Source organism: Streptococcus sp. SP1 (genome assembly GCF_030440005.1).
Lineage (GTDB): Bacteria > Bacillota > Bacilli > Lactobacillales > Streptococcaceae > Streptococcus > Streptococcus parasanguinis.
The window spans coordinates 173,015-228,529 of the sequence record NZ_JAQFJJ010000001.1 but is presented as its reverse complement, the minus strand read 5'-3'; the positions used below and the strand labels follow the sequence as shown (position 1 = coordinate 228,529).

The following is a 55,515-nucleotide window of genomic DNA, read 5'->3' as shown; positions in this document are numbered from 1 at the left end:
ATTGTGGAGTATATTGATTATTACAACAACAAACGCATTAAGGTAAAACTAAAAGGACTTAGTCCTGTGCAATACAGAACTAAATCCTTCACTTAAATTATTTGTCTAACTTTTTGGGGTCAGTACACAAGGACATCAGTCAGGCTCTCTTTATCAATCCAGTCTATTTAGGCCAATTGATTAAACGAGAAACCAATGCGACTTTCGCAGAACTCCTCAACAAACAGCGGATTAAGGCTGCCCAGCAGCTCCTCTTATCGACCAATGACAGCATTGAAGATATCTGCTATAAAGTCGGTTACAGTAATGTAGGCTATTTCTACAAGGTTTTCCGTAAACTCTGTGGAAAATCGCCTAAAACCTATCGCTTACAAGTCATGACAGAGCATGCAGAAGATGAGTAAAAGGCTGAGACGGTGGTCTCAGCCTTTTAATTGAAGATAAAGTCTTCTTAAAAACTTTCCTTAGGTGAGTACGGACGTTAGGTGAAATTATCCAGTGGATGATTTCAGCAATCCAGGAAGTTCCATGACTAATTATTGAACCTAAGGTTTCAATAATTCCGAGTACCTGAAACAAATGTGTTTCAGGTACTTTCCTCACGGCGGGAAGTTTCAGTAGATGATTAGATAATTCTAACGAATGAATTTTTTTAAGATTTTATTAGATTTGTAAAGATGTATCCTCCTAGAATCTAATGATTCTGCGTCGAATACCCTATTTTGACTTTATCCGCTACGTCCTTTGTATCTTGATTTTCCCAACCAGCAGCTCAGCTTCAATGGTGATTTCTGTGAGTTGATTCCAGTCGATCTTTTCTTGGTCTACGTGAAATAGAAGAGGGGTCATGGTGAGGAGCGCTTGGCGTTCTTCAGGAGTTAAACTCTTGGTGAGGCTGACCGTTTCGGATGAGAGGATCTGGCAGTGGTCTTCAAAGTGCTCCAAAATTTCCTGGTTGGAGTAGGATTGCTTGGTCAATTGATCTTGGGCCAACTGACGAATTTCTTTCAGATGAGAAGAGGTTGGGACGACCTTAATGATGACCCCTCCTGCCTTTAGGACACGCTCGAATTCAGCGTAATTAGCTGGGGAGAAGATGTCCAAAATGACCTCCATACTCTTAGATTGAATGGGTAAATGAGCCAAGTCTCCTACAAACCAATTGACCTTCCAGCTAGCGTCACTCTTGGCAGCTAGCTGCACAGATTCCTTGGAAAGATCAAATGCATAGAAAGTAGCTTCGGGATAGGTTTCTTGTAGTTTTCGGGAGTAATAGCCTTCTCCACATCCGATATCTAGAATCTTGGCATCACTGGTCGGAATTTTTTGTCCGATCGCTGTTAGAATCGGCTCATAAAAACCTGCTTCCAAGATCAGCTGGCGATTCTGGAAATTTTCTTTGTCATAGTCCTTCGATTGCTTGATCTGGGGAGCCAGATTGACATAGCCAAATTTCGCCAAATCAAAAGAATGGCTCTTGGGACATTTAAAACTGGTCTCCACAAGTTCTAGGTCTAGTTGGCAGATGGGACAGGCAAAAGCAGTGGCTGTTTGAAATCGTTGTAATTTTGGTTTGATCGGTGTATTCATATTAGTAGTGTAACAAAAGAGCCTCTAGATAGCAACCGATGTTTTAATGAGACTCCAATTGGTTGAGAAATATGATTTTGAGTCTATGCCACTCCATACAGAATATGAGCTGACAAAAAAAGGTAAGTCACTGATGCCGATTTTAAAGGACTTGAATCAATGGGGAAAAGAATGGTTGTAATAAATTTTTTCCTCATTTTAATCTCTTCTATCTCGCCACTCATCTCTTCATTTTAACCACTTAGCCCCAAAAGGCGTTTTTTAAATGGCTTTTTTGCTAGACTGGTTCTATCAAAAGGAGAGAGAACATGATATTACAAGCTAAAAACATCAGTAAACGATATGGAAATCATTTAGCCGTAAACAATATTCACTTACAGTTTGAAAAGGGAACGTTTAATGCGATTCTAGGACCAAATGGGGCGGGGAAATCAACGACGATTTCCATGTTGATTGGTTTGAAACAACCAACGCAAGGTGAAATCATCTATGAACCAGGTACTAAAATTGGTGTGGTCTTCCAGACTAGTGTCTTAGATGAGATGCTGACGGTTAGGGAAAATCTGACCATTCGTGCCAGACAGTACAAAGGCCTAAAACCCAATCGTGTATCTAGTCTCATTAATCGTCTAGGCCTATCAGCTTTCCAAAAGCAGAAATATGGGACGCTTTCAGGCGGCCAAAAGCGTCGGGTTGACATTGCGCGTGCCCTGCTCTCACAACCAGATATTCTTTTCTTAGACGAACCAACGACAGGTTTGGATATCCAAACCCGGAAGTCTATTTGGGATTTGCTCTATCAATTGCAGAGGGAAGAGGGAATGACTGTTGTTTTGACCACGCATTATCTTGACGAGGCAGATGAAGCTGATCAGATTTATATTGTGGACAATGGGAAAGTGATTGCTCAGGGATCAGCACTAGATATTAAGAGCCAGTATGCAAAAAACATCTTGAAGATTCGTTTCAAGGAGATGCAGCAGATAGAAAGTCCTAAAAATTCAGGAATGTCAGTAGAACAACAGGGACCATTAGAATATGTTTTTCAACCCGAGAGTGAAAGGGAAGCCATTGATTACCTGGCACAAGTTAGAAATAAAATAGCCCATTTTGAGTTTCGTCCAGGGACCATGGATGATGCCTTTATTGCACTTACAGGAAGGGAGGTCCGCTAATGCTAGCCTTACTAAAGCGAAATTTTTTATTGTATTTCAGGAATCGTTCAGGAGTTTTCTTCTCCCTGTTGGGAGCCTTGATTTCCTTTGTTCTCTATATTATTTTTCTTCAAAAAAATCTAACAGATGCTTGGGCTCAGCTCCCCAATAGTGGTCCTGTGTTAAATAATTGGTTAATGAGTGGGACGCTGGCTGTGACAGGGATTACGACAAGTCTGGCTGCCCTGACTCAGTTAGTAAAGGACCGTGAACATCAAGTAGATCAGGATCTTTATTTATCGGACCAAGGAAAGTGGCGGTTACCATTTTCGTATCTAACGAGCGCAATCATCATCTCTTTTTTCATGCAGGCCCTTATGTATGTGCTGATGTGTGGCTATTTTAGAGAAGTTCCAACCCTTTCTCTATTACCTGAGGTACTCCTCATCATGCTACTTAGTAGCCTGCTTTCTAGTTTAGTGAATGCCATTTTTGTTTATTTTTTCCATTCCGTAGACAGTCTTGGGAAGTTTTCGACCATAGTGGGTACAGCTTCTGGTTTTTTGGTAGGGACTTATGTACCTTTAGGTGTTCTACCTGATTTTGCACAACTACTAATGAAATGTACTCCAGCAACTTATATTGCATCACTTTATCGGCAAGTACTCATGAAAGAAGCAGTGAGCGAAACCTTTAAGGGGCGAGATGATCTTCTTCGAGAATTTCAAGAAAAAATGGGTGTTCAGCTCAAATGGCAAGCTTTATTGACAAAGGAACAAACATACCTTATAGTGTTAGGAGGCATTCTTCTAGCTTTGGGGATTTGGATTTCCTTAGCAAAAAGATCGAATAAAAGAAAGTAAGTGAGAATTGGAGTAGGAATGAAGATTCGTTTTGAGGAAAAACAGGATATTCCAGAAAACAACCCCTGTGTGGTCATTCAAGCCAAGCAATTATCTGATCAAGCACGAGAGGTGATGGACTATCTCGAACAGTTTTCGACAGTGAATCAAGTAGTGATCCCTATCAAAACAGATGATCATTTGATCATGGTGAAAATTGATGACATTATTTTAGCTGAGATTGATAAGAATCAGCTAACCATTTATACAACAGACAAAACGTTCACCATCAGAGATACTTTGACAAATTTTCAACATCGGATTAATCGTCGTAATTTTTTACAGATATCACGCCACGCGGTGATGAATATCGACCATTTGGAATCGCTATCGGATAGTTTTTCAGGCAATATGATGGCTAAACTGACACGCGGAGTAAAATCAAGTGTCAGTCGGAAATATGTCAAATCCTTGATGGATTATTTAGGGGTATAGGAGAAAGTGATGAAACGAGTTATAGCTTATTTTGTATCTGGTATGAGGACAGGTTCCTTCTTTTATTTGTGTTTGATGTTATTATCCCATCTCTATACCAACATCGTATATCCTGCCGTGAATGTCCGCAACATCCTAGTGATCTTTTTAATGAGTGGAACAATGGGAGTCTTGACGTTCATTCTTGAGGAAGAAGAGTTTTTGACCTATAGTTTGCGTGTGGTCTTGCATTTAGTTGTGACAGCCACCATCTTAGCATTGACCTACTTATTTTTTGGCTGGGGGGCAGCCTTACGGAGCCCGATTCCTTGGTTGATCTTTCTAGCCATTTACGGCCTGATCTGGCTTTACCAGATTTGGCAACTCCATAAAAAAACTCAACGAATCAACCAAGCTTTGTTGCATCGCAGAAAAGGGAAATAGTCCCAGAAAAAAGTGTATAAGAAAACCACGAAGTTCATACCAAACTCCGTGGTTTTACTTTCTTAATAAGTCAAAACAAAGTATTTTTTCTTACCGCGACGGATAACGGTCAATTCATTTTCTAATTTATCGCTATCGCTCAAGACATAGTCAAGGTCTTGGATGCGTTCGCCGTTGACGTAGATAGCTCCATTTTGAACATCTTCGCGGGCTTGGCGTTTAGAATTTACCACACCAGCTGTGACCAAGAGTTCGACAATGTTGAGGTTGTCTTCTGCTTGGACATGGTAGTTTGGCACACCACGAAGGCCTTGTTTGAGTTCTTTGACAGAAAGGTTTTTGATGTTTCCTGCAAAGAGTTGTTCTGTGATGTTAAGGGCTTCCTTGTAGGCTTCTTCGCCGTGGACAAGGGTGACCACTTCACGCGCCAAGATCTTTTGAGCCAAGCGTTCATGAGGAGCAGCCTCAAACTGTTTACGGATCTCTTCGATTTCGTCCAGTGACAAGAAAGTGAAGATCTTCAAGAAGCGCACAGCATCCGCATCCATCACATTCATCCAGAATTGGTACATTTCGTATGGAGATGTTTTGTCTGCATTGAGCCAGACCGCATTGCCTTCTGATTTACCGAATTTCTTGCCAGTTGCATCTGTGATCAAAGGCACAGTCATAACATGACCAGTTTTATCTGCTTTACGACGCATCAACTCAGTACCGGCTGTCATGTTTCCCCATTGGTCAGATCCACCGATTTGAAGGGTTACATTGTGCTCTTGGTTGAGGACGTAGAAGTCATAGCCTTGCATAATTTGGTAGGCAAACTCTGTGTAAGAAATCCCTGTCTCAATCCGTTTTTTAACAGATTCTTTACTCATCATAGCATTGACCGTAAAGTATTTCCCGACATCACGAAGGAAGTCAATAAAGCTAATGCTTCCGAACCAATCGTAGTTGTTGACCATTTCGGCTTTATTGTCCCCATTTTCAAAATCGAGGAAACGAGACAATTGTCCTTGAATGGAGCGAACCCATTCTTGTACAGTTTCTTTTGTTTGGAGACTACGTTCAGCATCTTTGAAGGACGGATCTCCAATGAGACCAGTCGCACCGCCAACGAGCGCATAAGGTTTGTGGCCTGCTAGTTGAAGACGACGGCTCGTCAAGATGGCAACCAAGTGGCCAAGGTGAAGGCTGTCAGCAGTTGGATCATAACCAGTATAATAAGAAACCTGACCTTCTTCCAGTGCTTTGCGCAAGGCTTCTTCATCCGTCGTTTGAAATACCAAACCACGCTCTTTTAGCTCATCAAAAATGTGCATGTGTCTTTTCTCCTTTATAAGTTTATTCATTTCTCTATTCTACCATAAACCACAGAAATGGCAATGCTTTCCATCATTTTCTTGACCTTATCCAAGAGGAGTGAGTGACGATTTCTACGCTCTTGTGATTGAAAACAAAGGGCCTAATCTGCTATAATATAGGGAACAAGGAGAAAGAATCAGTGAATCAATTAAAAGAGAAGTTGCAAGATTTTTGGAAGAAAGTCCAAAAATTCTTTGCAAATATGTATACAGAAACTCCAAATAAGGAAAAAAAAGAAGAGAGCAGTTGGTCTATTGGTGATATTTTTGCGACCTCTTTACGGACCCTCAAACTCTTGTGGGATGTCATGATTGCCCTTTCTATTTGCCTCTTTTTATTTGGTGCAGGGATCGGGATTGGTTATGCTGCGAGTCTCTTTAACAATGTTAAGGCTCCGAAGACAGAGGAATTGGTCCAGCAGGTGCGTAATGTTAGTAGCGTTTCAAAACTGACCTATTCTGATAAGAGTTTGATTTCAGAAGTAGACAGTGATTTGATCCGCACACCAGTAGCTGGAGATGCTATTTCAGACAATGTCAAAAAGGCTGTGATTGCTACTGAGGATGAGAATTTTGAAAGCCACAAGGGGGTTGTGCCCAAAGCCGTTCTTCGGGCGACGCTTGGATCTGTAGCCGGCGTTGGCTCCTCTAGTGGGGGATCGACCTTGACCCAGCAGTTGATCAAACAGCAAGTCGTCGGAGACGCTCCGACCTTTACTCGTAAGGCGACAGAAATTGTCGACGCCCTTGCCTTAGAGCGAGGGATGGATAAAAACGAAATCCTGACCACTTACTTAAATGTTTCACCTTTTGGACGAAACAATCGGGGACAAAACATTGCGGGTGTGGAAGCTGCGGCTCAAGGGATCTTTGGAGTCTCTGCGAAAGACCTGTCCGTTCCACAAGCGGCCTTTATCGCAGGGCTGCCACAAAGTCCGATTGTCTACTCCCCTTATGCTGCAGACGGTAGCCTAAAGAGTAAGGAAAATCTAGAGTTAGGTTTGGCGCGTGCCAAAGACGTCTTGTTCAATATGTACAGGACAGGAGTCTTATCGAAAAAAGACTACGAAACCTATGCTCAGTATGATTTGACCAAAGACTTCATCGCTTCGGATGGCATCGAGAAAACGCCACATGACTACCTCTATTTCCAAGCCATGAAAGAGGCGAAAGAGGCCATGTATGATTACTTGATCAAACGAGACAATGTGACCAAGCAAGACTTGAAAAATAATGAGACGGTTAAGTCTTATCAAAAATTAGCTGAAAGTGAGTTGCGTGAAGGTGGCTACACCATTCAAACAACCATTAACAAACCGGTTCACAATGCGATGCAGGCTGCAGTGGCGAATTTTGGAAACATCTTGGATGATGAAACGGGACTTGTAGAAGTTGGGAATGTCCTCATGGACAATCGAACCGGTGCGATTTTAGGTTTTATCGGTGGACGTAATTTTGACGGCAACCAAAACAACCATGCCTTTGATACTGAACGTTCACCAGGGTCTACTATCAAACCATTGTTGGCCTATGGGATTGCCATTGACCAAGGCTTGATGGGAAGCAATAGTATCCTTTCTAACTACCCAACTAATTTCTCAAGTGGCGAACCGATCATGCACGTAGATAACCGAGGAACGGCTATGATGGATCTTCGTGAGGCTCTCAATACTTCATGGAATATCCCAGCCTATTGGACCTACCGAACCCTACGTGAAAAAGGGGTGGATGTTCCCTCTTACATGAAGAAGATGGGCTATGATATCTCTGAATACGGAATTGAGAGTCTGCCGATGGGTGGGGGAATTGAGGTCACAGTTGCTCAACATACCAATGGTTACCAGACCATAGCCAATAATGGAAACTACCTCAAGCGTTATATGGTAGAGCAAATTATTGATCGGGATGGGGATGTGGTCTATAAGCATGAAGCAGATCCTGTTCGTGTCTACTCTCCAGCAACGGCAACGATTATGCAAGATCTCTTACGTGGAGTGCTCACATCTGGGGCAACCACAACCTTCAAATCACGTCTTAGTCAAGTCAATCCAACGCTTGCTGGTGCTGACTGGATTGGAAAAACTGGTACCACTAATTCAAATGGGGATATGTGGTTGATGTTGTCCACGCCAACTGTCTCTCTAGGAGGGTGGATTGGTCATGACAACAATGCCTCCATGCAGGCACTAACAGGATATAACAATAATGCTCAGTATATGGCGCAATTAGTGAATGCTATCTATCAAGCAGATCCGAGTCTTTTGGGTGTCCAAGACAAATTCACTTTCGACAAGAGTGTGATCCGTTCTGAAGTACTCAAATCGACTGGTGAAAAACCAGGCCGCGTCAATGTGAATGGTCGAGATGTCGATGTGAGTGGTCAAATGGTAACCAGCCTTTGGGCAAAAAATGGAGCTCCAACCACTCAGTATCATTTTGCGATTGGAGGTTCTGACAGCGATTATCAGAACGCTTGGGCGGCTATTCTAGGTAATGCTGGTGGCAATCAAAACACTAATAACCGAAATAATAATACAAATAGTAGTGAAACAAGCAGTAGTTCAAGTAGTAGCAATTCAAGCAATAATTCTACAAATCGAAACAGCTCAAATCGTGACAATCGGCGCTAGTCTTGTCTGGTAGAAAACCTAGTGAAAGTCTTGATTTTTGAAGGAAAAAACGATATAATAGTTACAACTAATTTGTCGTGTGCTTTATTTGAAATATTGTCCAAATAAGAGCTTACAGCAGTTAAATCTTACTTGAATAAGTCGATTTAGCTGCTCTTTTTGTGTCTATTTTTAGGGAAAATTATAGCTTGTTACAGAAACTTAATTTTTCTAAAAATTACAAAAATGACAAATAAGGGGAAGAGATAGCTCTTCACGTGATGCAAATCACACTAATGTAGTTAAAATCGGATAGGTGGTAGAAATAGTTTTACTAAGCTATCCTAGTATGGAAAAAGGAGTAAAAAACTTTGGCAGGACATGACGTTCAATACGGGAAACATCGGACCCGTCGTAGTTTTTCAAGAATCAAAGAGGTTCTTGATTTACCAAACTTGATTGAAATCCAGACAGACTCATTCAAAGATTTCTTGGATCATGGCTTGAAGGAAGTATTTGAAGATGTGCTTCCTATCTCAAACTTCACGGATACAATGGAATTGGAATTTGTGGGTTATGAAATCCGCGAACCCAAGTATTCGCTTGAAGAAGCGCGCATCCACGATGCCAGCTACTCAGCACCAATCTTTGTGACCTTCCGCTTGGTCAACAAAGAAACAGGTGAAATCAAGACCCAAGAAGTTTTCTTTGGTGATTTCCCAATCATGACTGAAATGGGAACTTTTATCATCAATGGTGGAGAACGGATTATCGTATCTCAGTTGGTCCGCTCACCAGGTGTCTACTTCAATGATAAGGTGGACAAGAATGGTAAGGTTGGTTATGGATCAACTGTTATCCCCAACCGTGGGGCTTGGTTAGAGCTTGAAACTGACTCAAAAGACATTGCATACACACGCATCGACCGCACACGTAAAATTCCATTTACAACTCTTGTGCGTGCCCTTGGATTCTCTGGAGATGATGAAATCATCGATATCTTTGGGGATAGCGAATTGGTTCGCAATACCATTGAAAAAGATATCCACAAAAACCCAATGGATTCACGGACAGATGAAGCTCTCAAAGAAATCTATGAGCGTCTTCGTCCAGGTGAACCAAAAACAGCAGAAAGCTCACGTAGCTTGTTGGTAGCTCGTTTCTTTGATCCACGTCGTTATGACTTGGCACCAGTTGGTCGCTACAAGATCAACAAGAAACTCAATATCAAGAACCGCTTGTTGAACCAAACGATCGCAGAACCATTGGTAGATGCTGAAACAGGGGAAATCCTTGTAGAAGCTGGTACTGTCATGACGCGCGATGTGATTGACAGCATCTCTGAACAATTGGATAACGGTTTGAACAAAATCACCTACATTCCAAATGATGCTGCTGTTTTGACAGAGCCAGTAGAATTGCAAAAATTCAAAGTTGTCGCTCCAACAGATCCAGACCGCGTTGTCACCATCATCGGAAATGCTAACCCATCTGACAAAGTACGGATTGTGACTCCAGCTGACATCTTGGCAGAAATGAGCTATTTCTTGAACCTTGCAGAAGGCCTTGGCCGTGTAGATGATATCGACCATCTTGGAAATCGTCGGATTCGTGCCGTTGGTGAATTGCTTGCCAACCAAGTGCGTCTTGGACTTTCACGGATGGAACGAAACGTCCGCGAACGGATGTCTGTACAAGATAACGACGTCTTGACACCACAACAAATCATCAACATCCGCCCAGTAACTGCAGCAATTAAAGAATTCTTTGGATCTTCACAGTTGTCACAGTTCATGGACCAACACAACCCGCTTTCTGAGTTGTCTCACAAACGTCGTTTGTCTGCCTTAGGGCCTGGTGGTTTGACACGTGACCGTGCTGGATATGAAGTCCGTGACGTGCACTATACCCACTATGGTCGTATGTGTCCAATCGAAACACCTGAAGGACCAAACATCGGTTTGATTAACAACTTGTCATCCTACGGACACTTGAACAAATATGGTTTCATCCAAACACCATATCGTAAAGTAGACCGTGAAAAAGGTGTGGTGACCAACGAAATCGTTTGGTTGACAGCCGATGAAGAAGATGAGTACATTGTCGCACAGGCTAACTCTAAGTTGAACGAAGAAGGTGGTTTTGCTGAGCCAATCGTTATGGGACGTCACCGTGGTAATAACCAAGAATTCCCATCTGATCAAGTCGACTACATGGACGTTTCTCCAAAACAAGTAGTTGCTGTTGCGACAGCATGTATTCCTTTCTTGGAAAACGATGACTCTAACCGTGCCCTCATGGGTGCCAACATGCAGCGTCAGGCTGTCCCATTGATCGATCCAAAAGCACCTTATGTGGGGACTGGTATGGAATACCAAGCAGCCCATGATTCAGGAGCTGCAGTGATTGCTCAATATGATGGTAAAGTCACTTATGCAGATGCGGACAAGGTAGAAGTTCGTCGTGAAGACGGTTCGCTTGATGTCTACCATATTCAAAAATTCCGTCGTTCAAACTCAGGTACTGCCTACAACCAACGGACCCTTGTAAAAGTTGGCGATGTCGTTGAAAAAGGCGACTTTATTGCTGACGGTCCATCGATGGAAAAAGGGGAAATGGCCCTTGGTCAAAACCCAATCGTCGCTTACATGACTTGGGAAGGGTATAACTTCGAGGATGCCGTTATCATGAGCGAACGCTTGGTGAAAGAAGATGTCTACACATCTGTTCACTTGGAAGAATTCGAATCAGAAACACGCGATACCAAGTTAGGCCCTGAAGAAATTACCCGTGAAATTCCAAACGTCGGGGAAGATGCTCTTCGTGACTTGGATGAAACAGGTATTATCCGTATTGGTGCGGAAGTAAAAGAAGGCGATATCCTTGTCGGTAAGGTAACACCGAAGGGTGAAAAAGACCTTTCTGCTGAAGAACGTCTCCTTCACGCGATCTTTGGAGATAAATCTCGTGAAGTGCGTGATACTTCTCTTCGTGTACCTCACGGTGGAGATGGAGTCGTTCGTGATGTTAAGATCTTTACACGTGCAAACGGAGATGAATTGCAATCTGGTGTGAACATGTTGGTTCGTGTTTACATCGCACAAAAACGCAAGATCCGCGTCGGAGATAAGATGGCCGGTCGTCACGGAAACAAAGGGGTTGTGTCTCGTATTGTTCCAGTTGAAGATATGCCTTACCTTCCAGACGGTACACCGGTTGATATCATGTTGAACCCTCTTGGGGTGCCATCACGTATGAATATCGGTCAGGTTATGGAACTTCACCTTGGTATGGCGGCTCGTAACTTGGGTATCCATATCGCAACACCAGTCTTTGACGGAGCAAGCTCAGAAGATCTCTGGGATACTGTGAAAGAAGCTGGTATGGATAGCGATGCCAAGACCATCCTTTACGATGGACGTACAGGTGAGCCGTTTGACAACCGTGTTTCTGTCGGTGTCATGTACATGATCAAGCTTCACCACATGGTTGATGATAAACTCCATGCCCGTTCAGTCGGACCATACTCAATGGTTACCCAACAACCACTCGGAGGGAAAGCTCAGTTTGGTGGACAACGTTTCGGGGAAATGGAAGTGTGGGCCCTTGAGGCTTATGGTGCATCAAATGTCCTTCAAGAAATCTTGACCTACAAGTCAGATGATGTCAACGGACGTTTGAAAGCTTATGAAGCGATTACCAAAGGTAAACCAATTCCAAAACCAGGTGTACCAGAATCCTTCCGCGTTCTTGTCAAAGAATTGCAATCTCTTGGTCTTGACATGCGTGTCTTGGACGAAGATGATCAAGAAGTGGAACTTCGTGACCTCGATGAAGGGGAAGACGATGATGTGATTCATGTGGATGACCTTGAAAAAGCACGTGAAAAAGCAGCCAAGGAAGCAAAAGCGGCCTTTGATGCTGAAGAATCAGAAAAATAATCAGTAAAAATGATTGTCCTGCGAGAAACCAATGTTTCTGACAGGATGATTCGATAACAAGATGCAGACACAAGGAGGTGGCAAGAAAGTTTCCTTTCTTCCCCCACCTAAGCTGTATCCAAATGAAACAAGTATGAAAACAAGGAAAGGTAAGAAATAGTGGTTGATGTAAATCGTTTTAAAAGTATGCAAATCACCCTAGCTTCTCCAAGCAAGGTCCGTTCATGGTCTTATGGAGAGGTCAAGAAACCTGAAACAATCAACTACCGTACATTGAAACCAGAACGTGAAGGTCTCTTTGATGAAGTCATCTTTGGACCTACAAAAGACTGGGAATGTGCGTGTGGGAAATACAAACGGATCCGTTACAAAGGGATCGTTTGTGACCGCTGTGGGGTTGAAGTAACACGTGCGAAAGTTCGTCGTGAACGCATGGGGCACATCGAGTTGAAAGCACCTGTATCACACATCTGGTACTTCAAAGGAATCCCTTCTCGTATGGGATTGACTTTGGATATGAGTCCTCGTGCCCTTGAAGAAGTCATTTACTTCGCAGCTTACGTGGTGATCGATCCAAAAGATACACCACTTGAGCACAAATCCATCATGACGGAACGTGAATACCGTGAACGCTTGCGTGAATACGGACCAGGTTCCTTTGTAGCTAAGATGGGTGCAGAAGCGATCCAAGACCTCTTGAAACAAGTGGATCTGGAAGCTGAAATTGCTCTCTTGAAAGAAGAATTGAAGACTGCAACTGGTCAAAAACGTGTGAAGGCTGTGCGTCGTTTGGATGTCTTGGATGCCTTCTACAAATCTGGCAACAAGCCAGAATGGATGGTCCTCAACATCCTTCCGGTTATTCCACCAGATCTTCGTCCGATGGTCCAATTGGATGGTGGCCGTTTTGCTGCCTCTGACTTGAACGACCTTTACCGTCGTGTGATCAACCGGAACAACCGTTTGGCGCGTTTGCTTGAGTTGAATGCCCCTGGTATCATCGTGCAAAACGAAAAACGGATGCTCCAAGAAGCTGTCGATGCTTTGATCGACAACGGTCGTCGTGGTCGTCCGATCACAGGACCAGGTAGCCGTCCACTGAAATCATTGAGCCACATGCTCAAAGGGAAACAAGGACGCTTCCGTCAAAACTTGCTCGGTAAACGGGTGGACTTCTCAGGACGGTCCGTTATCGCCGTTGGTCCAACTCTTAAGATGTACCAATGTGGTGTGCCACGTGAAATGGCCATCGAGCTCTTCAAACCATTCGTGATGCGTGAAATCGTTGCGCGTGATATCGTACAAAACGTTAAAGCTGCAAAACGATTGGTCGAACGTGGAGATGAACGCATCTGGGATATCTTGGAAGAAGTGATCAAAGAACACCCAGTTCTCTTGAACCGCGCACCGACCCTTCACCGTTTGGGGATCCAAGCCTTTGAGCCAGTCTTGATTGACGGGAAAGCTCTTCGCTTGCACCCACTTGTCTGTGAAGCCTACAATGCTGACTTTGACGGTGACCAAATGGCCATCCACGTACCACTTTCAGAAGAAGCCCAAGCAGAAGCTCGTATCTTGATGTTGGCTGCTGAGCACATCTTGAATCCGAAAGACGGGAAACCAGTCGTTACCCCATCTCAGGACATGGTTTTGGGGAACTACTACCTCACTATGGAAGAAGCTGGTCGTGAAGGGGAAGGCATGGTCTTCAAAGATCGTGATGAAGCAGTGATGGCCTTTCGTAATGGCTATGTTCATTTGCATACACGTGTCGGAATTTCGACCGATAGCTTGGACAAACCATGGACAGAAGCGCAACAACACAAGATTCTCTTGACAACTGTTGGTAAGATCCTCTTTAACGATATCATGCCTGCAGAGCTTCCATACCTTCAAGAGCCAAACAATACCAACTTGACAGAAGGCGTTCCAGCTAAGTACTTCTTGGAGCCTGGTCAAGATGTGAAAGCGGCGATTGAGAAATTGGAATTGAACGTTCCATTCAAGAAGAAAAATCTTGGAAATATCATTGCGGAAATCTTCAAACGCTTCCGTACAACCGAAACTTCTGCTTTCTTGGACCGCTTGAAAGACTTGGGTTACCATCATTCAACCCTTGCTGGTTTGACAGTGGGGATTGCCGATATTCCGGTCGTTGAAGATAAGGCAGAAATTATTGAAGAATCTCACAAACGTGTGGAACAAATCACCAAACAATTCCGTCGTGGTTTGATCACGGATGACGAACGCTACAATGCCGTTACAGCTGAATGGCGTGCAGCTCGTGAGAAATTGGAAAAACGCTTGGTGGATAACCAAGATCCGAAGAACCCAATCGTTATGATGATGGACTCTGGAGCCCGTGGTAACATCTCAAACTTCTCGCAACTTGCCGGTATGCGTGGTTTGATGGCCGCTCCAAACGGACGGATCATGGAATTGCCAATCCTGTCAAACTTCCGCGAAGGTTTGTCTGTATTGGAAATGTTCTTCTCAACTCACGGTGCCCGTAAAGGGATGACTGATACGGCCCTTAAGACAGCCGACTCAGGTTACTTGACTCGTCGTTTGGTTGACGTTGCCCAAGACGTCATTATCCGTGAAGATGACTGTGGAACAGACCGTGGACTTGTGATCCGTGCCATTACTGATGGTAAGGAAATGATCGAGCCATTGGAAGAACGCTTGACAGGTCGTTATACGAAGAAATCTGTTAAACACCCTGAAACAGGTGAAGTGATCGTTGGTCCAGATACTTTGATTTCAGAAGACTTAGCACGTGAAATTGTCAATGCTGGTGTTGAAGAAGTCACTATCCGCTCTGTCTTTACATGTAACACCCGCCATGGTGTCTGCCGTCACTGTTATGGTATCAACTTGGCGACTGGTGATGCGGTTGAAGTGGGTGAGGCAGTCGGAACCATCGCTGCCCAATCTATCGGGGAACCTGGTACACAGTTGACCATGCGTACCTTCCACACGGGTGGGGTTGCCTCAAATACCGATATCACTCAGGGTCTTCCTCGTGTCCAAGAAATCTTTGAAGCCCGCAATCCAAAAGGGGAAGCGGTCATCACTGAGGTCAAAGGGGAAGTCACAGCTATTGAAGAAGATGCTTCTACACGTACCAAGAAAGTCTTTGTTAGTGGAGCAACTGGTGAGGGTGAATATGTTGTCCCTTACACTGCTCGCATGAAAGTCGAAGTGGGAGATCAAGTTTCTCGTGGTGAGGCTCTTACAGAAGGATCTATCCAACCAAAACGTCTCCTTGCTGTACGTGATGTTTTGTCTGTTGAAACATACCTCCTTGCGGAAGTACAAAAAGTATACCGTAGCCAAGGGGTAGAAATTGGCGACAAACACATCGAGGTAATGGTTCGTCAAATGATTCGTAAAGTTCGTGTCATGGATCCAGGAGATACAGACCTTCTCATGGGTACTCTCATGGATATTACAGACTTTACAGATGCTAATAAGGATGTCCTTATCTCTGGTGGAGTTCCTGCGACTGCTCGTCCAGTTCTTATGGGAATCACGAAAGCCTCACTTGAAACCAATAGTTTCTTGTCAGCAGCTTCCTTCCAGGAAACAACTCGTGTTCTTACTGACGCGGCGATTCGCGGTAAGAAAGACCATCTCCTCGGACTCAAGGAAAATGTTATCATCGGTAAGATTATTCCTGCTGGTACAGGTATGGCTCGTTACCGTAACTTGGAACCACAAGCGATTAATGAAGTTGAAATCATCGAAGAAGTGCCATTAACAGATGGAACAGTCGATGAAGTTCAAACAGCTGAAGTCGTAGAAGAATAAGATCTTGTTGCCTCTAGTAGGGCGATGAAAGAAAAGCTAAAAGAGGCTGGGACAAAAGTCCTAGCCTCTCAATTGTTTTTGGATTGTCGAGCAAGACGCAGTGGTTGAGTGGGCTCTACTACGCTGATTTCATCAGCTTTTACAGTCCTACTCAACTGTGCGGAGGTGGGACGACGAAATCGAATTCTAACGAATTACCGATTTCTGTCCCACTCTCTTTTTATACGTAGAATAGTCTAAAGAAGTCAGAACTAGGTGTTCTGTTTTTTTGTTTCTAAAAATAACAAAAAATGACTAATAAATGTATAAAAAAACTATTATTATTTTACTAAAAATTTAAGCTTCTCAAAACCAAAGGATTAAAATATTGATAATTAGTGATCTTAGTGGATATGTATTACAAAGCCTAAAATAAATAAATGACTAACTATTAGTAATTTGTAAATAAAACACGAAAAAATGTTTGACAATTAAACTAATTGGAGGTAGAATGAGAAAAGATGTACATATATTTAAAAAATGTTGATATAGCATGCATTTCAACGGGAGAAGTTTATGGAAAAATTGAAGATAATGGTTGTTTTTGGAACTCGACCCGAGGCTATAAAAATGGCTCCTTTGGTGTTGGAATTGCAAAAACAAAGTGAAATAATTCAAACCGTCACGGTAGTCACTGCTCAGCATCGTCAAATGCTGGATCAAGTCTTAGAGACCTTTAAAGTTGTACCAAATTACGATTTGAATATCATGGGAAAAAGCCAAACCTTATTAGAGATTACAACTAAAATTTTAGATAAATTAGATCCAATCATTAAAAAAGAAAAGCCAGATATGGTATTGGTTCATGGAGATACAACAACTACTTTTGCTACCAGTTTAGTTGCTTTTTACAATCAAGTAAGAATTGGCCATGTCGAAGCTGGTTTACGGACTTTTGATAAATATTCTCCATTTCCAGAAGAGATGAATCGCCAAATGACAGATAATTTAGCAGATCTATATTTTGCACCGACTGGCGAAAGTAAGGCCAATCTATTAAAAGAAAATCATTCCGATTCTTCTATTGTGGTCACAGGGAATACAGCTATTGATGCACTGAAACTCACTGTTCAGGAAGATTATCATCATGAGGTCTTGGATCGATTGGATCCAACCAAAAAATTGATCCTCGTAACGATGCATCGAAGAGAGAATCAAGGATCACCGATGAGAGCTGTATTTGGTGCTTTAAGAGAAATGGTCGATCAAGAACCAGATATTGAAGTGGTATATCCAGTTCACCTGAGTCCGGCAGTACAAGAAGTAGCGCACGATCTTTTGGGAAATCATGAACGAATCCATCTCATCGAGCCGTTAGATGTTTTTGATTTCCATAATTTAGCTTCTAGAAGTTACTTTATTATGTCAGATTCTGGGGGTGTCCAGGAAGAGGCTCCATCATTAGGAAAACCAGTATTGGTATTGCGAGATACGACAGAACGCCCAGAGGGAGTTCAAGCAGGAACCTTAAAATTAGTCGGTACGGATCCTGAAACTGTCAAATCTACGATGTCAGAGCTGTTAAATGATGAAAAACTGTACTTTGAAATGGCGAATGCACGAAATCCTTATGGGGACGGAAAAGCCTCTGCCCGAATTGTACAAGCTATTAAACATTATTTTGCTTTGGGAGATGCCGCTGAGGAATTTCATGAGGGAGATGAAAACTAATGAAAAAAACTGATAAGTTAAGTAGATGGTTGCTGATTCTGATCGTTTTTGAAGTTCTTCTATTTCTGTACTGCTTATTTTTTGCAAAAGAAATTCTTATTGAAGAAGGACTGTTCTTGATAACAGGGTTATTTGCTGCTATTGTTTTGTCTGATTTATTATTGACGTGGACGATCCTTCTTTCATTTGCCTTTGGAATTGTATTCTTAGTTGCAGGTATTGTCTATATTCCATTTCACCAGTCTTTGCTACTACTCTTCAGTTTTCCGCTATTGATTGCAATCTTAATTCAAGTTCGAGATCATCTTTTCAAAGAACATGCAAAAATAAAAGATCAGGAAACAGAAGCTGATGTAGATTATTGTAATCGATTTGAATCCTTTGAGGATCGAAATAATACGAAGATCCAAGCCTTATTAATTCACTGGTCTCATGAGGAATTATTTTTCCAATTACAGCCTGAAGAATATAGCCAAATGTTGAACCAAATCCACGATCTTTTATCCCAATATGTCAAACATGATGAAAGCTTATATTATGTATCGGATGGTAATTATTTATTTTTATCTTCTGATAGCCAGAGGGATTTGAAAAACGAATATGACTCCGTGATAAAAAATCAATTGGAAAACCTTGTTTTTTGTGGAGAAGATGGAGAGCAATCGGTCCAATTTCAATCAGGATTTGTTGTAGTGGATCAAACAAATAAAACCAAGTATGGTGATTATAAAGATTTGATTAGTCATTTAAAACGTCAACTAGAGACAGATATCATTGTTGAATATTAGGAGGGAAATATGACATTAACGAATTTATTTTTTAACATGGCCGTAGGTATCAGTGTATTTTTTGTTTTATGCTTCATTGTATTATTTGTGGATTATATGATGATTTACCATTCTGTGAATAAAAATTTTAAGGCGGTGCACCATGATTAGTCAAATTGTGATGATTATTGCCCTGGTTTCGATTTGGTTATCTTTAGCCTGGGGACTGGTGATTCTCTTCTCAGCCGTTCATTTTTGGTTCAAACATAGTGATTTTCGTGTCAATACGGATCCCCTTCCGTATTACCCTAAAGTGACTATTGTTGTACCAGCTCATAACGAGGATGTGGTCATTGCTCAAACAGCCAAAGCGATTCTTGACATGAACTATCCACATGATCGTGTCGAATTATTGCTGTTTGCAGATAATTGTTCGGATAGGACCTATGAAGAGTGTCTTTCAGTCCAAGCATTGCCAGAGTACGCAGGACGCGATTTAACAATTATTAATCGAAGCGGAACAGGTGGAAAAGCTGGTGTACTTAATGATGCTTTGAAGATGGCTACAGGAGACTATATCTGTGTTTACGATGCAGATGCTATGCCTGAAAAGAATGCGCTTTATTTTTTAGTGAAGGAAGTACTTAAAGATCCGGAACGTCATGTGGCATCCTTTGGTCGAAATAAGACGCGAAATGCAGGGCAAAATTTTTTAACACATTGTATCAATCAAGAAATTGTCGTCACCCAACGGGTTCACCATGTCGGTATGTGGCATCTCTTTAAGATTGGACGGATTCCAGGGACAAACTTTATTATCCAAACCGAATTTGTAAAGAGTATTGGAGGCTGGAAAAATGGTGCCTTGACAGAGGATACGGATATCTCCTTTAAGATTATGCAAAGTGGGAAGTTGATTGCTCTCGCGTATAATTCAGAAGCTTTTCAACAGGAACCAGAAACTCTGAAGAGTTATTATATGCAACGTAAGCGTTGGGCAAAAGGAAATTATGAGGTAGTTCTTTCCAACTTTAAACATCTATTTGGAAAAGGAAATTGGCGTGTGAAGTTGGAAGTCATTAATTACTCCTGCATCTTTTTCTGGTTTAATGCAGCGATCATTTTATCAGATTTGATTTTTTTCGCAAACATTTTAGCTATCTGTATCCATTCAGTCGTCCCAGGAGTTCAAATACCATTTGCCTTTGATTCTGATAATATTTATATTGCTCAATTAATGTTGTTTAATTGGATTTTGATGATTGGAATTTATCTTCTTCAGATCAATGTTGCACTAGCATCGCAGTTTGGTCAGGCAACGATCAAACAAATTTGGTTAGCCCTGGCCGCGTATTTCACCTATTCACAACTGTTTATTATTGTATCTGTTGATGCTGTTTCTTCTATTGTGATGGATAAACTGTTGCATCGTGAGGGAACAAAATGGGTTAAAACAAAACGATTCGCGGGGTAGGAGATCTTATGAAAATGAAAAAGTTTAGATATTTATGGTTTGTGATTATTCTTTGCATTTTCTGTATGACCTTATTTTTTGCGAGAACTAGAAGCAAGATAGAGATGCGAAATCGAATCTATCGCCAGTGGAATCAACAGTTTGTTGTTTCAAAGGGGAAGGAATCTTATATTCGTACTACCAATGATTCAAATCAGACAGTCGTCTTATCTGAGGCGCAAAGTTACGGGATGTTGATTACAGTAGAAGCTGCAAAAAAAGGTCAGGCCCACCAAGAAGACTTTGACCGTCTCTATCAATATTATCTGAAACACCGCTTAGGGGACACCCAGTTGATGTCTTGGAAACAAACGATCTCAGATGGAAAGGTTGCAGCTGAGGATCATAATGCAACAGATGGGGACCTTTATATTGCTTATTCTTTGCTAGAAGCGTCCCATCAATGGCCGAAGCAAGCTAAAAAATACCAAGCTCAAGCTAAAGCTATTTTAGGAGATATCTTAAAATATAATTACAATGAAGAAACAGGTGTTCTAACAGTTGGAAATTGGGCTAATGGGGATTCGGATTTTTATCATTTGATGCGGACTTCTGATACACTGCCAGCACAATTCCAGGTCTTTTATGAAGTTACGCAAGATCCAAAGTGGTTAGATATTAAAGAAAAGATGTTGAAGCAACTAGATACGATTAGTTCGCAATCGAATACAGGTTTATTACCTGATTTCATTTGGGTAGAGGAACAGGGAACTCGTGTGGCCGATCCGAACACGATTGAATCTAAGTATGATGGGTCTTATTCTTATAATGCTTGCCGTCTTCCATATAATCTCGTTCAAAGTAAGGATCCAGTCAGTCAAAAAATGGTAAAAAAAATGTTAGGTTTCTTTAATGATCAGAGAAACTTATATGCTGGATATGATTTGAAAGGGAAGGCATTGAATAATCATCAGGCTGCAAGTTTCCTTGCACCAATAATTTTTGCGTCTGAAAGAGAAAAGAGTTATTTAAAATTGGTTCAACAGAATAAATATATATTTACACAGGATCTTCCTCTTAATAACTATTATGATGCAACAATGACAACCATGATCGCACTTGAACTGTTCTAATCATTTGAAGTTAGAAAAAGAGTCTCACAAGATAGCACTTCTATTTTGTAGGGGCTCTTTAATTATTTTCAAAAAAAAGTCCCAAACTGAATCTGACCGTCTATTTTCAAAAAAAAGAAATGGAAAGTTTATGAAAATTACTTGAAAATTCACTCTGTGAGCAGAAAGCTTTTATTCTCAAAGGATTTTCTATATAATAGAGGATACAAAGGATGGAAGAGTTTATGTATCGAGTGATTGAAATGTTTGGGGACTGTGAGCCCTGGTGGTTTTTGGATGGATGGGAAGAAGATGTCGTCAGTAGTCGGAAATTTGAAGACTATTATCAGGCTTTAAAATACTACAAGCAGAAGTGGTTAGATTTAAATGCGCACTTTCCAAGTTATAAGAGTAGAAGTGATCTCATGACAGTTTTTTGGGATTCCAAAGAGCAAGAGTGGTGTGAGGATTGCAGTGAAGATGTGCAGTTATTCCACTCGCTCGTTCTTTTGGAAGATGAACACAAAATTCCAAAAAGTAAGCTCCGTCCAGGTTACGAAAAAGAAAAAGGGAGTCGGAAACACCGTTCTTGTCAATTTACTCTCGACCCGAATAAGAGTACAAAATCCCTGTCATAAGAAAAATCAGAAGATTTTTTAGAGCGATCTAGAAAGTCTTCTTTTTTGTTTTCTTTTTCGAATAGTATAAGTGAGAGGAGGAGCTATGGTTCAAGAAATTGCAAAAAAATTGATCCGTATGGGGAAGAAGGAAGAAGCTCAGGATCTCTACTTCGTTCCTCGGAAGGAGGAGTATCAGGTTTTTATGAGGGTCGGAGATGAGAGGCGTTTTGTGCAATCCTTTCCTTTTGAGGAGATGACGGCTATTATAAGCCATTTTAAATTTGTAGCAGGGATGAATGTGGGAGAAAAAAGGCGCAGCCAGCTAGGATCGTGTGATTACCCTTTGGAGAATGGAGTGGTTTCGATTCGCTTGTCGACGGTGGGGGATTATCGTGGCTATGAAAGCTTGGTCATTCGGCTTTTGCATGATGAGGAACGCGAATTGCGGTTTTGGTTTGATCAATTGCCAGACTTGAAGAAGAAATTGGCTGGTCGTGGGCTTTATCTCTTTGCGGGTCCCGTTGGTTCGGGAAAGACCACTCTCATGCATGCTCTGGCGCAAGAGCGCTTTGCAGATCAGCAAGTCATGTCCATTGAAGATCCTGTCGAGATCAAGCAAGAGAATATGCTTCAGCTCCAGCTGAATGACCAGATCGGCATGACCTATGACAACCTGATCAAACTCTCCTTACGTCATCGACCGGATCTTCTCATTATTGGGGAGATCCGAGATAAGGAAACGGCCCGTGCAGTTGTACGAGCTAGTTTGACAGGGGTCACCGTCTTCTCTACGATTCATGCCAAGAGCGTTAGAGGTGTTTATGAGCGCCTTTTAGAGCTTGGAGTGAGTGAGGAAGAACTCAAGATTGTTTTACAAGGTATTTGCTACCAACGATTAATTGCAGGAGGAGGTGTTGTCGATTTTGCAACGGAAAACTACCAAGAGCACTCGGCCAGCCGCTGGAACCAACAAATGGATCTCTTGGCTCAATCGGGATATATCCAGCTGGCTCAGGCGCAAGCCGAAAAAATTATCTACCGCTAAACAAAAGCAAATCATCGAATTATTTTTGAATCTTTATTCGAGTGGTTTTCATCTGTCTGAGATCGTCGATTTTCTGGGTCGCTCCCACCTAGTGGAGAGTCGGTTGGTCTCTCAGATGCGGGAAGATCTCTCTCGTGGGAAGAGTTTCTCAGATATGATGGCGGGGATCGGTTTTTCAGATGCGGTCACGACACAGCTGTCTCTCGCTGAGCTCCATGGCAATCTTGCATTGAGCTTGGAGAAAATCAGTGCTTACTTAGAAAACATGTGCAAGGTCAAGAAAAAGCTGATTGAGGTCAGCACTTATCCTCTTATCTTGCTTGGATTTTTGGTTCTGATTATGCTAGGCTTGCGCAATTATTTGCTCCCTCAAATGGATGCTCAAAATATTGGGACGCAATTGATCAGTTCCTTCCCCCAACTCTTTTTGGCCTTAGGAGCGGGACTGGTGGCCTTCTTCTTACTCGGCTTTCTCTATTACCGCCAGTCAGGCAAGATCAACGTTTTTAGAACTTTGTCTCATCTGCCTTTCGGTAAAGGCATGATTCAAGCTTATTTGACAGCCTATTATGCCAGAGAATGGGGAAATCTGATTGGGCAAGGATTGGAATTGTCTCAGATTTTTTCCATGATGCAGGAGCAAAAATCCCAGCTTTTTCAAGAAATTGGAAGGGATTTAGCTCTTTCTTTAGATCGTGGCCAGTCCTTTTCAGAGACGGTCAGGGGGTATCCTTTTTTCAAAAAAGAATTGCCCCTTATGATTGAATATGGTGAAGTCAAATCAAAGCTCGGAAGTGAGCTAGAAATCTACGCTGAAAAAACCTGGGAAGATTTCTTTCGTCGGGTTCACAAGGCTATGAATGTGATACAACCTTTGGTGTTTGTCTTTGTAGCTCTTGTGATTGTGTTACTCTATGCAGCCATGTTGCTGCCGATTTATCAAAATATGGAGGTTCATTTATGAAAAAATTAAAAACCTATAAGGTAAAGGCCTTTACACTTATTGAAATGTTGGTGGTCTTATTGATCATCAGTGTGCTCTTATTGCTCTTTGTGCCGAATTTGACCAAGCAAAAAGACTCCGTGAAAGAGACAGGAAATGCAGCGGTTGTGAAGGTGGTCGAAAGCCAGGCTGAATTGTACGAGCTCAATCATACCAATGACCAAGCCACTCTAGCAAAACTGATTGCTGATGGAAATATTACCAACAAACAAGCAGAATCCTACCGTGCCTATTATGCGAAAAATAGTGGAGAAACTCGTGCGGTTGCAGATTAAGGCCTTCACTTTGGTGGAGACCCTTCTGACCTTGATGATCGTCAGTTTTATCTATCTGGGCTTATCGGGATCGATCAAGACGAGCTTTCAGCAGGTGGAAGAAAAAGTATTTTTTGCAGAGTTTGAACACCTCTATCAAGAAAGCCAGAAGATAGCACTGGCAAGGCAAACGGAATTGGATGTTGAAGTGACTGCAAGGAAGATTCAAACGCCTTATCAGACGGTGGAGATTCCTGATTCTGTTATTTTGCAAGATCCTAAAACTATTCGTTTAGACCGTGCAGGTGGCAATTCATCCCTGGCCAATGTTCACTTTCAGACACAGAGAGGAGTGGTGACCTATCAACTGTCGCTTGGAAATGGGAAAATTAAAAAAAGCATCCGTTCCCGCTAGTATTCTCATAGAATCTTTGGTAGCCTTGGGTTTATTTGCCATGATTACGACCTTATTGTTAGGGGAGATCCGGCGTTCGCGCAAGGAGCGACTAGTGGATTTCAAAGAGGTAGAGGTCTTATCTGTCGCTCAAATGGCGCTTCAGACAGGGCAAAATCATCTGGAGGCCAATGGTATTCAGGTTCAAGTCGAAAAAGATGCCGATCAACTCACGGTCTATCATCAAGGAAAGGTGGTGCTGCATGTGGAATAAAGGAAAGGTCAAGGCCTTTACCCTGCTCGAAGCCTTGGTCGCTCTCTTAGTGCTTAGTGGGGGAGTGTTGGTCTTTCAAGGCTTGACCAAGCTTCTGCATGCTGAATTGGACTACCAGGCGCATCAAAAGCAGGAAGAATGGATACTTTTTCAGCAACAATTGCAGGTGGAATTGGACCGGAGTCATTTTGAAAAAGTGGCGGACAACCATATCTACTTGGTTCAGGATCGAAAACCAATTGCTATTGGTCAATCTAAAGGAGATGACATCCGAAAAACAGATGATAAGGGCAGGGGCTATCAGCCTATGATTTCAGGTGTTCGCTCTAGCCAAATTTGGCAGGAGGGAGATTTGCTTCATCTGCGGTTGGATTTTGAAGAAGGTCTAGAAAGGGAGTATGTCTACCATGTGGTACCAGCGATACAAAATGAAAAAAGTTAAGGCTGGTGTCTTGCTTTACGCTCTCTTGATGGCAGCGATTTTTTGTCTCTTGCTTCAGTTTTACCTGCACCGTCAGGTTGCGGAGAGACGAATCTTAAAGACGAGTCAAGAGCGTCTTCGGGCCTATGCGTTGGTGCAATTGGCTCTTGAAAAGAGAAAGAGTGATGAGAAGACATCAGAGATTCATTTAAAGTCTGGAACAGTTCAGCTAAAGAAGGATACTGGTTTTCTTCATGCCCAAGCTGAGATGGATGGCGAAAGCTATGAGTTTGTCCTTCCTGTGAGAGAAGAAAAGGAAAGCAAGAAGAGCCAAAAAGAAAAGAAGACACGGAAAGATAAGGCGACGGCAGGGAGCGAAACGCCTTCTGAAGAGACGCCAAACGAGATCAAGGAACCATCAGAAAATAGCGAAAAAGACTAATTTTTGGTATGATAGGGTGCGGAGGAAATCATGAATTTCGAAAAAATTGAACAAGCTTATACCTATCTATTAGAAAACACTCAAAGTATTCAAAATGAATTGTCGACCAACTTTTATGACGCCTTGATTGAACAAAATGCCATGTATTTGGATGGCAAGACTGATTTAGACATTGTTAAAAACAATAGCAAAAAATTAAAAGAACTAGGTTTAAGTAAGGAAGAATGGCGCAGAGCCTACCAATTCCTTTTTATGAAAGCTGCTCAGACAGAACCTTTACAAGCGAATCACCAGTTCACACCAGATGCGATTGGTTTTATCATTACATTTTTGATCGATCAGTTGGCTAAAAGCGACCAACTGGATGTCTTAGAAGTGGGAAGTGGAACCGGAAATCTAGCTGAGACTATTGTCAACAATAGCCGTCTCACGATTGATTACTTAGGATTGGAAGTAGATGATCTCTTGATTGACCTATCTGCTAGTATCGCAGATGTGATGGAGTCTAGCGTTGTCTTTGCACAAGGCGACGCGGTGCGTCCACAAGTGTTGAAAGAAAGTGACTTGATCGTTAGCGACTTACCGATTGGCTATTATCCAGATGATGCGATTGCACAGCGTTATCAGGTGGCGAGCTCCGAAGGCCATACCTATGCCCATCACCTCATGATGGAACAGGCTCTGAAATATCTGAAACCTCAAGGAGTTGCCATCTTTTTAGCTCCAAATAACCTCTTGACAAGCCCTCAGAGTGATCTGTTGAAAGCTTGGCTAACAGACAAGGCCCAACTCCTTGCCATGCTGACCTTGCCAGAATCTCTTTTTTCAAATCCAGCCTATGCTAAGACGATTTTCGTCCTACGAAAACAAGAAGAAGAATCTGTTCAGCCCTTTGTCTATCCTTTTACCGATCTCCAGGATCAAGACCAAGTGGTTCACTTCATGGAAAGTTTCCAAAACTGGTTAAAGGATAGTGAAATTTGATCAAAGATCTGATATAATAGAGGAAGTGAAAACGCTTAATGAGGTGAATATATGTCGAAAACAATTTCTATTAATGCAGGAAGCTCTAGTTTGAAATGGCAATTGTACCAAATGCCAGAGGAAACTGTTCTTGCAAAAGGGTTGATTGAACGGATCGGTTTGAAGGATTCTATTTCAACCGTTAAATTTGATGGACGCTCTGAAAAACAAGTATTAGATATCCAGGACCATACACAAGCTGTAAAAATTTTGTTGGATGATTTGATTCGTTTTGATATTATCAAATCCTACGATGAGATTACAGGTGTGGGCCACCGCGTCGTTGCTGGTGGAGAATACTTCAAGGATTCTGCCTTGGTAGATGACGAAGTCCTTCGAAAAGTAGAAGAATTGTCTTTGTTAGCACCTCTTCATAATCCTGCAAATGCAGCTGGAATTCGTGCCTTTAGAGAGATTTGTCCAAATATTACCAGTGTTGTGGTATTTGATACTTCTTTCCATACAACCATGCCGGAAAAAGCTTATCGTTACCCTCTTCCAACTAAATATTACACAGAAAATAAGGTTCGTAAATATGGCGCTCATGGAACCAGTCATCAGTATGTAGCTGGTGAAGCTGCTAAACTTCTTGGAAAACCATTAGAAGAATTGAAATTGATCACCTGCCACGTTGGAAATGGTGTATCTGTTACAGCGGTTGACAAGGGAATCTCTGTCGATACCTCAATGGGCTTCACCCCTCTAGGTGGAGTCATGATGGGAACCCGTACAGGGGATCTCGATCCAGCGATTATTCCTTACTTGATGGAGCATACAGAGGATTTCAATAAGCCTGAAGATATCAGCCGTATCCTCAATCGTGAATCAGGTCTTCTGGGTGTTTCTGGATCTTCTAGCGACATGCGGGATATTCATACAGCGATGCACAATGGAGACGAAAAAGCCAAATTGGCATACGATATCTTTATCGATCGTTTGCAAAAATACATCGGTCAATACTTAGCTGTCTTGAACGGGGCAGATGCCATCATCTTTACAGCAGGAATCGGTGAAAATGCAGTAAACGTTCGTTCTTCTATTATCAATGGAATCAGCTGGTTTGGCTGCAAGGTTGACCCTGAAAAGAACGTCTTTGGAGTTGTCGGAGATATTTCCACAGATGATTCCCGTGTGAAGGTATTGGTGATTCCAACTGATGAAGAGTTGGTGATTGCGCGTGACGTTGAACGTTTCAAAAATCAGTAAACTGAAATAAAGTGAGAAGGCTGGAGGCGAAAGCCCCAGTCTTCTTATTTTATACAAGAAAGAGGTTGTCCATTGAAAAACATACAGTCTTTTGTTCGAGAGCACCCATTATGTAAGAATGCCCTCTGGCTCCTTCTTTTTGTGCCCTTATTCTTTCTCTCACAATTCCCCCTCATCACCATGGTTTATTCCCTTCAAGAAGGAGTAGATGCAAGGTGGGTCACTATCCTCACTCTCTTGGTGACAGTGGCGGTGCTCTTTGTTTTTTATAGGGTCATCAAGATGAGCCCTCTGCAGAACTTAGATGTTCGGGTTATTACCTGGCCAGCTCTGGGGAGAAATTTTCTTTTTCTTCTCTTGTTGATGGCTAATAACCTGCTAGCCTATCCCTTGTTGAAACAAGAGGCAGGTGGTACGACGGCAAACCAAGCGGCTCTGAATGAACTACAATCTCATGCTCCTTTTCTCGCTATGGGAATGGTCGTGATCCTTGTCGCTCCGATTCTAGAAGAGCTACTCTGTCGGGCCATCATCCCTCGTTTGATCTTTCGAGGGGCAGAACCGATCGGTTACCTAGCCGGTGCTCTCTTTTTTACTTACTTGCATGGACCGAGTACCCTAGGGGAGTGGGTAGCTTACGGAGGCATGTCCTTGATCTTAACTTGGGTGGCTTATCGCTATAAGCGGATCGAGTATAGCATCTGTCTCCATATGACCTTGAATGCGCTGGCTTATTATTATCCGGTGGTCATACTCCTTTGTTTATTGCCAGTATGGAGAGTTTTCTTCCATGATAAATTATGATAAAATGGTAGGTACCAATGAGTTTTGATGCAGAACCTTCGTACAGAAGGTCAGAAAAATAAGCAATTCGTATGGAGAATGAACTCAGAGGTTTAGAACATTTGTTCTAGCCTCTTTTGTTCGCAATCATGCTGTAGGAAGGGAATCAAAGGAGGACGAAAATGATTGATAATAAATGGCTGAGTGGCCAAGGGACCCTTCTTTGTGGGATCTTAAATGTCACTCCGGATTCATTTTCTGATGGCGGTAAGTATACGAGTGTGGATGCAGCCTTGCAGCAGGCGAGAAAACTGATCCAAGAAGGAGCTCAACTCCTAGATATCGGAGGAGAATCAACCAGACCAGGTAGTCATTATGTGGAGATCCAAGAAGAGATTGACCGCGTGGTTCCGGTGATTAAAGCCATTCGGAAAGAAAGTGATGTCTTGATCTCAGTAGATACCTGGAAGTCACAGGTGGCAGCCGCAGCGCTCGAAGCTGGAGCTGATATTGTCAACGATATTACGGGTTTTCTTGGAGATCCTAAGATGGCTGCTGTGGTTGCGGAGCATGAAGCGAGCGCGGTTCTCATGTTTAATCCAGTGATGGCAAGACCGCATCATCCAAGTTCCACTATCTTTCCACGTTTTGGTTTTGAACCAGTCTTTTCAGAGCAAGAGCTTCAACAGATGGCTCAAGAACCGATTCAAGACTTGATGTGGACCTTCTTTAACCGCTCGCTTGCGGTAGCGAAAGCAGCTGGTGTCCAGACGGATCGTATTATGCTGGATCCTGGGATCGGATTTGGTTTGACCAAGCGAGAGAACTTACTCTTATTACAAGAACTTGGGACGATTCACCAAAAGGGGTATCCGATCTTTCTAGGGGTCTCCCGCAAACGCTTTGTGGTCAATATTATTGAGGAAGCTGGATTTGAGACAGATCCTGCAACAGAGACTGGTTTTTGGAATCGGGACCTGGCTTCGAGCCATTTGACGAGTATTGCAGCCAGTCAAGGAGTCGAAGTAGTGCGGGTGCATGATATTCCCCTTCACAAGATGGCAGCCAGTCTGGGCCAAGCTATTTTCCAAGCCCAAGAGGCAGCAGATACCAATTTAAAACAATACAAGTAAATGAAGACAAAAGAACATCAGTTGGATCTTCGTTGGCTAGAAGCCTATCGTTCCCAAGATCCACATTTCGGTTTGGAGCGCATGGAAGCTCTCTTAGCTTTGAGAGGAAATCCTCACTTAGACTGTCGGGTCATTCATGTTGCGGGGACCAATGGCAAAGGCTCTACCATTGCTACTTTGTCCCAACTCTTGAGGCAGGCAGGCTTACGCGTTGGAGTCTTTACCTCTCCTTATCTGATCCATTACAATGACCAAATCACCATTAATGGCGAAGCCATTTCGGATCAAGACCTGCAAACCTACCTGGATAGTTACCAGCAGCTCCTGCAAGCTGAACAATCAAAGGCCGTCTTTCAAGGGTTGACGGAATTTGAAGTGATGACGGCGATTGCCTATGATTATTTTGCTCATGAGGAGCTGGATTACGTGATTATGGAAGTCGGTATGGGGGGACGACTAGACAGTACCAATGTCTGTCAGCCTGTTCTGACTGCGATCACCTCGATTGGCTTGGATCATGTTGCCCTTCTTGGGCCAGATCTGGCTTCCATCGCCCGTGAGAAGGCTGGTATCATTAAGCCAGGAATTCCTCTGGTTCTAGGAAAATTAGAAGCAGAAGCCAGCCAAGTCATAGAAGGTATTGCGATTCAGAAGCAGGCACCGATAACAGCCTATGACAGAGATTACCAAGTTGAGCTAGAGGCCTCTTGTCTATCGGGCCAATCCTTTTCTTATCACAGTTCTAAAAGAGAAAAAGCCTCTTATCAAGTAGCGCTCTTAGGTCATCACCAGGCCAGAAATGCAGCTCTTGCGATCAGTATCTGTGATGTACTTTTTGAAAGAGAAGGGCGTGAACTCTTGTCAAGAGAGTTAGTGGATGAGGCCTTGCATCAAGTCGTCTGGCCTGGCCGGATGGAAGTGGTCTCGCAAAATCCCATGATCTTGCTTGATGGGGCCCATAACCCCCACGCCGTTGCGCCTTTGATCGCAAGCCTTCGGGAACTGTTTCCAAGTCAAAAAAAGACCATTCTTTTTACCTGCATCCGGACCAAGGCCTTAGAAGAGATGCTCATTCAGTGGCAGGAACTAGAAAATAGTCGCTTGATCCTCACGACCTTTGAAGATCCAAGAGCCTATTCTCAAGAAGAGATAAGAGCTGCTGCGAAAAAGCATCAGCTTGAGGAAGTCAACTGGCAAGAGTTTCTACAAAACTGGCAAGCTGAAGGCGATGAGCTCCTCATTGTAACGGGGTCGCTCTACTTCCTTAGCCAGGTACGACCTTATTTATTAAAAACAGAAAAATCCAACTAGGAGATGATATGGATACAAAGAAAATTGAAGAAGCAGTGAAAATGATCATCGAGGCAGTCGGTGAAGATGAGAACCGTGAGGGACTTCAGGAAACGCCGACCCGCATCGCCAAGATGTACCAAGAAATCTTTGCAGGACTAGGGCAGACAGCAGAAGAGCATCTGTCTAAATCATTTGAAATCATTGATAACAATATGGTGGTCGAGAAGGATATCTTCTTCCATTCCATGTGTGAGCATCACTTTTTGCCGTTTTATGGAAAAGTGCACATTGCCTACATTCCAAATGGCCGTGTTGCTGGGCTTTCAAAACTGGCTCGTACGGTCGAGGTTTATGCTAAAAAACCACAGATTCAGGAACGTTTGACGGTAGAAATCGCAGATGCCTTGATGGAATATCTTGGAGCACAAGGAGCACTTGTCTGGGTAGAAGCAGAGCATATGTGTATGAACATGCGTGGTGTCCGTAAACCTGGGACCGCTACAGTGACAACTGCTGCGCGTGGACTACTTGCGACAGATAAAGACTTAAAAAATGAAGCCTATAAACTCATGGGCCACTAATGGCTGGCTATAAGAGGTGAACAGAGTGGATCAATTACGGATCAAGGACTTAGAGGTATACGCCTATCACGGTGTTTTTCCGGCAGAAAAAGAATTAGGACAACGCTTTGTCCTAGACCTATGGGTAGATTATGAGATGACTCGTGCTGCCCGCACAGGTGATTTGGAAGCTTCGATTCATTATGGGATCTTGGCGGAACAGTTGACCGAGTGGATGCAGGCAGAAAAAATCGATCTGATTGAAACGGTGGCCTTTCAGTTGGTGCAAAAGATTTTCGAAAGCTATTCCTTTGTAGAAAAAGTTCGTCTGGAGTTGAAAAAACCTTGGGCTCCTGTTCCCTTGCCATTGGAGACTTGTTCGGTGACAATCGAACGGGAGAAAAAACGGGCCTTTATTGGGCTTGGCACCAATATGGGAGATAAACAACTGCAACTAGAGACGGCGCTAGAAAAAATTAAGGATCGAGGCATTCGCCTTCTTCAGACATCCACAAGGATTGAAACAGAACCTTGGGGAGGAGTGGAGCAGGACACCTTTTTGAATCAAGTGGCAGAGGTTGAAACCTGGATGACCCCAGAGGATTTACTAGAGACCTTACTTGCCATTGAGCAGGAAATGGGGCGTGTCCGTGAGGTCAAGTGGGGGCCACGTGTGATCGATCTAGATCTGCTCTATATGGATGACACCATTTGTTACAGTCCGAGCTTGATCTTGCCGCATCCTTATGTGGCAGAACGAGCCTTTGTCCTAGAATCTTTGAATGAAATTGCTCCTCATTTTGTGGACCCTGTTCAAAGAAAGCCCATTCGCCAATTATGGGAGGCTGTCAAATAGTTTCTCTTCTTTGCATCATAAAAAAACAATCCCTGTTCGAGGGATTGTTGAGAGCGTAGATAAACGAATCTTTAATAAAATCTAATCACTTCTTTAAAAATTATACTCGTTATAGTTATTCAATCATATTCTGAAACTTTCCGCTGTGAGAAAAGTGCCTGAAACGACTCAGTTTCAGGCACTCGGAATTATTGAGACCTCAGGCTCAATAATTAGTCTTGGAACTTCGTAGAAGTTCGCTGACGTCCGTACTCACCTAAGGAAAGTTTTTTAAGAAGACTTTGTCTTCAATCTGAACACTCCCTCGAGCAGGGATTGTTTTTGTTTGTCTTAGTTTATTTACGATACAAGCGATCGTATTGGTAGACAGGATCCATGGTAACGTTGATACCGAGCTTGCGAAGGACGTTCTTGTCTTCGTCTGTCAGCATCACGGTTGAATGGGCTTCGCTACCTTTCAACTTGCCTAATTCTTGCATAGCAAGCTTAGCATCTTCGTTGCTCATGGCTGTAATGGCCAGGGCAATGAGGATTTCGTTCGAGTGAAGACGAGGGTTACGGCTGCCCAAATGATTGATCTTCAGGCCTTGGATAGGCTGCACGTATTCTGGCTCGATTAATTTGGTTTCTTTGTCAATATGCGCCAATTTCTTAATCGCATTGATCAAGAGGGCTGCGGTTGGGCCAAAGAGATCGGAGGTTTTTCCGGTTACCATCTCGCCGTTTGGCAATTCAAGGGCCAAGGCTGGCTCCCCTGTTTCTTCTTCTTTCTGACGAGCAAGAACGGTCACTTTCCGGTCATTTGGAGTAATGCCCAAATCATTCATCAAGAGCTCGATCTTCTTGACAGCTCCTTCACCGACACGCTCTGCTTTAACATCCAAAATGGTTTGGTAATAGCGACGGATGATTTCTTGTTGGGAAGCTTCAATCGCAGCGTCATTGTCCACAATGGCAAAGCCAACCATGTTGACGCCCATGTCTGTTGGAGAAGCATAAGGTGAGGTTCCTAAGATGCGTTCCAACATGCGCTTCAAGACAGGGAAGATTTCGATATCGCGGTTGTAATTGACCGTTGTTTCCCCGTAGGTTTGAAGGTGGAAAGGATCGATCATATTGACATCGTCTAGATCTGCAGTCGCTGCTTCATAAGCCAAGTTGACTGGGTGGTGCAAAGGAAGATTCCATACAGGGAAGGTTTCAAACTTAGCATAACCGGATTTGATCCCATTTAATTGGTCATGGTACATATTGGACATACAAGTTGCCAGCTTACCAGAACCAGGTCCAGGAGCCGTCACAACGACCAAATTGCGACTAGTTTTGATGTAGTCATTTTTCCCCATCCCTTCAGGAGAGATGATGTGGTCCATATCAGTCGGATAGCCCTTGATCGGATAGTGGAGATAAGAGGCGATCCCGCTCTTGTCCAGTTGTTTGCGAAAGGCGTCTGCTGCAGCTTGTCCAGCATATTGGGTGATGACAACGGATCCAACATAGATGCCGAGTTCATTGAATTTGTCGATCAAGCGCAGTACTTCTTGGTCATAAGAAATTCCTAGATCTCCACGGGCTTTTGAGTGCTCAATATTGTTGGCATTGATGGCAATGACAATCTCCACCTGGTCGCGCAATTCTTGGAGTAACTTGATCTTATTGTCTGGTTCGTATCCAGGGAGGACACGAGCAGCGTGGAAGTCCTCTAACATCTTACCACCAAATTCAAGGTAGAGCTTGCCATCGAATTGGTTGATCCGCTCAATAATGTGGTCACGTTGCAAGTTCAAATACTTTTCAGAACTAAAAGCTTGTTTTTTCATGTAAAACTCCTGTATATAAGGGAAGGGTCTGCCACACGAATCCAAGGATGAGTGTTCCGTTCCCTACCATTTCATTCTTTCATATTATATCAGAAAACAGATGGAAGATAAAATATTCTAAGATACTTTCCTAAGGGGAGTGTGGATGCCAAAGGGCTTAATGGTGACTCACGCTGGAAAGTTTCAAAGAGAACCTTGTTTTCCCTCTAAAAAAGCCCCTTACGGGGCTTCAGATCGATGCTACTTAATAGTGTTTGATCAAATCAACTGTAGAGCGATCCAATTTCTTAACCAATGCTTGTAAGAAGGCTTGCGCTTGCAAGAAATCATCCATGGCATAGAGGGTTTGGTGAGAGTGGATGTAACGTGCACAGACACCAATAGTGGTTGATGGGACTCCGCCATTCTTCAAGTGTGCTGCACCTGCATCGGTACCACCTTTGGCACAATAGTATTGGAATTTGATGCCCGCTTCTTCAGCCGTAGTGAGCAAGAAGTCTTTCATATTTGGTAGCATGATGTGACCTGGATCGTAGAAGCGAAGCAGTGTTCCTTCCCCGATCGCGCCCTGGTCTCCAAAGACATCGGCTGCTGGCGAACAGTCTACAGCAAGGAAGATTTCAGGATCAAATTTAGTGGTTGAAGTGTGGGCTCCACGAAGTCCCACTTCTTCTTGAACGTTGGCCCCTACATAGAGTTCGTTATTTAAGGCTTGTCCAGAAAGGCTCTTGGCCAATTCGCTGACCATCAAGACGCCGTAGCGGTTATCCCATGCTTTTGAGATGACGTTTTTACCATTAGCAGTAAGAATCGCAGAGCTATCTGGGACCAAGGTATCTCCAGGACGGACCCCATAGCTTTCAGCTTCGGCTTTAGAGCTAAAGCCAGCATCAAAGACGATGTCGCTAATGGCAGGTACGGTTGGTCCACCTGTTCCACGTGTCAAATGAGGAGGAACAGATCCTGAAATAGCAGGGTATTCACGTCCGTCACGTGTAAAGAGTTTGAAGCGTTGGCTGCTGACGACCATCGGGTTCCAACCTCCGATTGGGACAACACGGAAAGTCCCATCAGCTTTGATTTCGCTGATCATAAAACCAACTTCGTCCATGTGAGCAGCTACTAAGATACGAGGAGCATCGGCTGCTGTTGAATGTTTGACCCCAAAGATCCCACCAAGACCATCTGTCACGATTTCGTCCACATGAGGGGTCAATTGTTGGCGCAAATAATCCCGTACAGGAGCTTCATGACCTGAGATAGCAGGGATTTCAGTTACTTCTTTGATTTTAGAAAATAAATCAGTCATAGGTTACCTTCTTTCTGATGTTATTTTATCACTTTTTCTACAAGGATGGTAGCGTTATTATGGAAATCAGTCTCTAAAAGCGGAGGGAGAGATCTAGCCTAGACCGTTGTCCCTCTGCTTATTTTGTGTTACAATAGGCACTATGAAAGCTAAAAAAATTATTTTGTCTAGTCTGGCTCTAGCAAGTGCAGGAGCTCTTGCGGCCGGTGTTTATAAAATTGCCAAAGATCAAAAGCGTCTCCGTACCCAAGAAGAATTGGTAGCAGAAGTACGGGAGCAAATGGAAGCCATGGGGACGATTGCGACTCTGTATGTGGAACTCTACGAGTCTAGTGAAGAGCGCTTAGTAGGAGGCGTCATTTTTGAAGATGAGCGCCATTACCGCTTTGTCTATGAGGACGGTCTCTTGCATTATGAAGAGGAAAAACTATGATCACACCGAGTTCTCTAGAAGAAATTGCTTCATATGTAGAGCAAGATGGCAAGAAAGTGTTTGTCTTTTCAGCCGACTGGTGTGGGGATTGCCGTTACCTCAAGCCTTTTTTGCCGGAGATTGAGGCTGAAAATCCCGAATTTACCTTTATCTTGATTGACCGAGATGCCTATATGGATCTGGCGAAAGTCTGGGATGTTTATGGGATCCCAAGTTTGGTGGTTCTGGAAAAGAATAAGGAAATCGGTCGGTTTGTCAATCGGGATCGGAAAACCAAAGCGCAGATTACAGCATTCTTAGCAGGATTAAAATAGGAGAAAAACATGATTGTAACATACAACAAAGAACAAGTCGGCGATGTATTGATGCTGACCTTGAAAAATAGTGGAGAAGCAAAGCTCGCGGTGGAGAGAAAAGGAAAAGTGGCTCGCGTTTACCGTGAGGACAACCAAGAAACCGTTGCCTGGAATATCTTTGATGCCTCATCTTTCTTCGCCATCGAAGGCAAGGGCCAAGTCTTTTTGACAGATGAGCAAGTAGCTCGTTTAAATCAAGAATTGGAAGCAGAAGGCTTCGCAGAACGATTGGTCAATGATCAGGAACCAAAATTTGTGGTCGGAGAAATCCTTGAAATGGTGGCCCATCCAGATAGTGACCACTTGAATATCTGCCAGGTAGCAGTTGGACCAGACAAGACAGTTCAGATCGTAGCAGGGGCTCCAAATGCGCGAGTGGGTCTAAAGACCATTGTCGCTCTTCCAGGTGCCATGATGCCGGATGGTAGCTTGATTTTCCCAGGGGCCCTTCGTGGTGAAAAAAGCTATGGCATGATGTGCAGTCCTCGCGAATTGCACTTGCCAAATGCTCCTCAAAAACGAGGCATTATTGAATTGGATGATGCAGAAGTAGCAGGGACACCTTTTGATCCTGCTCGTCACTGGAACGAATAAAGAGAAGAATCTAGGATGTTTTGAATCCTAGATTTTTTTGATAATTTTGGTTTGTCACCTCCATTTTTTGAAATTTTTTCGAATAAATAGATAGGAGGTAAATGATGTATAATAAAGTTATTTTAATCGGTCGCCTAGTAGCGGCTCCAGAATTGCATAAAACCAGCACAGACAAATCCGTTGCCCGAGTGACCGTTGCGGTCAATCGTCGCTACAAGGACCAAAACGGGGAGCGAGAGACTGATTTTGTTAATGTGGTTGTCTGGGGGAAATTGGCTGAAACCATGGCTAGTTATGCCAGTAAAGGAAGCTTGATCTCTTTGGATGGAGAGATTCGGACACGCCGCTACGAGAAAAATGGGGTCATGCAGTATGTGACAGAGGTCCTCTGTCAAAGTTTTCAGTTGCTAGAGAGCCGCGCTCAGCGAGCGATGCGTGAAAATGGTGGAACGGGAGATTTGGCCGATATTATCTTAGAAGAGGAAGATCTTCCTTTTTAGAGGAGATAAAGAAAGCTGGTTTGTTAAAAGACCAGTTTTTTAATATTTTTCAGAGAGATTATTCGGTGTTTATTCTTTTTAAAAGGATTGGAAAATTGATCTGCACAATAAAAACCAGCACTTTTTTTGAAAAAGTAGTAAAATAAAGTAATATATATTCAAAATTTTCAGAAAAGGAACGGAGTTTGAAGGGGAAAGAAGAAAGAAAAGAACTGTTAAAATGGCTGATAAAACGGGTTCTACTGGTGATTCCAGTGACCTGCATCCTCTTGTGGATCTATGCCGTTTGTCAAACCAGTAGCATCAAGGATCAGACCAAGATCGGTGTCACCTATATGACCATGAACAATGAGTTCTATAAAAGTATTCATTCGGAAATAAGTCGAATTGCCGATGAGAAAGAGGCTCTTGTCTATGTCCGAGATCCAGAATTGGACGAAAAAAGGCAGAGCCAGCAGATCGATGATTTTTGCGCTCAAAAGGTAAATGTGATTGTGATTAATCCGGTCAAAGGAGATAGTCAGCCCATTTTAAGGGCTCTTAAAAAAGCTAGAAAACAAGGAATTAAGATCATTGCAGTTGATACCCAGATCAAGCATTTTAAGCCGGATGCCAGCATTGTCTCCGACAACTACCAAGCAGGAGTCTTGATTGCAAAAGAGCTGATGAAACGCTCTTCAAATGCTCGGATCCTTCTCTTGGAGCATAAGGGGACTGTTTCAGCAGATACGCGGATTCAGGGATTTAAGGATACCATCAAAGGACATGGGTCATATGAGATTATCTCGGAACTAGAAACCAAGGGTCAGACGGAGATCGCTATGCCAGCTGTCCGTAAGTTCTTGCAGTCAGGGGGAAATGTCGATACTCTAGTTTCCTTGAATGACCGTTCAGCTATAGGAGCTTTAGCAGCGATCAAGGAGCAAGGGATCACCCATCCCATTGCGATCTATGGGATTGATGGCTCACCAGATATGAAAGCCTTGCTGCACTCGACAGATGATGTTGTGGGAACCGTTGCCCAGTCTCCTTTGAAGATGGGAGACCGCGTGATGGAGGTCATCCAAGATATGGCTGATGGGAAGAGCTACCAAAAAGAAATAACCATTCCGGTTCAGATGATGACAAAGGAAAACATCGATCAATTTGATGTGAATGGGTGGCAGTAATGAGAAAATTTAGAGGTGTGAGATACAGTTTGGCCATCCTGATGGTCGTGAATTTTATCGCTGTGATGCTCAACAGTATCATCTATCTTCAAGCAACCAACTATATCATTGCCCAACGGCAAGCTTCTCTATTAGTAGAACGCTTAGAGCGTATTCCTTTTGCGCCCTCTACAACTTTTTGGTTGTCTGCGCTCTTATTTGCTGGAATTGCCTTGATCTCCATGAGTCGTTACCGGTCTCAAACGAGTCGATGGTCCATTTTTGATAAGTGGAACATTCTGGAGATCCTCCTGATGTTGCTCTTGATGTGGGTCCAAAATGTAGCTTATAACGGGCTCATTCTCTTGGTTTTTGCGGATATCTTCTATGGTTCCAAAGAGTTGAATACCAAGCGAGACCGCAAGTATTGGTTTGCTTTTATCCTAGTGAGTTTCTTGATGCTTCTTGTGACCAATTCAGACGTCTTTTCGCTTTTCTTTCCGATACCTTCTCTGGATGTCTATATTCATTTTTATCCTGCCTCCATTCGGATTCTGGCCTTTTTCTTAAAGAATTCCCTCTATGCCTTGAATATGGTGCTCTTCATTATTTCGCTTTTGTTCTATATTATGAATGTTCTTGCGGAAAACCACGAAGTGGAAGAAGAGTTGGCCATGGTTTCGAAGGTCAATACGGAGTTGAACAACTATATGGCCTTGTCTGAGAAGATTGCAGAAGATCGGGAGCGCAAGCGGATTGCTCGGGAGATTCACGATACCTTGGGACATGCGCTAACAGGGATCTCGGCAGGTTTAGATGCTGTCGGAGTCTTGATTGATATCGATCCCAATCGGGCAAAAGAGCAGGTGAAAAGTGTATCAGAAGTGGTTCGTGAAGGGATCCAGGATGTGAGAGGCTCTCTCAACCGCCTCCGTCCAGGTGCCCTTGAGGGACGAACCCTCAAAGATGCATTAGAAAAGATGATCCGCGAGTATCAGACGCTTTCCAACTTGCAGGTTGATTTACACTATGAATGGGTCGATGTCGATATGGACGTCATGATTGAAGATACGATTTTTCGTGTGATCCAGGAGTCTATGACCAATGCGGTTCGCCACGGTCATGCTAGCCGGATGATCCTTCATTTTTTTGAGGATGAAGAAGATTACCTGATCGAGTTGCAGGACAATGGGGTTGGGTTTGAAACCTTGACCTATGGCTATGGGCTCAAGCAGATGATGGAACGAATTTCTATCCTAGGAGGACAGCTTCAATTTGAAAGCCGCGATGGATTTTTCACGCGCGTGAGTTTACCGAAATATAAAGAAGGGAGATAGAGATGGTGATAAAAGTAATGGTGGCAGATGACCAGGCCTTGATTCGAGAATCTCTAAAAATTATTTTGTCGGCCCACCCCGATATCGAAGTGGTAGCCACAGTGGAAGATGGGAATCATGTCTTGTCTAGCATTCCGCAGACACATCCTGACCTGATCTTGATGGATATTCGGATGCCAGGCATGGATGGGGTTTTGGCGACAAAAGAAGTAAAAGAACACTATCCGGATATCAAAATTATTATTTTAACGACCTTTGACGATGATGAATTTATCTATAGTGCACTCAAGTATGGTGCTTCAGGTTATCTTTTAAAGGGAGCCTCGACAGAGGAACTCTATGAAGCGATTAAGGTGGTATATCAGGGCGGAGCTATGATCAACCCGAATATCGCTAGTAAAGTCTTTCAAATTTTCTCTCAAATGGCCAAAACCAACTTCTCTATTGCTGTGGATGAGGACAATGTCAAGGATTTGAGCACAACGGAATGGCGCATTATCCAAGAAGTCGGCTATGGGGAGTCCAATAAAGAAATTGCGGCCAAACTCTTCTTGTCAGAAGGAACCGTGCGCAATTACTTATCAACGATTTTGGCGAAATTAAACCTACGAGATCGAACGCAATTAGCGATCTGGTCAGTCCAAACAGGAGTGACGAGACGTGATTTTTCTAAAGGAAATACAGAATGAAATTGAAGCGAAAGCATCTTTGTTGGGGGATCGGTCTCCTTGTTGTGCTCTGTGCAAGCGCAGGTTTTTATTGGTGGAAACAGCAACCGACCGTACTCCATATCGGCGTTTATGCAGGTTCTAGCTGGGATGTGCCAACTAGTCAACGTTCCCATGCCTTGGATCGTGCCATTCAAAAATTTGAAAAATCCCATCCCCACGTCCGTGTAGAGTATGAAAATGGGATTCCGCAGTCAGATTATTCAGATTGGCTCTCTGAAAAGATTGTTTCAGGAAAGACGCCGGATGTGTTTATGGTCTCTGAGCAAGATCTTTCCTTATTAGCAGCGCGGGGTGTGCTCGAGAAGTTAAACGGCTATATGGATCGAAAAGATCAAGCTGCCTTTTATCCCGTTGCCTTTGAATCGGGTGTCTTTCAGGGGCAAACCTATGCCTTGCCTTATGAAAGCAATCCGATTTTGATGTGTGTCAATAAAGATCTCTTGGATAAAGAAGGCATCGCGGTTCCCAAAGAAGGTTGGACCCTTGAAGAGTTCTATACGATTTGCAAGAAACTAACCAAAGATACCAATGGGGATGGGCAATTGGACCAATTTGGGAGTACAGAATACACCTGGAAAGAAGCCTTGGCAGCAAATGGAGGTTATCTCTTCCAAGGTGGCATGCTCAAGCTGACAGCTCCAGAAGTCAAAGAGTCTTTGACTTTTCTGCAAAAATTGGAAGATCTAAATAAAAATTACAAGGTGAGCTCTAAAGATTTTGACCAGGGGAAAGTCGCCTTCTATCCCATGACCTTGGCCCAATATCGGACCTATAAACCTTATCCCTACCACGTTTCTAAATATTCAAACTTCACCTGGACCTGTATCCCGATGCCTGCTAAGTCAAAAACGACCAAGGCAACCTTGGTCACGACGACTTCTTTTGCTATGTCGGCTCGAAGTTCTCATTCCAAGTTGGCTTGGGAATTGATGCAACTCTTGACAGAGGATCCAGACATTCAACAAACCCTCTTTGCCCAATCCCAAGGGATCTCTGTCATGCCACAGGTCGTCAAGAGTCGCTCTAGTAAAGACCTTCTGCAGGTGGATGATTTTGGAACAGATTCCTTGACCAATCAGACCTTGAACCGCATCATGGAACAAGCTGTTGAAAGTAGTCCTAAAAATGTCTCAAAAGAGGTGCTAGAAAAGCTAGACTACTTGATTGGCAATGCCTTGCGCGATCAGGATGTCGAGAACCGCTTGCCTCAAATTCAGAGGGAGATTGAGAGTAGTCTACAGGTAGGAGTTTAGAGCAAAATAAGATGGCATTTTGTCAAGTGACAGATGTCATTTTTTAATTGCTAAATGTCATATTGGGAATGTGACATTTGACAATATAAAAACGCTTTCAAATAGTCTACAATAGAGTCAAATAAAGGAGGCGTAGAAAAATGAAATACCTCGTTTTGGTCAGTCATGGTGGACTGGCAGAAGGTCTAAAAACATCACTGGCCATGTTTGCTGGTGACAAGTTGGATCAGGTCATCGCAGTTGGACTCAAAGAAGGAAAATCGGTTGATGACTTCGCAGTTGATTTTAGAGAGAGCATTTCAGGATTGACAGCTGATGATTCTGTTTTGGTCTTGGCAGATATCGTAGGTGGTAGTCCATTAACCACTGCAGCCACGGTTCTAGAAGAAGCTGGAAAGCTCGATGGAGCCTTGATCCTTGGTGGGATGAACCTTACCATGGCCTTGACGGCAGTTGTGATGAAGGATGTGTTGGATGGAGACGATTTATCAGCCACCATCTTATCAGAAGCACGATCTGCACTACAGCCTTTTGAAGTTTCAGCCACTAGTGCTGAAGAAGATGATGACGATATTTAATAGGGAGGTACCTTATGGTAGTAACATTTGTACGGATTGATGACCGCATGATTCACGGTCAGACAGTCACACGCTGGGCAAAAGAAAAACCATGTGATGGTTTGATTGCCGTAAACGATGCAGCAGCATCAAACAAGGTTTTGATCCAAGCTTACAAAGGCGCATCAGACAAGAAAACCTTTGTATGGACAAAGGAAGCTTTTAAGGAAAAATCAGCAAAAGTAACGGAATCAGATAGTCGTTACTTCTTGATCACCAAAAATCCAATCGATATGAAGGAAATTTTGGTCGACCAAGGGTTTGTCCCAGGTGATGTCAAAGAAATCATCGTTGGCCCTGCAAATGATCGTCCAGGTGCTGTGAAATTGGGGAATAACCAATCCATCACTCAGGAAGAAGCAGAAGCTTTCCAAGCCATTCAAGCAGCAGGCTACAAGGTGAAATTCCAATTGTTGCCAGATGTTTCCATCGGTTATTGGGATGATTTCAAATCAAAATTTGGTTTTTAAACCCAACAGTCTTATCTGTTAGGTAAATAAATTTACAAACAAAAGGAGCGTTTGTTATGACAATTTCATGGATTCAAGCAATCTTGCTTGGTATTTTCGCCAGCTTGTCTTCAATGCCTGGTATGGGAGGTTCCAGTATCGGGAACTATACACTCGGTCGTCCCTTGATCGGTGGGTTGATTTCAGGTTTAATTCTTGGAGATGTGACAACTGGTATTATGGTCGGGGTTGCCCTTCAAGTTGTTTATATCGCCTTGGTAACACCTGGTGGTACCGTATCTGCCGATGTTCGTGCCATCTCTTATATCGGTGTTCCTCTTGCTATCTTGTTTGTGCATGCCAATAACATCACAGATGAAGCAGGAATCGCCGCAGCTGCAGCTCCAATCGGCGCAGCTGTTGGGACAATCGGTACAGTTCTTTTTTACGGTACCGCTACTATGAACTTGGTATGGCAACACATTGGTTGGAAAGCCGTTGAAGAAGGAAACTTCAAAAAACTCTACGCAGTTGACTGGGTTTACCCTTGGATCTCTCACTTCCTCTTCTCTTTCCTTCCAACAATGATTATCACCAAATACGGTGAAAATATGGTTGATTTGATGAAACAATACCTTCCTATGGATGGTTACTGGATGAAAGCCCTCTTTACAGTCGGTGCTCTTCTCCCATGTGTCGGTATTGCCATCTTGTTGAAACAAATTGTTACAGAAGCAACTGACTTCATTCCATTCTTTGTTGGATTTACCTTGGCGAAATCTCTCGGATTGAACTTGGTATCCAGTGCCGTTGTTTCATTAATCTTTGCAGTAATCTACTATGAACTTGAAGTGATCAAATCGATGAAAGCTGCTCCTGCTGGAGCGGTGGATCTAGACGATGATGAGGAGGATATTTAAAATGGCTGATAGAAAGAAAATTTCAAAGAAAACATTAGCAAAAGCATTCCATCATTGGTATTATGGTCATTTGACTTGTTTCTCTCAAGAACATATGCAAACCTTCGGGTACTTGACTTCTATGCTTCCAATCGTAGAAGAAATGTATGACACAAAAGAAGAACAAAAGGATGCTATGCAAACCTATACGGCCTTCTTCAACACTGAACCACAACTTGGATCTCTTGTTGTAGGGATCACAGCTGGTTTGGAAGAAGCGCGTGCAAACGGAGATGCAGTAGATGGCGAAACCATCAACGGTATGCGTGCCGGTTTGATGGGACCAATCGCTGGTATTGGTGACTCATTGGTCGTTGGTACCTTGATCCCAGTTCTCTTGGGGATTGCCCTTGGTCTTTCTAAAGGTGGTAACGTCGCTGGTGCTCTCTTCTACATCGTCGTATGGAACCTCTTAGTCTACTTTGGTATGCGCTTTGCCTTCTTCAAAGGTTACCAATTAGGGGATAAAGCCGTTGAATTCCTTGTAGGACCAAAAGGACAAGCTCTTCGTAAAGCGATCAGCGTTGTCGGTGGTATGGTTATCGGTGCCGTAGCAGCTACTTGGGTATCTGTTACAACAGCCCTTCAATTTAAGAATTCTGAAGGAAAAGTCTTCTTGAACATTCAAGAAAAGATCGATGGTGTTTATCCAGGTCTCTTGACAGCAGCCTTCATCACTCTTTGCTGGTGGTTGATGTCTAAGAAAAAAATTTCACCAAACAAAGTTATGTTACTTCTCGTTGTAGTTGCTTTGATCGGTGTTGCCCTTGGTATCTTCGACCCACATCTTAAATACTAAGGAAAAGAAAAAACGAATTTGCTAGTAGGAGTTTTTGAGAATGAAGTGAATTGACCTCCTTTACTTGCACTTCATTCTCAATTTTTATCAGGAGGAATCCCATGGTTACAAAACAAGAACTTGTCAATGGATATGAAACAGAAATCAACTACCAACGCCACATGCTTGAAAACCTTGGTCGTTGGTTCAGCTTACTCTTTATCATTGCCAGTATTGGTGTGGTATTGATCTATCTCTTTCACAAAAGTTTCCTCCCACTCTTGATCCTCGGGATTTTACTGGCCTTGGTTGGAATTTTAGGCATGATTGTTTTTGGATATGGCATCTACCGCGGGCGGATCAATCTTCAAAAAGTGATCGACGATTTCAATCAAAAATTGACAATTTTAAATTGATATTTTAGAAACATCTCATTTATTTTTGAGGTGTTTTTTTCTTGACTATTTCTGACCAAGTGATACAATAGAAACATAAGTTAGCACTTACGTATAGAGAGTGCTAAAAACACGTATGGAGGAATGAAGATGTTAAAACCATTAGGAGACCGTGTGGTCTTAAAAATAGAAGAAAAAGAACAGACTGTTGGAGGTTTTGTCCTTGCAGGTGCGAGCAAGGCTGATACAAAAACAGCTGAAGTAGTGGCCGTTGGTGAAGGTGTGCGTACCCTAAGTGGTGAACTCATCGCTCCAGCTGTAAAAGCAGGAGATCAAGTTTTGGTTGAAAGCCACGCAGGAATTGAAGTGAAAGATGGGGAAGAAACCTACACCATCGTTGGAACAGCAAACATTCTTGCAATTGTAGAGTAAGAGAAGAAAGAGGTAAGAGAAATGGCAAAAGATATTAAATTTTCATCTGATGCACGTTCTGCAATGGTCCGTGGTGTCGATGTCTTAGCAGATACAGTGAAAGTCACTTTGGGCCCTAAAGGTCGCAATGTGGTTCTTGAAAAATCATTTGGTTCACCCTTGATCACAAATGATGGGGTGACCATCGCAAAAGAAATCGAATTGGAAGACCATTTTGAAAATATGGGTGCTAAATTGGTGTCAGAAGTGGCTTCTAAGACCAATGATATCGCAGGTGACGGTACAACGACCGCAACTGTTTTGACTCAAGCCATCGTCCGTGAAGGGATCAAAAACGTCACTGCAGGTGCTAACCCAATTGGCATCCGCCGTGGGATTGAGACCGCTGTTGCAACAGCAGTAGAAGCTTTGAAAAACAATGCGATCCCAGTATCGAGCAAGGAAGCGATTGCTCAAGTAGCTGCTGTGTCTTCTCGTTCTGAAAAAGTTGGTGAGTACATCTCTGAAGCCATGGAAAAAGTTGGTAAAGATGGAGTCATCACGATTGAAGAGTCTCGTGGAATGGAGACAGAACTGGAAGTCGTTGAAGGTATGCAATTTGACCGTGGTTACCTCTCACAATACATGGTCACTGATAATGAAAAAATGGTGGCAGACCTTGAAAATCCATACATTTTGATCACTGATAAGAAGATTTCAAATATCCAAGAAATCTTGCCGTTGTTGGAAAGCATTCTTCAAAGCAACCGTCCACTCTTGATCATCGCAGATGATGTCGATGGCGAAGCTCTTCCAACACTTGTCTTGAACAAGATCCGCGGTACCTTTAATGTCGTAGCTGTCAAGGCACCAGGATTTGGAGATCGCCGCAAAGCCATGCTAGAAGACATTGCCATCTTGACTGGTGGTACAGTCATTACAGACGATCTTGGTTTGGAATTGAAAGATGCAACCATTGAAGCCCTTGGTCAAGCAGCTAAAGTGTCAGTCGATAAAGACAGTACCGTCATTGTCGAAGGTTCTGGTAACCCAGAAGCGATCGCTAACCGTGTGGCTGTTATCAAGTCACAAATCGAAACTACAACCTCTGAATTTGACCGTGAAAAATTACAAGAACGTTTGGCCAAATTGTCTGGTGGTGTTGCCGTGATCAAGGTCGGTGCTGCAACAGAAACAGAATTGAAAGAAATGAAACTCCGTATCGAAGATGCCCTTAATGCGACTCGCGCAGCCGTTGAAGAAGGGATCGTTGCCGGGGGTGGTACAGCTCTTGTCAATGTCATTTCTGCAGTCGCAGCCCTTGAATTGGAAGGGGATGAAGCGACCGGACGCAATATCGTTCTTCGTGCTTTGGAAGAACCTGTGCGCCAAATTGCCCACAATGCCGGTTATGAAGGATCTATTGTGATTGATCGCTTGAAAAATGCCGAAGTCGGAACAGGTTTCAATGCTGCAACAGGTGAATGGGTGAATATGATTGATGCAGGAATCATCGACCCAGTTAAAGTGAGCCGTTCAGCCCTTCAAAACGCCGCTTCCGTAGCGAGTCTTATCTTGACGACCGAAGCAGTTGTAGCCAACAAACCAGAACCAGCAGCCCCAGCAGGACCGGGAATGGATCCAAGCATGATGGGTGGGATGATGTAACACACTTAGCCTAATGGGTGCTAAAGCACCTCATTAGGCTACGGCAAGCACCATGGTGCCTTGCCGAAGTGTCTTACTAAGAAAATAAAGAAGGCGTTATCGGCCTTCTTTATTTTCTGTCGTAACTGTTACACGATTGAGGCTATACCTCTCATCGTTGGATAGTAGCCACTATGTTGCGGCCTGGCTAATCGTCTTACTAGCTCAAAGGGAGGAAAATATCGTTCCTCCCTTTTCACGTCGTAACCTATGTAACTAAAAACAAAGAAGGCGTTATCGGTCTTCTTTATTTTCTGTCGTAACTTGTTCTAGTTGCTTGCTTCTTTTTGTTATGGAATAATATTTTTATTTTAAATTTTGTAACAGAAATGATAAATACTAATTAAAGAAGACTTGCGTAGATGCTTGGGAATCAAGCGTTTGTTGTGTTTTCAGACAGAGGAATATTTGCCAACAAATTGCAATACAAATTAACTGATTTTGTAATAATTCTAGTGTATACTATTAAGAGTAGATCACAGGTCTACATTGTTGCAAGGGGAGAACTTCCCACATACATGTCTATTGACAATAAAACTTGATCGTAATATCGCTGTTAGTAAAATGAGAGTTTGAACATGGCGTAGATTTTATCGACCTTTTTCATATTAAAAAATATTTTTCAAATTCCCCTTGCGCAAGCTCTTCCGGGTTCCTCCGGGAGAGTTTTTTGTTTAGGAAAAAAGTAGAAGGCCTTTGAGTCTCCTTTGAAAGAGTGGCTCAGCAGGCATCATTTATGGTAAAATAGAACATATTCGTAGAGGGGAAGGAGTGAGGACTTTGTTGAAGATTTTTGTGTTAGAAGATGAATGGATCCAACAATCGCGTATCGAAGCGGTTTTGCAGGATCTCATCCGTCAAAAATCCTTGCAATGCAAAGCGCCAGAAGTGTTTGGGAAGTCAAGCCAGTTGCTGGATGCTATCACAGAGAGAGGCGCCCATCACCTATTCTTTTTAGATATCGAGATTAAAGGTGAGGAGAAAAAGGGTCTAGAGATCGCAAAAGAGATTCGTAAGAAAGACCCCCATGCGACCATTGTCTTTGTCACCACTCACTCTGAATTCATGCCCATTACCTTTCAGTACAAAGTAGCTGCCTTGGATTTTATCGATAAAACGCTGGGTGAGGAAGAGTTCAAAGAGAGAATCAGCTCAGCCATCGACTATACCTTGGAGCAAGCTGGGACCACGATTGCGCAAGATGCCTTTACGTTTGAGAGTGCGATGGCGCGTGTACAAGTTCCTTTTAATAAGATTTTGTATGTTGAAACGTCTCCAACCATTCACAAGGTCATTTTACACACCCAGGAAGAGCGCTTGGAATTTTACGCTAGTATTGCCGATATCGAAAAAGCAGATTCCCGCTTGTATCGGTGCCACCGCTCCTTTGTGGTGAATCCGCAAAATATTACGAAGATTGATAAAGAAGCCAAGAAAGCTTTTTTTGAAAATGGGGACAATTGCTTGATCTCACGGACCAAGTACAGAGGCTTACTGGAAGCTTTGAAAAAATAGAAGGGAGAAACAATTGCTGTTAGATATTCTAATGTCTTACCTAAAGTTCTTCGTCAGCATGCTGATCTATCGTCATATCAGTAGACAAGAGTTCGCCTTGCGCTGGCTCTTTTTGTGCCCCTTCTTCTTTGCAATTATCTTTACCCTTGTGCCACCGGTAGGCTTTTTTGGCTATTTCTTAGTATTTATTGCCTATAGTTTCTATCGAAATCGTAACATACGACACCTTTTGAATATTTTTTACGGGCTCTACCCGGTTGTCATGGAGAGTCTCATTGGGCGCCTCCTAGCCTTTTATGTCTTTCCAATGCTAGGGATCGTACTTGTTCATGAGGCATCTGTCAGCTGGTATGATGCTCTACTTGAATTGCTGGTCTTTCCTGTTTATATAGGAATCACTAAATTGTTAAAACTAGATTTTACAGATCTAAAAGTAGGATTTCAACGGCAGTATTTTAATCGTTTCTTACTCCCAATGGATCTTTCCATGTTTGTGTATTTGCTCAGTGTTGTAGGTCTGGTGGTTTTTGAGGATATTATTCCGCATGCAGATGCTTTGCGGAAACAGTTAAATAGTATTTATTTGATTTTGTTTTTTGTGATGCTCTTGTATTTCAATGCAGTGTCCAAAGAACGATTGAAACAAGAGATTCTGGAACAAAAAGATAGGCAACTGCAGGAGTTAGCCACCTATAGCCAACACGTCGAAATGCTCTATGGGGAGATTCGTGCCTTTCGTCATGATTACCTGAATATTTTAACCAGTCTCAAATTAAGTATTGAGCACGAAGACCTCAATGCGATCAGGGAAGTCTATGAGAATGTTCTTCGAGAGAGTGGCCAGCAATTTTACAATAGTAAGTTTGATATTGCCAAACTCAGTCACATCGAAAATCCAGCTGTAAAAAGTGTTCTGTCCGCAAAATTATTGGAAGCTCAAAATAAAGGGATTGGGATCTCTGTCGAGATCGATGAACCAGTTCGTGATTTATTCATCGAGGTTTTAGATTTCATCACCTTCTTATCCATCCTTTGTGACAATGCTATCGAAGCGAGTCTCGAATCAGACGACCCCCAGCTGACTCTTGCCATGCTTCAGGAGACGAACTCCCTCATCTTAATAGTTGAAAATAGTACAAAAGCTGAAAAAATAGAGTTAGCGAGAATTTTTGAAAAAGACTACTCGAGTAAAGGAGAGGGCCGCGGTCTTGGCTTGTACAAGATCCAACAATTACTGGAAAAGTATCCCAAAACGACAGTGTCTACCAAGAGTTCAAACTACCGATTTACTCAGAGCCTGACCTTTTGGAAGGAATAATGGAAGAGAGAGTGGGACAGAAATCGGTAATTCGTTAGAATTCGATTTCGTCGTCCCACCTCCGCACAGTTGAGTAGGGCTGTAAAAGCTGATGAAATCAGCGTAGTAGAGCCCACTCAACCACTGCGTCTTGCTCGACAATCAAAAATAATTGAGAGGCTAGGACTTTTGTCCCAGCCTCTTTTTTGACCATTCACGACGATTTTCTGACCGATTCTGACAGAGAGCTACAAAGACTGTCCCTTTGAAGTATACTGTATACAAGATCAATAAGAAAAGAGGGATCGTATGTTTCAGGTAGCATCTATTACAAAATCATTTAAGGAGAAAGCTGTATTAAAGGGAGTGTCTTTTTCGATAGAAGAAGGAGACAAAATTGCCTTGCTGGGAAATAATGGGGCAGGTAAAAGCACCCTGTTCAATATTATCGCTGGACAGCTCCAGGCCGATTCGGGGACGATAAAGACTTCGCTTGATTTTCAAAGAGAAATTGGGATGATGCCTCAGGGGGATCTGCTCATCGAGGATCTAACCGTTGCTGAATTCGTCGAATTAAAAAGCCGGATGAATCAGCTGAAGCAGGCTGATATCAATGGACTCTTAGAGATGGTCGAATTGAGAGGCTCAAAAGAGCAGATGGTGGGAAGTCTTTCTGGTGGTCAAAAGAGACGCTTGTCCTTGTTGTTAACCATTTTGAATCATCCAAGGTTGATTTTTTTAGATGAGCCAACGACTGGTATGGACTTGGAAGCAGTAGATAATTTTTGGAAATTGCTGGAGCAGCAAGAGTTTACATCTGTTGTGGTGACCCATGATTTCAACCAAATTGATGCCTTTTTTACAAAAGTCCTGATTTTAAAAGATGGTCGAATTGCTGCCACAAAGGCTGTTGAGGATATTCACCAGGCTGGTCAAACCATTGAGCAGTATTTCCGAGAAGAGATGAATAAAGGAGGGGAACAAGCATGAGAAAGATTCAATTAAAACAAGTTTTACGAAATAAGCGCTTTGTATTATTCACCATTATTTTACCCATAGGCTGGTATATCTTCTTTGATCAGCTTCAAAAAGGAGTTTCGCCAAGTATTTTATTAGGCATTGCCGTCTTTATCGGCGTCATTGGCAATAGCCTTGCAACCTTTAGTAAGCGAATCGCCTCAGATATCGGGTTTTATTCTTTTGAATCCCACTTTACAAGCTATAGTGTCAAGAACTATTTATGGGATCAAAGCATCGTACAACTGATTCTGAACAGCTTGATCTTTTTAGCAGTACTAGTAGTTGCTGTTCTAGGTTTTCACTTTCCGGTGACGACTAGCCTGTTGGTGCAATTTTTCCTCTTATCCTTGATGGGGATCTACTTTAGCGTGATTGGCTTTGTTCTTGGGGTAAGAGTAGATGCCAAGACGATTGATACCATTGGCTTTCCTGTCATTATTTTGGCTGCTATGACCATTATTCCCTTTGATACGCTTGGCGCAAGTGGAGGATTTATGGACCTGGTTGGCAAGCTACAACGGGCTTTCCCAGGCTATTATTATACAAAGCTGATCCAAGATTTGACCGAGAAACAAATGATAGATGTCTCTCAATTGGCGCTCTTTGTTGCTGTATTTGGATTGAATTTGCTATTTTTCTATCTGCTCGTACCCAAAGGAAAAATGGGGAACTAAGAGTAGTTAAAAAGAGAGTGGGACAGAAATCTGTAATTCGTTAGAATTCGATTTCGTCGTCCCACCTCCGCACAGTTGAGTAGGGCTGTAAAAGTTGATGAAATCAGCGTAGTAGAGCCCACTCAACCACTGCGTCTTGCTCGACAATCCAAAAATAATTGAGAGGCTAGGACTTTTGTCCCAGCCTCTTTTTGTGCATAATGCCCTACATGAATTTTGGAAGGCTTTTTCATCTTGAAAATAATCAAAAATGTTGAAATATAAGTGTTTTTTGAACAAATACTTGGGGTGAGGCAAAAGTGGGGCAGGTAGCAACTGCTTAAAATGATGAAGCATGAACTAAAAAAGTTTCCAATTTTGCATAGTTGGAAACTTTTTCGATGATTTTAATGACTAACTGTCTTGCGATAAAAACTCTGAAACCAAAACTTCTTGACTAATGGTTTCAGATAAAGCTTGTTTAAATGCTAATTTTCCTAAAGAATAGGATTGGTGGTCTATCGTTGGTAGCTTCAACAGATGCCCAACTAATAGACGTTCCTGACCAATGATATAGGGAATTTTTTTCTCTCTTTCTTCATATCCCTTTATGAGACCGGCTGCTACTTCATCACTTGTAGCTAATATACCATCGATACGATCGTCATTGACTAATTCATGTGATACGTGTAGGCCATCATTAAAATCATGAATATTCCCAAATACCATATATGGAGTCGACTGTTGCCCATAAACATCGTGATAAGCTAATAATGCAGTTTGATAGGTAGCCGATGATTCGTTATCCCTTGAAAATAACAAAACTAAGTGTTCCAATCCTCGTGCTTTCATCGCAGAAAAAGCATCCACAAATGAAGAATAGCGGTCCAGGTAAGCAGAAGACAGGAGAGGGTATCCTTGTAATTTTTCACAAACTACGATTCGTCCATATTTCGCATAGGTTTCAATTGTATCAAGACGAATAGCTCTTGAAGTGAAGATTAAAGCATCAATAGCTTCCATTTTGAGTTGCTTCAGGTAGGATAGTTCCAATTCTTGATTATAATCTGAAGGCATCATGACAAGTTGGTAGTCGCTAGCTTTAGCAGCGTCAAGGAGACCATTGATTAATTGTGTAAAATAAGGGTGCTGGGTGTGTGGAATGACGACCCCTATTTTTTGTGTTTTTCCTCGACTTAAATCTCGTGCTAGCTGGTTAGGCATATAGTCCAGCTCGTTGATAAGATCCATGACCCTTTGTCGTGTCTCATCAGAGACATGTGGATGGTGATTGATCACACGAGAAACGGTTGATTTAGCCACGCCTGCTTTTTTAGCTATTTCACTGATACTTGTCATTAGAGGGCTCCTACTTTAAAAACTTGTGAATCCCATATCCTACGCCATCCTCATCATTAGACTTCGTTATTTTATACGCTATCGCTTTGATGTCATCAAAGGCATTATCCATCACAATAGGGTAGCCAACCATTTCAAGCATAGGCAAATCATTATGTCCGTCACCAAATGCAGCTGTTTCTTCTTTAGCTAACTGCTCTTTTCGAAGGATGTGTGCAATTCCTTTCGATTTTTTAGCTAGGAGATGTGTAATTTCAAGATAGGCTTTACCTGAACGTTGAATCGTGATTTGTGGTAAGTATAAACTTTGAAGATACTTTTCCAATTCTCGCATGGTTGCTTCATCGAAAGTAATCATCATAATTTTAAAAGTATTTCCTTGACCCTCTAAAAACTGCTCTTCATTATCAATAAAGGTTGGCGTTTGACGGGTTAAATTTTGTTCGTATTGGATTCCTTCGTCTATTTTATCACAATACCAGTTGTTCATGTCATAATAAGATAGACTAACTTGAGGGAAGTGTTGACGGATGCCTCTCAGTAACTGTTTTGCTGTCTTATGTTTGATGGTTTGGACATGAATCGGTAGGACTTGATGATGATTTCCTATGGTATAAATTAATCCTCCGTTAAAAGCAACCTGAACCCCTTTTAATTGAAGGGCATCAGTGGCCTCCTTCATTTCCATTGGTGCTCTAGCAGATACTAAAGTGATGGGGATTCCTGCTTCGCGTATCAAGGCTGCATTACTGTCACTGACCTGTCCTTTGCTATTTAAAAGTGTACCGTCCATGTCGCAAAAAATACGTTTGATTTTCATATAGATGACCTCTTTTACTTTTTGAAACCAGTATAAACTCTGGAACGCGTTCCATGTCAAGCATAATTTTAAAAAAATTTTTGAGAAAATAAATCGTATTTTGTATATGTTATTCGTGGGACAAATGATCTTGAGATAAGCAAAAAGCCTTGAGTTGTTTTCAAGGCTTTTTGTGCATAAAAAAATGCCCCCTACATGGATTTGGAAAGGATTTTCATATTGAAAATAATCAAAAATATTGAAATATAGATGATTTTAGGGAAGTACTTTTAGGTGTTTTCAATGTCATGATTTAAAAATGGGGCAAAAATGGGGCAAAAACGAATGACTCATAAAGGTTTCTAATTTGGTTTGAAAAACCTATAATACCTAATGATTATGCCATACTAGATATATAGTGTTGTTATAAATAAAAATCAGTATGAAATCAAATCGGAGGATAAAATGGAAAAACAAATTAATGAAAAAATTCGTGAAATTGAACAAAGTGTTAACGAGATGATACCAGTAGCTTGGGATAATCTTTACATTGGCATTAATCTTGCTTCTGATGGAGGAGGAGTGTATTATTTCTTTAATGAAGAAGGAATAAATGAGTATATCTACAATCTCTATATTCCTAAGCAATATAGTATTACTATTTAAGAATTTAAAGAAAATGAAAGACTGGAATTCTGTCAATATTTTGGACACATTTTGTGAGGAAAATTTGAAGGCTAGCGCCCTTCGGTTGTTGGTGCACTTCTACGAGATCATAAAATGAATTTTATAATCACGTAGATTGATGTATTGAATATATTTATCAAATACAGTAGATATGTTAATTTTATCAGAAGAGATGGTTCAGACTAAATGGATACTAATCATATATTATTTACTATTTAATTATCAAAATGAATATATGACGGTATAATTAAAATTTCAGAACAAAATTAATCCTCAAATAAAAATTGAGTGTACTCAATGGTTATGGTATAATATACATAAAAATTATATCTAAAGAAAAGAGGAAACGGCATAGCATTAAATTATAAACCCTTGTGGATACAACTCGCCAAAAAGGGATTAAAGAAAACAGAAGTTATTGTTATTGCACAGATTACAACTAATGTCATGGCACAGATGGGAAAAAATAAGCCAATCACATTTAAAAATTTGGCAAAAATATGTAATGCATTGGAATGTACTCCAAATGATGTATTTAGTTTTAAGGAGGGTGGAAATGAATGACTGAAATGAAAATAATGCTTGTAGAAGATGATATTAACTTAGCAGAGCTTATTAAGATATATTTAATATCAGAGAATTGGAAAATCAGCATTTTTCATACTGGAAAAGAGGCGTTAGAGGAATTTGAAAAAAATAAATATGACTTGATATTATTGGATATTTTACTTCCTGATATAAATGGATTTGAAATATGCAAAAAGATAAGAGAAACGTCCACTGTGCCAATCATTATGCTTACTGCCTTAGA

54 protein-coding genes and 3 pseudogenes (1 of these 57 running past the window's edge) are annotated in these 55,515 nt (G+C 42.3%); 51 read left to right on the top strand and 6 right to left on the bottom strand.

Annotated elements, in window-relative coordinates; genetic code table 11:
- Together PCY07_RS01100 and PCY07_RS01095 are read left to right on the top strand one after the other, a co-directional pair.
- On the top strand, nt 1-96 hold a 96-nt coding region (locus PCY07_RS01100; protein ID WP_301356651.1), incomplete at its 5' end, for an IS3 family transposase.
- A 32-nt stretch (nt 97-128) separates the two neighbouring features.
- Nucleotides 129-404: pseudogene (locus PCY07_RS01095) on the top strand (helix-turn-helix domain-containing protein); the annotation flags it as partial.
- A 331-nt stretch (nt 405-735) separates the two neighbouring features.
- On the opposite strand, the gene PCY07_RS01090 reads toward PCY07_RS01095, so the two are convergent.
- Complete coding sequence (locus tag PCY07_RS01090; RefSeq protein ID WP_301356643.1) at nt 736-1,590, bottom strand: putative RNA methyltransferase; 855 nt, start codon at nt 1,588-1,590, stop codon at nt 736-738.
- A gap of 37 nt (nt 1,591-1,627) precedes the next feature.
- Here PCY07_RS01090 and PCY07_RS01085 point away from each other — a divergent pair.
- The 5 genes and pseudogenes from PCY07_RS01085 to PCY07_RS01065 form a co-directional block, all read left to right on the top strand.
- A pseudogene (locus PCY07_RS01085) lies at nt 1,628-1,771 on the top strand (winged helix-turn-helix transcriptional regulator); the annotation flags it as partial.
- Between the two features lie 127 nt (nt 1,772-1,898).
- A complete protein-coding gene (locus tag PCY07_RS01080; protein WP_301356645.1) occupies nt 1,899-2,765 on the top strand; it encodes an ABC transporter ATP-binding protein in 867 nt (288 codons plus the stop codon).
- Nucleotides 2,765-3,607 (top strand): ABC transporter permease, encoded by an 843-nt coding sequence (locus PCY07_RS01075; RefSeq protein WP_301356646.1) that lies wholly within the window; start codon nt 2,765-2,767, stop codon nt 3,605-3,607. The genes PCY07_RS01080 and PCY07_RS01075 overlap by 1 nt, the downstream gene beginning before the upstream one ends.
- Nucleotides 3,608-3,625: 18 nt before the next feature.
- Nucleotides 3,626-4,081 (top strand): LytTR family DNA-binding domain-containing protein, encoded by a 456-nt coding sequence (locus PCY07_RS01070; protein ID WP_301356647.1) that lies wholly within the window; start codon nt 3,626-3,628, stop codon nt 4,079-4,081.
- 9 nt (nt 4,082-4,090) lie between these two features.
- Nucleotides 4,091-4,504 (top strand): DUF3021 domain-containing protein, encoded by a 414-nt coding sequence (locus PCY07_RS01065; RefSeq protein WP_301356648.1) that lies wholly within the window; start codon nt 4,091-4,093, stop codon nt 4,502-4,504.
- Nucleotides 4,505-4,566: 62 nt separating this feature from the next.
- Here the strand turns inward: PCY07_RS01065 and tyrS are convergent, their stop codons facing one another.
- The gene (gene tyrS, locus PCY07_RS01060) at nt 4,567-5,823 is read right to left on the bottom strand and encodes a tyrosine--tRNA ligase (RefSeq protein ID WP_200772855.1); all 1,257 of its coding nucleotides are present in this window, start codon (nt 5,821-5,823) and stop codon (nt 4,567-4,569) included.
- Nucleotides 5,824-6,005: 182 nt separating this feature from the next.
- Here tyrS and pbp1b point away from each other — a divergent pair, with 182 nt between their 5' ends.
- From pbp1b to folK, 22 genes are all read left to right on the top strand, one after another.
- Nucleotides 6,006-8,495 carry a penicillin-binding protein PBP1B gene (pbp1b, locus tag PCY07_RS01055; RefSeq protein ID WP_301356649.1) on the top strand — a complete coding sequence of 830 codons (2,490 nt, stop codon included), beginning with the start codon at nt 6,006-6,008 and terminating at the stop codon, nt 8,493-8,495.
- A 350-nt stretch (nt 8,496-8,845) separates the two neighbouring features.
- Entirely contained in the window at nt 8,846-12,415 is a 3,570-nt protein-coding gene (gene rpoB / locus PCY07_RS01050) for a DNA-directed RNA polymerase subunit beta (RefSeq protein ID WP_049498594.1), read from the top strand.
- A gap of 159 nt (nt 12,416-12,574) precedes the next feature.
- Nucleotides 12,575-16,228: a DNA-directed RNA polymerase subunit beta' gene (rpoC, locus tag PCY07_RS01045; RefSeq protein ID WP_049498595.1), complete on the top strand. Its 3,654-nt coding sequence runs from the start codon at nt 12,575-12,577 to the stop codon at nt 16,226-16,228.
- Nucleotides 16,229-16,783: 555 nt separating this feature from the next.
- Complete coding sequence (gene wecB / locus PCY07_RS01040; RefSeq protein ID WP_003019164.1) at nt 16,784-17,938, top strand: non-hydrolyzing UDP-N-acetylglucosamine 2-epimerase; 1,155 nt, start codon at nt 16,784-16,786, stop codon at nt 17,936-17,938.
- Entirely contained in the window at nt 17,938-18,726 is a 789-nt protein-coding gene (locus PCY07_RS01035) for a hypothetical protein (protein WP_049489150.1), read from the top strand. Before wecB ends, PCY07_RS01035 begins: the two co-directional genes overlap by 1 nt.
- Before the next feature lie 142 nt (nt 18,727-18,868).
- Nucleotides 18,869-20,179 (top strand): glycosyltransferase, encoded by a 1,311-nt coding sequence (locus tag PCY07_RS01030; RefSeq protein ID WP_003019113.1) that lies wholly within the window; start codon nt 18,869-18,871, stop codon nt 20,177-20,179.
- An 8-nt stretch (nt 20,180-20,187) separates the two neighbouring features.
- Complete coding sequence (locus PCY07_RS01025; RefSeq protein ID WP_049489151.1) at nt 20,188-21,291, top strand: glycosyl hydrolase family 8; 1,104 nt, start codon at nt 20,188-20,190, stop codon at nt 21,289-21,291.
- A gap of 224 nt (nt 21,292-21,515) precedes the next feature.
- The gene (locus tag PCY07_RS01020; protein WP_037617571.1) at nt 21,516-21,908 is read left to right on the top strand and encodes a DUF1033 family protein; all 393 of its coding nucleotides are present in this window, start codon (nt 21,516-21,518) and stop codon (nt 21,906-21,908) included.
- 85 nt (nt 21,909-21,993) lie between these two features.
- Nucleotides 21,994-22,935 (top strand): competence type IV pilus ATPase ComGA, encoded by a 942-nt coding sequence (gene comGA / locus PCY07_RS01015; RefSeq protein WP_003019098.1) that lies wholly within the window; start codon nt 21,994-21,996, stop codon nt 22,933-22,935.
- Nucleotides 22,868-23,899, top strand: coding sequence for a competence type IV pilus assembly protein ComGB (gene comGB / locus PCY07_RS01010; RefSeq protein ID WP_193390612.1), 1,032 nt, complete (start codon nt 22,868-22,870; stop codon nt 23,897-23,899). Before comGA ends, comGB begins: the two co-directional genes overlap by 68 nt.
- Nucleotides 23,896-24,213 (top strand): competence type IV pilus major pilin ComGC, encoded by a 318-nt coding sequence (gene comGC / locus PCY07_RS01005; RefSeq protein ID WP_101770912.1) that lies wholly within the window; start codon nt 23,896-23,898, stop codon nt 24,211-24,213. Before comGB ends, comGC begins: the two co-directional genes overlap by 4 nt.
- Nucleotides 24,203-24,607: a competence type IV pilus minor pilin ComGD gene (gene comGD / locus PCY07_RS01000; RefSeq protein WP_003004513.1), complete on the top strand. Its 405-nt coding sequence runs from the start codon at nt 24,203-24,205 to the stop codon at nt 24,605-24,607. The genes comGC and comGD overlap by 11 nt, the downstream gene beginning before the upstream one ends.
- Complete coding sequence (gene comGE, locus PCY07_RS00995) at nt 24,573-24,860, top strand: competence type IV pilus minor pilin ComGE (RefSeq protein WP_070594723.1); 288 nt, start codon at nt 24,573-24,575, stop codon at nt 24,858-24,860. The genes comGD and comGE overlap by 35 nt, the downstream gene beginning before the upstream one ends.
- Nucleotides 24,850-25,302 carry a competence type IV pilus minor pilin ComGF gene (comGF, locus tag PCY07_RS00990; protein ID WP_195227561.1) on the top strand — a complete coding sequence of 151 codons (453 nt, stop codon included), beginning with the start codon at nt 24,850-24,852 and terminating at the stop codon, nt 25,300-25,302. Before comGE ends, comGF begins: the two co-directional genes overlap by 11 nt.
- On the top strand, nt 25,259-25,723 hold the full coding sequence (gene comGG, locus PCY07_RS00985) for a competence type IV pilus minor pilin ComGG (RefSeq protein WP_229040369.1): 465 nt from the start codon (nt 25,259-25,261) through the stop codon (nt 25,721-25,723). The genes comGF and comGG overlap by 44 nt, the downstream gene beginning before the upstream one ends.
- Before the next feature lie 30 nt (nt 25,724-25,753).
- Nucleotides 25,754-26,707: a class I SAM-dependent methyltransferase gene (locus PCY07_RS00980; protein WP_003019156.1), complete on the top strand. Its 954-nt coding sequence runs from the start codon at nt 25,754-25,756 to the stop codon at nt 26,705-26,707.
- A 51-nt stretch (nt 26,708-26,758) separates the two neighbouring features.
- Nucleotides 26,759-27,952, top strand: coding sequence for an acetate kinase (locus PCY07_RS00975; protein WP_023919646.1), 1,194 nt, complete (start codon nt 26,759-26,761; stop codon nt 27,950-27,952).
- Between the two features lie 72 nt (nt 27,953-28,024).
- Complete coding sequence (locus PCY07_RS00970) at nt 28,025-28,756, top strand: CPBP family intramembrane glutamic endopeptidase (protein ID WP_195227560.1); 732 nt, start codon at nt 28,025-28,027, stop codon at nt 28,754-28,756.
- 161 nt (nt 28,757-28,917) lie between these two features.
- Nucleotides 28,918-29,868 (top strand): dihydropteroate synthase, encoded by a 951-nt coding sequence (gene folP, locus PCY07_RS00965; RefSeq protein WP_003019077.1) that lies wholly within the window; start codon nt 28,918-28,920, stop codon nt 29,866-29,868.
- Nucleotides 29,869-31,179: a folylpolyglutamate synthase/dihydrofolate synthase family protein gene (locus tag PCY07_RS00960; RefSeq protein WP_003019185.1), complete on the top strand. Its 1,311-nt coding sequence runs from the start codon at nt 29,869-29,871 to the stop codon at nt 31,177-31,179.
- Between the two features lie 8 nt (nt 31,180-31,187).
- A complete protein-coding gene (folE, locus tag PCY07_RS00955) occupies nt 31,188-31,742 on the top strand; it encodes a GTP cyclohydrolase I FolE (RefSeq protein WP_003019101.1) in 555 nt (184 codons plus the stop codon).
- Nucleotides 31,743-31,767: 25 nt separating this feature from the next.
- Nucleotides 31,768-32,577 carry a 2-amino-4-hydroxy-6-hydroxymethyldihydropteridine diphosphokinase gene (gene folK / locus PCY07_RS00950; protein WP_003019125.1) on the top strand — a complete coding sequence of 270 codons (810 nt, stop codon included), beginning with the start codon at nt 31,768-31,770 and terminating at the stop codon, nt 32,575-32,577.
- A 335-nt stretch (nt 32,578-32,912) separates the two neighbouring features.
- On the opposite strand, the gene PCY07_RS00945 is transcribed toward folK, so the two are convergent.
- Both PCY07_RS00945 and pepA read right to left on the bottom strand, forming a co-directional pair.
- Entirely contained in the window at nt 32,913-34,397 is a 1,485-nt protein-coding gene (locus PCY07_RS00945; protein ID WP_003019066.1) for a DUF1846 domain-containing protein, read from the bottom strand.
- A 244-nt stretch (nt 34,398-34,641) separates the two neighbouring features.
- Nucleotides 34,642-35,706 (bottom strand): glutamyl aminopeptidase, encoded by a 1,065-nt coding sequence (pepA, locus tag PCY07_RS00940; protein WP_014712788.1) that lies wholly within the window; start codon nt 35,704-35,706, stop codon nt 34,642-34,644.
- A 142-nt stretch (nt 35,707-35,848) separates the two neighbouring features.
- Here pepA and PCY07_RS00935 point away from each other — a divergent pair, with 142 nt between their 5' ends.
- The 19 genes from PCY07_RS00935 (at nt 35,849) to PCY07_RS00845 (ending at nt 51,880) form a co-directional block, all read left to right on the top strand.
- The gene (locus PCY07_RS00935) at nt 35,849-36,139 is read left to right on the top strand and encodes a DUF4651 domain-containing protein (protein WP_045759005.1); all 291 of its coding nucleotides are present in this window, start codon (nt 35,849-35,851) and stop codon (nt 36,137-36,139) included.
- Nucleotides 36,136-36,453 (top strand): thioredoxin family protein, encoded by a 318-nt coding sequence (locus tag PCY07_RS00930; RefSeq protein WP_049517977.1) that lies wholly within the window; start codon nt 36,136-36,138, stop codon nt 36,451-36,453. The genes PCY07_RS00935 and PCY07_RS00930 overlap by 4 nt, the downstream gene beginning before the upstream one ends.
- Nucleotides 36,454-36,462: 9 nt before the next feature.
- A complete protein-coding gene (gene ytpR / locus PCY07_RS00925; protein WP_301355822.1) occupies nt 36,463-37,089 on the top strand; it encodes a YtpR family tRNA-binding protein in 627 nt (208 codons plus the stop codon).
- Between the two features lie 104 nt (nt 37,090-37,193).
- Nucleotides 37,194-37,589: a single-stranded DNA-binding protein gene (locus tag PCY07_RS00920; protein WP_003004675.1), complete on the top strand. Its 396-nt coding sequence runs from the start codon at nt 37,194-37,196 to the stop codon at nt 37,587-37,589.
- Between the two features lie 185 nt (nt 37,590-37,774).
- Entirely contained in the window at nt 37,775-38,758 is a 984-nt protein-coding gene (locus PCY07_RS00915) for a substrate-binding domain-containing protein (protein WP_156672040.1), read from the top strand.
- The gene (locus tag PCY07_RS00910) at nt 38,758-40,074 is read left to right on the top strand and encodes a sensor histidine kinase (protein ID WP_049489162.1); all 1,317 of its coding nucleotides are present in this window, start codon (nt 38,758-38,760) and stop codon (nt 40,072-40,074) included. Before PCY07_RS00915 ends, PCY07_RS00910 begins: the two co-directional genes overlap by 1 nt.
- 5 nt (nt 40,075-40,079) lie before the next feature.
- The gene (locus tag PCY07_RS00905) at nt 40,080-40,763 is read left to right on the top strand and encodes a response regulator transcription factor (RefSeq protein WP_037585171.1); all 684 of its coding nucleotides are present in this window, start codon (nt 40,080-40,082) and stop codon (nt 40,761-40,763) included.
- Nucleotides 40,760-42,058 (top strand): ABC transporter substrate-binding protein, encoded by a 1,299-nt coding sequence (locus PCY07_RS00900; protein ID WP_013904504.1) that lies wholly within the window; start codon nt 40,760-40,762, stop codon nt 42,056-42,058. Before PCY07_RS00905 ends, PCY07_RS00900 begins: the two co-directional genes overlap by 4 nt.
- Nucleotides 42,059-42,198: 140 nt before the next feature.
- A complete protein-coding gene (locus PCY07_RS00895) occupies nt 42,199-42,636 on the top strand; it encodes a PTS sugar transporter subunit IIA (protein WP_003019069.1) in 438 nt (145 codons plus the stop codon).
- 14 nt (nt 42,637-42,650) lie between these two features.
- Complete coding sequence (locus tag PCY07_RS00890; RefSeq protein WP_000261775.1) at nt 42,651-43,145, top strand: PTS sugar transporter subunit IIB; 495 nt, start codon at nt 42,651-42,653, stop codon at nt 43,143-43,145.
- A gap of 56 nt (nt 43,146-43,201) precedes the next feature.
- Complete coding sequence (locus PCY07_RS00885) at nt 43,202-44,044, top strand: PTS sugar transporter subunit IIC (RefSeq protein ID WP_003019182.1); 843 nt, start codon at nt 43,202-43,204, stop codon at nt 44,042-44,044.
- A complete protein-coding gene (locus PCY07_RS00880) occupies nt 44,028-44,882 on the top strand; it encodes a PTS system mannose/fructose/sorbose family transporter subunit IID (protein WP_037585172.1) in 855 nt (284 codons plus the stop codon). Before PCY07_RS00885 ends, PCY07_RS00880 begins: the two co-directional genes overlap by 17 nt.
- Nucleotides 44,883-44,983: 101 nt before the next feature.
- Nucleotides 44,984-45,277, top strand: coding sequence for a hypothetical protein (locus PCY07_RS00875; protein WP_003013750.1), 294 nt, complete (start codon nt 44,984-44,986; stop codon nt 45,275-45,277).
- A 129-nt stretch (nt 45,278-45,406) separates the two neighbouring features.
- The gene (gene groES, locus PCY07_RS00870; RefSeq protein WP_301355831.1) at nt 45,407-45,688 is read left to right on the top strand and encodes a co-chaperone GroES; all 282 of its coding nucleotides are present in this window, start codon (nt 45,407-45,409) and stop codon (nt 45,686-45,688) included.
- A 21-nt stretch (nt 45,689-45,709) separates the two neighbouring features.
- Entirely contained in the window at nt 45,710-47,335 is a 1,626-nt protein-coding gene (groL, locus tag PCY07_RS00865; RefSeq protein ID WP_003004647.1) for a chaperonin GroEL, read from the top strand.
- A gap of 819 nt (nt 47,336-48,154) precedes the next feature.
- Nucleotides 48,155-48,889 carry a response regulator transcription factor gene (locus PCY07_RS00860; protein ID WP_301355834.1) on the top strand — a complete coding sequence of 245 codons (735 nt, stop codon included), beginning with the start codon at nt 48,155-48,157 and terminating at the stop codon, nt 48,887-48,889.
- A 31-nt stretch (nt 48,890-48,920) separates the two neighbouring features.
- The gene (locus PCY07_RS00855; protein WP_301355837.1) at nt 48,921-50,207 is read left to right on the top strand and encodes a sensor histidine kinase; all 1,287 of its coding nucleotides are present in this window, start codon (nt 48,921-48,923) and stop codon (nt 50,205-50,207) included.
- 288 nt (nt 50,208-50,495) lie between these two features.
- Nucleotides 50,496-51,176: an ABC transporter ATP-binding protein gene (locus PCY07_RS00850; protein ID WP_214255581.1), complete on the top strand. Its 681-nt coding sequence runs from the start codon at nt 50,496-50,498 to the stop codon at nt 51,174-51,176.
- Nucleotides 51,173-51,880 carry an ABC transporter gene (locus PCY07_RS00845; protein ID WP_301355840.1) on the top strand — a complete coding sequence of 236 codons (708 nt, stop codon included), beginning with the start codon at nt 51,173-51,175 and terminating at the stop codon, nt 51,878-51,880. The genes PCY07_RS00850 and PCY07_RS00845 overlap by 4 nt, the downstream gene beginning before the upstream one ends.
- A 393-nt stretch (nt 51,881-52,273) precedes the next feature.
- On the opposite strand, the gene PCY07_RS00840 is transcribed toward PCY07_RS00845, so the two are convergent.
- Together PCY07_RS00840 and PCY07_RS00835 are read right to left on the bottom strand one after the other, a co-directional pair.
- On the bottom strand, nt 52,274-53,218 hold the full coding sequence (locus PCY07_RS00840) for a LacI family DNA-binding transcriptional regulator (RefSeq protein ID WP_301355841.1): 945 nt from the start codon (nt 53,216-53,218) through the stop codon (nt 52,274-52,276).
- 10 nt (nt 53,219-53,228) lie between these two features.
- Nucleotides 53,229-54,038: a Cof-type HAD-IIB family hydrolase gene (locus PCY07_RS00835; RefSeq protein WP_301355844.1), complete on the bottom strand. Its 810-nt coding sequence runs from the start codon at nt 54,036-54,038 to the stop codon at nt 53,229-53,231.
- A gap of 444 nt (nt 54,039-54,482) precedes the next feature.
- On the opposite strand from PCY07_RS00835, the pseudogene PCY07_RS00830 reads away from it, so the two are divergent.
- From PCY07_RS00830 to PCY07_RS00820, 3 genes and pseudogenes are all read left to right on the top strand, one after another.
- Nucleotides 54,483-54,680 (top strand): annotated as a pseudogene (locus PCY07_RS00830) (immunity protein YezG family protein); the annotation flags it as partial.
- A gap of 375 nt (nt 54,681-55,055) precedes the next feature.
- Nucleotides 55,056-55,268 (top strand): helix-turn-helix transcriptional regulator, encoded by a 213-nt coding sequence (locus tag PCY07_RS00825; protein ID WP_227223529.1) that lies wholly within the window; start codon nt 55,056-55,058, stop codon nt 55,266-55,268.
- A protein-coding gene (locus PCY07_RS00820; RefSeq protein ID WP_301355846.1) for a response regulator transcription factor crosses the window boundary here: on the top strand, nt 55,265-55,515 show its 5' end (the start). 448 nt of this gene lie beyond the right edge of the window; only the first 251 of its 699 coding nucleotides appear in the window; the start codon lies at nt 55,265-55,267; its stop codon lies off the right edge, out of view. The genes PCY07_RS00825 and PCY07_RS00820 overlap by 4 nt, the downstream gene beginning before the upstream one ends.

Coding starts and splice junctions, on each gene's coding strand:
- PCY07_RS01090 (WP_301356643.1), bottom strand. CDS start 1,590: ATGAATACACCGATCAAACCAAAATTACAACGATTTCAAACAGCCACT.
- PCY07_RS01080 (WP_301356645.1), top strand. CDS start 1,899: ATGATATTACAAGCTAAAAACATCAGTAAACGATATGGAAATCATTTA.
- PCY07_RS01075 (WP_301356646.1), top strand. CDS start 2,765: ATGCTAGCCTTACTAAAGCGAAATTTTTTATTGTATTTCAGGAATCGT.
- PCY07_RS01070 (WP_301356647.1), top strand. CDS start 3,626: ATGAAGATTCGTTTTGAGGAAAAACAGGATATTCCAGAAAACAACCCC.
- PCY07_RS01065 (WP_301356648.1), top strand. CDS start 4,091: ATGAAACGAGTTATAGCTTATTTTGTATCTGGTATGAGGACAGGTTCC.
- tyrS (WP_200772855.1), bottom strand. CDS start 5,823: ATGCACATTTTTGATGAGCTAAAAGAGCGTGGTTTGGTATTTCAAACG.
- wecB (WP_003019164.1), top strand. CDS start 16,784: ATGGAAAAATTGAAGATAATGGTTGTTTTTGGAACTCGACCCGAGGCT.
- PCY07_RS01035 (WP_049489150.1), top strand. CDS start 17,938: ATGAAAAAAACTGATAAGTTAAGTAGATGGTTGCTGATTCTGATCGTT.
- PCY07_RS01030 (WP_003019113.1), top strand. CDS start 18,869: ATGATTAGTCAAATTGTGATGATTATTGCCCTGGTTTCGATTTGGTTA.
- PCY07_RS01025 (WP_049489151.1), top strand. CDS start 20,188: ATGAAAATGAAAAAGTTTAGATATTTATGGTTTGTGATTATTCTTTGC.
- PCY07_RS01020 (WP_037617571.1), top strand. CDS start 21,516: ATGTATCGAGTGATTGAAATGTTTGGGGACTGTGAGCCCTGGTGGTTT.
- comGA (WP_003019098.1), top strand. CDS start 21,994: ATGGTTCAAGAAATTGCAAAAAAATTGATCCGTATGGGGAAGAAGGAA.
- comGC (WP_101770912.1), top strand. CDS start 23,896: ATGAAAAAATTAAAAACCTATAAGGTAAAGGCCTTTACACTTATTGAA.
- comGE (WP_070594723.1), top strand. CDS start 24,573: ATGGGAAAATTAAAAAAAGCATCCGTTCCCGCTAGTATTCTCATAGAA.
- comGF (WP_195227561.1), top strand. CDS start 24,850: ATGTGGAATAAAGGAAAGGTCAAGGCCTTTACCCTGCTCGAAGCCTTG.
- comGG (WP_229040369.1), top strand. CDS start 25,259: ATGTCTACCATGTGGTACCAGCGATACAAAATGAAAAAAGTTAAGGCT.
- PCY07_RS00980 (WP_003019156.1), top strand. CDS start 25,754: ATGAATTTCGAAAAAATTGAACAAGCTTATACCTATCTATTAGAAAAC.
- PCY07_RS00975 (WP_023919646.1), top strand. CDS start 26,759: ATGTCGAAAACAATTTCTATTAATGCAGGAAGCTCTAGTTTGAAATGG.
- folP (WP_003019077.1), top strand. CDS start 28,918: ATGATTGATAATAAATGGCTGAGTGGCCAAGGGACCCTTCTTTGTGGG.
- PCY07_RS00960 (WP_003019185.1), top strand. CDS start 29,869: ATGAAGACAAAAGAACATCAGTTGGATCTTCGTTGGCTAGAAGCCTAT.
- folE (WP_003019101.1), top strand. CDS start 31,188: ATGGATACAAAGAAAATTGAAGAAGCAGTGAAAATGATCATCGAGGCA.
- PCY07_RS00945 (WP_003019066.1), bottom strand. CDS start 34,397: ATGAAAAAACAAGCTTTTAGTTCTGAAAAGTATTTGAACTTGCAACGT.
- pepA (WP_014712788.1), bottom strand. CDS start 35,706: ATGACTGATTTATTTTCTAAAATCAAAGAAGTAACTGAAATCCCTGCT.
- PCY07_RS00935 (WP_045759005.1), top strand. CDS start 35,849: ATGAAAGCTAAAAAAATTATTTTGTCTAGTCTGGCTCTAGCAAGTGCA.
- PCY07_RS00930 (WP_049517977.1), top strand. CDS start 36,136: ATGATCACACCGAGTTCTCTAGAAGAAATTGCTTCATATGTAGAGCAA.
- ytpR (WP_301355822.1), top strand. CDS start 36,463: ATGATTGTAACATACAACAAAGAACAAGTCGGCGATGTATTGATGCTG.
- PCY07_RS00920 (WP_003004675.1), top strand. CDS start 37,194: ATGTATAATAAAGTTATTTTAATCGGTCGCCTAGTAGCGGCTCCAGAA.
- PCY07_RS00910 (WP_049489162.1), top strand. CDS start 38,758: ATGAGAAAATTTAGAGGTGTGAGATACAGTTTGGCCATCCTGATGGTC.
- PCY07_RS00900 (WP_013904504.1), top strand. CDS start 40,760: ATGAAATTGAAGCGAAAGCATCTTTGTTGGGGGATCGGTCTCCTTGTT.
- PCY07_RS00895 (WP_003019069.1), top strand. CDS start 42,199: ATGAAATACCTCGTTTTGGTCAGTCATGGTGGACTGGCAGAAGGTCTA.
- PCY07_RS00890 (WP_000261775.1), top strand. CDS start 42,651: ATGGTAGTAACATTTGTACGGATTGATGACCGCATGATTCACGGTCAG.
- PCY07_RS00885 (WP_003019182.1), top strand. CDS start 43,202: ATGACAATTTCATGGATTCAAGCAATCTTGCTTGGTATTTTCGCCAGC.
- PCY07_RS00880 (WP_037585172.1), top strand. CDS start 44,028: ATGAGGAGGATATTTAAAATGGCTGATAGAAAGAAAATTTCAAAGAAA.
- PCY07_RS00875 (WP_003013750.1), top strand. CDS start 44,984: ATGGTTACAAAACAAGAACTTGTCAATGGATATGAAACAGAAATCAAC.
- groES (WP_301355831.1), top strand. CDS start 45,407: ATGTTAAAACCATTAGGAGACCGTGTGGTCTTAAAAATAGAAGAAAAA.
- groL (WP_003004647.1), top strand. CDS start 45,710: ATGGCAAAAGATATTAAATTTTCATCTGATGCACGTTCTGCAATGGTC.
- PCY07_RS00855 (WP_301355837.1), top strand. CDS start 48,921: ATGTCTTACCTAAAGTTCTTCGTCAGCATGCTGATCTATCGTCATATC.
- PCY07_RS00850 (WP_214255581.1), top strand. CDS start 50,496: ATGTTTCAGGTAGCATCTATTACAAAATCATTTAAGGAGAAAGCTGTA.
- PCY07_RS00845 (WP_301355840.1), top strand. CDS start 51,173: ATGAGAAAGATTCAATTAAAACAAGTTTTACGAAATAAGCGCTTTGTA.
- PCY07_RS00840 (WP_301355841.1), bottom strand. CDS start 53,218: ATGACAAGTATCAGTGAAATAGCTAAAAAAGCAGGCGTGGCTAAATCA.
- PCY07_RS00835 (WP_301355844.1), bottom strand. CDS start 54,038: ATGAAAATCAAACGTATTTTTTGCGACATGGACGGTACACTTTTAAAT.